Source organism: Ursidibacter sp. B-7004-1 (assembly GCF_053654055.1).
In genome coordinates, this window is record NZ_JBSIUP010000013.1 from 1 (window position 1) to 57,671 (window position 57,671).

A 57,671-nucleotide genomic window follows, 5' to 3' on the forward strand; every position below is an offset into this window, starting at 1 on the left:
ATTTATACAAAAAATGACAAAGAAAACCTATCTAATAACGAATTAAAACAACTTACGGAGCAAAAATAATGAGTATTGATAAACAACTAAAAGAAGCAACCAAAGATTGGGATATTGATGCAATGATAGAAGCTATTATTGCTAACGATCCCGAAATGGCTGAACATCAAGAAAGTTTATACCTATCGCTCAGCCAAGCTAAATATGGGGAAATTAGTAAAACAGCCTATCAAATATCACCTATTGTCGAAACACGCAATAAAGTAAAACTTTCACAACCTAAATTTGCCGAAAAATTAGGTATTTCAGTCAATACCTTACGTTCTTGGGAACAAGGGCTAAGAAAGCCAAGCGGTGCGGCAAAAACATTATTAGATTTACTTCATCGTAAACCTGAACTAATCAATGAACTTAGAACTTAACGTGGTTCTAAATTAAAGACCTTTCCGTTCAAACTTAAACGGAAAGGTCTTACTCAAAAAACGTAATAGCTTACTTTTTACTTAAAACACCTTCTTAAACGGTTTTACAATCACTTCACCATAAACACCCGCTTCAACATAAGGATCTTCACTTGCCCACTGTTTTGCTTGTGCTAAAGAGTCAAATTGTGCAATAACTGTTGAGCCAGTAAAGCCAGCATCACCAGGGTTTTCATCATCAATTGCAGGATTTGGGCCTGCAGTTAAAAGACGATCTTCTGCTTGCAGTTGTTTTAAACGAGCGAGATGTTTTTCTCTCACCGCTAAACGTTTCTCAAGCGTATTTGGAATATCTTGTGCAAAAATAACGTAATACATTGGACGCTCCTTCTATATTAAATATGCTTATTGTGTTTCTAATTTAGCTAACACTTCATCTAATTCTGGGTTATCTTCTCTTGGAATTGGTCTTGGCTTACCATTCTTATCAATCGCCACAAAGGTAAACAGTGCCTCTGTTACGCAATAGCGATCACGACCGCCATCGGCAACTTTCTTGATCCACACTTCTACTTTAACTTGCATTGATGTACGACCAACTTTAACACACTTTCCATAGCAACAAACGACATCGCCCACAGCAACAGGACGGATAAAACTCATACTATCGACAGATACGGTTACCACACGTCCACGAGCTAACTCTTTAGCTAAAATTGCACCACCCATATCCATTTGCGACATTATCCAACCACCAAAAATATCGCCATTCGCATTGGTGTCCGATGGCATTGCTAATGTACGCAAAATTAACGTCCCTTCAGGTTGGCGTGCTTCCTGTTTAGTTTCCATTTGATTCCTCTTGTTGTTTTAAATGCGGATAAAGATAAAAACCTGTACCGATCACAGCAATTAAACTTAGTCCTGTTAAGCCAAAGACTTTAAAGTTTGTCCAAACATCATCAGAGAAAAACTCACTGATCACAATGTTGATAAGCATACAAACAATAAAGAACCCTGCCCAACCTAAGTTGAGTTTTTCCCAAACAGCGTTCGGTAATTTTAACTCTTTACCTAATAACATCTGCACCAGTGGTTTTTTAAAGCCAAATTGACTAACCAGTAATACCGTTGCAAATAAACCATTAACCAAAGTTACTTTCCATTTTAAAAAAGCGAGATCGTTAAAATAAGCGGTCAGTAAACCGAAAAATACGACCGAAATACCTAAAATCCATTGAGATTTTTCGATTTTTTTATAAAGCACTTTGAGTGCAACCAGTTGAACCACTGTGGCAACCACTAAAACTAATGCTGCTTCTTGCACACCATAGGTTTTATAAACAACAAAAAAGAGTATTAAAGGAATAAATTCTAAAAGTTGTTTCATTATATCTCCCTAGTTTGATACTTATCGCTGTGGTAATGTGCGGAAAATTTGATAAAAACGGAAACTAAAAATCACAAAAAAGAGATTAAGTACCGCACTCACTAAGTGAGAAATAATCACGCCTAAACTTCCAGCAATACCTGAAAATAAAGAACCTAATGCACTTGGAATAAAATAGCTTAAAATACAGAACAAGAAAATAATCAGCATTTTGCCACGACTTAACTGCCAAGTGTGTTTGATTGTTTGAGCTATGCTCAATTGTGGCTCTTCAATTAAATAAGCATAAACAACCAAGCATAATTTAATAAAAATAAACAGCCCTGCAATCATTAAAGGTAAAATCATAATCGCCAAATTACCAGCTTGAGCCGCCGTTCCACCAAAGGCAATCGCAACGGATAATGGCATTACCATCAATAAACTTAACACAATAACTGCAGGCAATTTTTGCAACGTTACCACAATATTTTGGAAAAAATGTTGATATTCGCCTTTGCTGATCGATTTAATATTTAAAATCAGCAACACATTCACAAAAACACTGATAATTCCTGAAATAATGGTGGGATATAATTGTGCAGAAATCACTTTCTGCATAACTTGTGATGATTGCAGTTCTTGCTCAGAAAGTTGAACGGGTGGCATAAAATAAAAACTCGCCAACTGTAACACCACTAACAGCCCCACCCCAAATAGCGTAAAATTAAGTTGATTACGCATAAAATTCCAACTATCTTGCAATAAACCTAGAAAGTTAATCGGCATTAAAAAATCCTTAATATTAAGTAAAAATTGCCCGAAGTATAGCAAGAGTTACTTGATTTCGCTATTGTAGATTTTACAAACTTAGTTAAAATAACTAAACAATTCATTCACTTATGGGGAATTTATGTATAACACATTCCAAGCGGGGCAACATTATCTTAATACCTTCCCAAATCAGAAAAAACTAAACCTTTTTATGCCTGATTACCGTTTGATCCGCCTTGTAAAATTTGCCTCAAAAGTAATGCCTGCTTTTGCTTGTTTTGCGATTATTTGGCAATATTTTTTTGCTGATCCCGAACAATCTATTACGGCGAATGCCACACTAACTGCTTTATTTGCATTAAGCATTCCATTTCAAGGGTTATATTGGTTGGGCAGACGAGCCAAATCCCCCCTTCCGCTCTCTTTGTTAGAATGGTATGAAACCCTTCGGCAAAAATTGATTAGCGAACAACATAAAATTGCTGATCAAGCGGTGCCTTCCTACCAAGATTTTGCAAATTTACTGCAACTTGCCGAGAAAACGTGGGGGCAAAGTTATTTTGATGAGTTATAATAATTCACAACGATGTATCATTGTAGGGTGGGCTTTAGCTCACCACAGATTGATGACAAACCCTAATTTGTTGATTTAATGAGTGGACGCCAAGCGTGGCGTCCCTACACAAAAAATAAAATGTTTATTTTTCAATTGGTTATAGTTTTTCTTTGTAGGGACGCCACGCTTGGCGTCCGAATGAAAACACTTTGTCAATAAACTGGGGTGGGCTAAAGCCCACCCTACGACAAATACGTTTGCCCTTGCATTTATACATCCCTATTTTTACACCCTAACCCATTTTAATACTATGACAAAAGATACTATTTTTTCCGCACCCATTGAAAAACTGGGGGATTTTACCTTTGATGAGGCAGTAGCGGAAGTTTTCCCAGATATGATCCAACGCTCAGTTCCAGGCTACTCAAACATTATTACCGCTATCGGTATGTTAGCCTCTCGTTTTGTTACAGACAACTCAACTGTTTATGATTTAGGTTGCTCTCGTGGTGCAGGGATCTTATCTATTCGCCGCAATGTCCAAGCCCAAAATGTGAATATTATCGGCGTAGATAACTCTGAGCCAATGGTTGAACGCTGTCGCCAGCATTTAGCCGCTTATCATTCTGATATTCCTGTAACTATTTTATGTGATGACATTCGCCAGATTGAGATCAAAAATGCCTCGATGGTGGTATTGAATTTTACATTGCAGTTTATTCCCCCTGAAGATCGCCTTACACTGCTACGCAAGATCTATCAAGGATTAAAACCAAACGGCATATTAGTCGTTTCAGAGAAATTTACCTTTGAAGATGACACAATTAACGAGTTATTGATTGATTTACACCATACCTTCAAACGAGCAAATGGGTATAGTGAGCTAGAAGTGAGCCAAAAAAGAACTGCTCTTGAAAATGTAATGCGAACAGATACCATCGCAACACATAAAAACCGCTTACAACAAGCAGGTTTTTCTAAAACAGAATTATGGTTTCAATGCTTTAATTTTGGGTCAATGATTGCAGTGAAGTAAATATAATGGAATAGAGGGGGGAATTCCCCCTAATATAACATATTGATAATATACTAAAAACACACTCTTAATTTTGTTTCTACTTGTTTTCAATTTTATGCTACCATACTCCAAATTTTTATCTCTATACTGAATATGGCAACTCAATCTAAATACCAAGACAAACAACTTGATGAATTACTTAACGATTTGATCGTTACGTTAGAAAAACACAAAGCCCCTGTTGATCTCTCACTAATGGCATTGGGCAATATGGTAACTAACATTCTAATCAGTAATATCCAAACCCCACAACAACAGCAAGCATTAGCTGATGCTTTTTGTTCTGCCTTACAACAATCACTTAAGACAAAATAACGCTTATCGCCTATGTTAGAGCTGCTCCAACGTATTATTCCGAGAAATTCTCGCCAATATCGAGAAGAAACATCGCAACGAATTGCGTGGGGGCATTGGTTTGCACTGTTTAATATTGTCATTGCATTAGCCATTTCATCTCGTTACGCATTTAGTGCTGACTGGCCAAATACCCTATTTGGTAAGCTCTACTTTTTTATCAGCTTGTTTGGGCATTTCAGTTTTATTGTTTTTGCTCTTTATTTACTTCTACTCTTTCCACTTAGTTTTCTCATTACAAATAACCGAGCATTTAGGGGAATTTCTGTCTGTGTTGCAACAATTGGAATGACCGTATTATTAGTTGATTCCGAAGTATTTAAACAGTTTTATTTACATTTATCGCCACTAGTTTGGGATCTATTAGTCAATCCAGATGAAGGGGAACTTAGTCGCCAGTGGCAATTACTTTTTGTGCCAATGCCGATTATTTTATTATTAGAATTACTCTACTCCCGCTGGTGTTGGAATAAATTACGCAGTTTTAATCGGCAAAAATGGGGAAAATACGTAGCACTATTTTTCCTAAGTAATTTTATTGCCACTCACTTATTATATGCTTGGTCAGATATGGCTTTATACCGCCCTGTTACTGCACAGAAAGCAAACTATCCCCTATCTTACCCAATGACAGCTCGTAGCTTTTTGGAAAAGCACGGTTTAGTTAATCGAGCAAATTTAGAACAAGAAATTGAAGAAAGCGGTCGGTTAGATACATTCTTTCTCAATTATCCAAAAAGCCCATTACAATTTGCGAATAAAGTTAATAAAATCAATCTATTATTTATTAACCTATCGGGTTTAAGTAATGATGACATTACAACAACCAAAATGCCTAATTTAACTCAAATTAGCCAGCAAGCAAGACGTTTTAGCCAACATTACACCGCTGGTAGTACAGCTGCTGAAAGTACAGCAAGTCTTTTCTATGGATTGAGCGGACGTTATTTAGATGCCATTTTAAGTGAGAAAAAACCATCTGTATTAATCTCCCGTTTACAACATTTAGATTATCAATTTGGTCTGTTCTCACACAATAGTTTTGCAGAGCCAATTTATCATCGAGCTTTATTTGCTAACTTTAACCTCCCCCAAACAACGAGTAATTTAGATGCTATCAAACACTGGAAAATGTGGCTAGAACAACGAATCTCGTCGCCATTTTTTAGTTATTTAGATTTACATTTGCCACCTGCAAAAGATAAAGAGCAGCAAACTAAATTATTAGATTGGCAATTTGCAGATATTTGGCAAACCTTAGAAAACCAGGGACTCACTAAAAGTACCTTGATTATCATCACCTCTGATATAGCGGATACTGTTTATCACGAAAATAATTTTGATCAACAGAAAATTAAAGTCCCAATGATGATCTACTGGCAAGAAGACAAAGGAAATTATATCGGTGCATCGAGTCATCTTGATATCGCACCAACATTATTAAATCAATTTTTTGGTGTTAGTAGCCCTATTCCACAATATGCTCAAGGCATTGATCTCACTAAAGTTAATGAACGTAAATGGTTGATTGCATCTAACTATCGTTGGAATGTTGCAATTATGCCGAATGGGGAACAATATCATATTGATAAAAAAGGTGATTTTATTCACTACAATGTTGATGGTGAAAAAGAGCCTTACAGTCGCCCACCGCTTGCCCTCTTTTTACAACTGATTCAACAAAGTAATCAGTTTGTTGAGAATTAAAAATTAAGTTGTAAACCTTAGAAAAGATTTATTTGCAACTATCTTATTATTTTATTAAAGACCAATTCAGTATATACCACCTTAAAACAAACTCTGTTGCCCGATTAAACATTCAGGCGTGGGTTTTACCGCAAAGCCATACTCTGCCAAATACACTTTCAATTTAGCGATATTGTAGAACGAATGGCTATTGGTGGTGTTTTGAAAATAGAGATAAAGCTTATCAAACTCCGCTTTGTGTTGATGAAGTAACTTCGCTAAATACAGTAATTCTACATCGTTATAACGATAATCGTGGCGTTCCTGTGCCGATTGAGCTTTCCACCAGTTCGGATTTCGACCGTGTAATCGCAGGTAAGCGGTGCGTTGGTTGGCATAAAATTGAAAGGCAGGTAAACCAATATTTTTCGGATAATCCACATTACACCAAATGAGATTTTGTTTGCCTTGAAAGTAATCCAATACCGACTGAGTATGCCAACTCCGATGACGAAATTCTATCGCTAGCGGATAATCATTAAACCACCCGACCAATTCCGCCAGATAATAACGATTAGCGTGGTGTCGCTCAAAACTAGATGGAAACTGAATAAATAAATTCGCCAAACACTCTTGTTCCACTAAAGGCTGTAAAGCCTTCAAAAAGGCAGTAGCCTGCTCTTTTGTCGCCGTTCGTTTATGGCTAAAATCTTGATGCAGTTTAATCGAAAATTGCAACCGACCTTCCGCCTTTTCCACCATTCCTTGTAATGCCTTAGCCCCTATCGGTGCGTGAAAAGTGCTATTGATTTCAATAGTGTCATAATGCTGGCTATAAATGGACAAAAAGTCTGTTTTATCCGTACCAAACGGATAAAGCGTCCCGACTAAATCCGTATCGCTATAACCGCCCGTGCCGATGTAAATGTGGGGTGAGTGCATTTTTAATATCTTGTTTTTAATTTGCAAAATGTTGAGTAAATGTAACCGCTTGTGGGGGAGATTGTCGAATGGAAAATGAAACTTTACAGATTTTGAAGAAACACCCCGTCAGGAGACGGGCGCTATCGGAGGAAATTGCGTTGCTCTTACGAAGTTTACCCGATAACCTACCGAAATGACGGCATCAAGATTATAATGCTTGGTATTGTAGTTCTTACCATCTGTGGCAGTTATCCGGAAATTCCGGATAACTGAAAGCTCGTTTAATTCTTCGCTCTCAAAAATATTTTTTAAATGTTCGTTTACTGTACGCACATTTACTTCAAACAGCTCAGCAATACGTTTTTGTGTAAGCCAAATCTCATTATCTTCATACCGCACTTCAATACTTTGATCGCCAGTTTGATTGGTAAAAATCAAAAATTCAGCAGTGCTATTACGAATAAGTTTAGTCATATATTTTCCTTGCAAAATTTTGAATAAATGTAACCGCTTGTGGTGGGATTGTCGAATGGAAAGATGAAGTTTTTCGAGCGGGATCGCAAAATACTTGGTGCTTGCAAGCGGTCAGATTTATTCCACATTTTGCGATTTATCGAAATTGATATTTCCCTTTGCCTTGCCCTGCGACTTTTTTGATTATTTGTATTTCTAACATTTTTTTAATCAATTCAGATGACGCAGATGCGGAAAGATGAAGTGTATTCATCACATCTATTCGTGAAAAAATACGATTAGCTAAAATTTGAGAAAGTGCGGTGATATGTTTCTGGGTTTTCTCTGAATATCTTGTTTTTTCGTCAGGATTTTGTTCAATGTCCTGTTTTTGTTTCTCAATATCCTGTTTTTCAAAAAATTGACTGCTATGGATATGCAACTGGCGATTGCTTAGTAGATTGTTTTCGCCTAATAACAAATTACGCAGAAATAAAAGCAAGTATTCATTGGTTTCATAAACTCCTTTGGCGAGGTTGTTATAGTTTGCTCGCACCAACGCATTACGGAAATACCACGCATTTTCGGCAAAGATATCATTTGTAACATTAAACCCTAATGTTTTTAAATACTTAATAAAAAACACAGCTGTGGTGCGAGTATTACCCTCTTCAAAAACGTGAATCTGCCATAAACGTGCAATAAATGTGGCTAAATGCGTCATAATTTCTTCAAGAGAAAGCCCACGATAACTAAAATTTTTCTCCTGCGATAAATCATATTCCAAGGTGTTTTTCAATTCAGACGCCATACCATATACTACCGTTTCGCCCTCTAACACCCATTCTTTTTTGGTAATGTTATAAGTACGGATTTGTCCTGCGTGAGAATAAATATCTTTAAACAGATATTTATGAATGGCTAAATATTGATTGGCATTAAACGAAAAAGCAGGCTCGGATAGCAATTTCGCAATACGCACCGAAACTTTGTCCGCTTCTTCTGTGCGATTCTCATTGGTTAGATGCGGATTTTCTTCATAATATTGGCTAATCCATTGTTCTGCCGTATCAATTGAGATTTCACCTTCAATATTTTTAATCGCAGTGCTGATCAAATATTGAGACGGTTTTAACCCATCAACTTGCTGCAACCCGATTGCCGTTTGCCAAGCATAGCTCTTTTCCTTTTTATCCGCTTCAATATGGCGAATATATTCTTCAAAAGGATCTTTAGTCATTCTGTCTTTCCGTTGTGCAATATTTTGGGTAAATTTAACCGCTTGTTGAACGCTTGTCGAATAGAAAATGAAACTTTACAGATTTTGAAAAAGCACTCGTTAGGAGATGGATGCTATCGTGGTATAAAATTGGAATTCCACTTCCATCTAAATCAAATTTTCACAAAAATGGAAGTTTGTTTCAATTTTATGTATAATTATTAAAAATAGGAATTTTACTTCCAATAAGGTAAAAATATGATTTTGCGTGAAAGCTATCTACAAGAACTCATTCAATTTAAAGATACCGACTTTATCAAGATGATTACGGGTGTTCGCCGCTCAGGGAAATCGGTGTTGCTGATGCAGTATCGAAATTATCTACAAAGCCAAGGTATCGCCACAGAAAATATTATTTATCTCAATTTTGAAAGTTTTGAATATCAACGGATCAAAGATGCTGACGATTTCCAATCACTCATTCAAGAAAAATTACCTAATTCTCAAGATAAAGTTTACTTTTTGATTGATGAAATCCAATTTGTCGAAGGCTGGCAAAAAATCATTAATGCAGTTCGAGTGAGTTTTAATGCGGATATTGTGATTACGGGTTCAAATGCTAATTTACTTTCAGGGGAATTGGCGACCTTGCTCAGTGGGCGATATGTTGAGATTAAACTTTATCCGCTCTCTTTCAAAGAGTTTTTGCTTGCTAAAAATGTGGATAGCCATTCTCGAATGGTGGATAAATTATATCAGGAATATGAACAATACGGTGGTTTTCCAAGTGTTGTGATGTCGGCTGAGCCGCTGAAAGATACTATTCTTTCGGGCATTTTTGATTCTATTGTATTAAACGATATTGCCCATCGTGCAGGAGTAAAAGATACCCATATTCTAAAAAGCGTGATTTTATTTTTAGCCGATAATGTGGGGCAATTGGTCAATCCAACAAAAATCAGTAATACTCTGACTTCCGAACGTGTACCCACCTCTAACCACACGATTAGTAAGTATTTGGATTTATTAGAAAATGCCTTCTTATTTTATCAGGCGAAACAATATGATATTCGTGGCAAAAGCTATTTAAAAACCAATGCGAAATATTTTATTGTCGATAATGGATTAAGGCGGAACGCTATTGGCAAAAAAGGAGCAAATTATGCCAATCGTTTGGAAAATATTGTGTTTATTGAATTACTAAGACGTGGTTATACGGTTGATGTCGGCAAATTAGACAGCAAAGAAATTGACTTTGTTGCTCGCAAAACAGATGAAATTCTATATGTACAAGTGGCATTTGAAATCCCTGAAAATACCCACGAAACGGATAATTTGTTGCATATTAAGGATAATTATAAAAAAATCCTGATTACAGGAAAATACTATGAACAAACGGAAATTAATGGGATTGAAGTGGTTTATGTAGTGGATTGGTTGCTGGAATAAGGAGATAAAATTGATATTGATTTTGTAGGGTCGGGGTTTATCCCCGCCCACATCTATTGATAAAAACGATCTAAATGCCATTGCAATGGATTATTTTCAATATATTCCCAAATTCTCAAAAAATCTTCCTCATTCCGAATAATATGCTCATAAAAACTGCGTTGCCATAATGATTCATAAATCTGATTATTCATCATCTCACGATATTTTTTAGCCGTGATGCCTTTTAATTTCCGAACCAAATCAGAAAGTAAGACATTATCTTGATTAAACCAAATAAAATGCAAATGGTTGGGCATAATAACATAATTTGAAAATTCACTTTGGGGATAATCATTTAATAAATTCTTTAATGTTTCCTCGATCATTACACCAATTTCACTTAATTGTACTTTTCCATTGATAATATTACTCAAAAGGCAATTTCTATTTTTAGTACAAATTGTCACAAAATAACAGCCATATTGTGAATAATTATAATAAGGTAAACGCATATTATTTCGGCGGCGATGATAGTGTGTAGTCATTTTTATATCCATTAAACCTTAAACGGGCGGGGATAAACCCCGCCCCTACGAAGGATATTTAAAATTTGTAAAAATATTAGCAATATCCTACCGCTTACAATGGCTTTATCGAATATAAATATAAGATTTCTCGATAAGGTTCACAAAATAAAGCATATATTCTTGTTAAAATATCATTTTTTCGTCGGGCGGGGATAAACCCCGCCCCTACGAATAATATTTGAAACTTGTAAAAGTTTTAGCAAATCTTACCGCTTGCAATAGTTTTTTTGAATATAAATATAAAATTTCTCGATGGTGATCACAAAATAAAACATATATTTTTGTTGAAATATCATTTTTTCGTCGGGCGGGGATAAATCCCGCCCCTACGAAGGATATTTAAAATTTGTAAAAATATTAGCAATATCCTACCGCTTGCAATGGCTTTATCGAATATAAATATAAGATTTCTCGATAAGGTTCACAAAATAAAGCATATATTCTTGTTAAAATAGCATATTTCCGTAGGGGCGGGGTTTATCCCCGCCCGAAAATATTTTCATTTAAAATTAACAAATGATTAATTTAAATTAACTGGCACAAGCGAGAAGGCTTGCATTACGAGCAAAATAAAATTTATGGTGTGCAAGTGAAATATATTGTGGATTGGTTGTTGGAAAAAAATTTTCCTTGCAAAATTTTGAATAAATGTAACCGCTTGTGGTGTGATTGTCGAATGGAAAATGATAGTTTACCGATTTTGGAAAAAAACCGTCAGGAGACGGGCGCTATCGGGGTCCGTCACAAAGCGACAGTACAATATGTACCCTAGTACGAGAGTGTTAGGTATTAAGGTACGAGCGGGATGCTCGCACCAGCGGGTATGTAGGAAGGTTTTTAATTAGGAAAACATATCCTTAAATATCTTAGCATTGAATCATAAAGAAGCTGTAAATCTTCTTTCTGTTCATCATTTATTTTTACAGTTCTTAAATTTTCTGTATCTACAAAAGTTGGAATAGGAATCTCATTCTTAATGTCAATATAATCATATTCAAATAGTGTTCCTAAAGAGAATAAGGATTTTTCTTGTGTTACAATAAATCCAATGTCGAATTCGTTACTTCCGTTTCCAACAAAACTATATTCTGGATTTCGCAGCAAAAAGAGATCCCAAGCAGTAGATTTTATTGTTTTTAAAATATTTTCATATTTTGTATTCTGTTGAATTCCAAATATTTTTCCAGCCTCATCCGTGAAGTATTTTTTGGCTAAATAAACTTCTCTAGCAAACATTTTACCCAAAGTTTTTTGCATAAATTCATTAAATACATTTAACTTTTCGGTTAAGGACTTGTTTTTTGTTTCTTCAAATAACTTAATAAAAATCATTTTAAGCAATAAAATTTCTATCGCTAATATATTTGTATGGTTCGTATAGTTGGTAATAAAGTTATCCACTCTCTCAGCAGAGATCTCATTGATAGTTTTTCTTTTAAGGTAAAAATTTTTTTGAGCTTGATCAGATGTTTCTCTATATATCCTTTCTTTAAGGAAGAGATCTTCATCCATTAGGTATATTTTAAGGATAGCTTCTGTGTTTTGAATTAAATATTCTCTAATTTTACTTTTATCTTCATTGGTTAATACACCTTTTGTATAAGCTTCCATGTAATAAAAATGCAGAGAGTATCCCCATTTGTTTTTTGTAGCAAATTCAATAAATTCTATCAGCCCTTTAGATATTTTATTTCTCTCTACAAAGTTATAAATAGCTGAAACCATATTAGAATCTAGCAAAGCAAGAGGAATGAAATACAAGTCATTTTTTCCTTTTTCTATAAGATTTTGATTTAAAAGAAGTGGCTCTTTACCAGATAAATGATCTAGTATGAATATATTTTCTTCAAAGATCTTATGACCATCTAATAGATTAGATTTTTTCTTTGAGTCGTTGATTATCCATTGGTAATTCATTTAAAACCTCACATTTGATTTTTATTCATTATTTATAGTAATCACGTTAATTTATTATTACTAGTATTTTACCCCATCGCCACACTCAACCACTTAAGCATAGTCTTTTCATCCCACCCTTTCCGTTTCGCATAATCATTCGCCTGATCTTCATCAATACGACCAAGGGTGAAATAGTTGCTTGCAGGGTGGGTGAAGTACCAGCCACAAACGCTTGCCGCTGGCCACATTGCGTAGCTTTCGGTAAGTTTCATTCCGATGCGTTGTTCTACTTCGAGTAGATCCCAGATGATCTGTTTTTCCGTGTGTTCAGGGCAGCTTGGGTAGCCTGGGGCTGGGCGGATGCCGATGTATTCTTCACGAATTAAGCGGTTGTTATCAAGGGTTTCGTTGCTGTAGCCCCACACTTTTGTACGAAGTTCAAAGTGCAGGTATTCCGCCATTGCTTCGGCTAAACGGTCGCCGACCGCTTGGAGTAAGATGGCGTTGTAGTCGTCCCCTGCGGCTTTGTAGCCTTCGACCAAATCGTGTTCTTCAATGCCTGCACAAACGGCGAACATTCCCAACCAGTCTTGCTGTCCGCTTTCTCTATCGGCGATAAAGTCGCTTAAACAGAGATTGTACGAGCTTTTGCTGTTTCTGCCCCGTTCCGATTGTTGGCGTAGGTTGAACACTTTGCCAGCCACCAAAGTGCGGTCGGAATTTTGATAGATTTCAATATCATCGCCCACACGATAAGCAGGGAAAATCCCCATTATGCCGCTTGGGTTGAGTTTGCCGTTTTGTTCAAATTCGTCTAACACTCGTTGTGCATCGTTATACACTTTGCGAGCCTCTTCGCCACCCTCTGGGTAATCAAAGGCATCAGGATAACCGCCCATTAAGCCCCATAAACGGAAGAATGGCGACCAGTCGATAAATTGGCGGAGAGTGGAAATCAGCACGTTTTTGTATTCGATAATGCCTGTTTGCTTCGGTTGCGGCACTTGGTAATCCACCCATTCGCCACTGAATGCGTCAAAACGGTTGGCTCGAGCCTCTTCAATCGGTAACTGCTTGCGTGGCGCTTTTTTATTTGCAAAGGCGATTTGAACTTGCTCGTACTCTTTCTTCATTCGCTCCCATAGTTCCGCCTTGGTTTCTGGGTTCATCAATGCGGCACAAACGGTAACAGCGCGAGAAGCGTTCGTGGTGTAAATGACTTCGTGTTTATATTTTGGATAGAGCTTGATTGCGGTATGCTCTTTTGACGTGGTTGCACCACCGATTAACACAGGTAAGTTAAGATTAAGGCGGTTCATTTCGCCGAGGAAGTATTCCATTTCGTCAAGTGATGGCGTGATCAGACCGCTTAAACCGATAATATCGGCTTTTTCGTCAATCGCTGTTTGAATGATTTTATCGGCTGGTACCATTACACCTAAATCAATCACTTCAAAGTTATTACATTGCAACACGACACTTACAATGTTTTTGCCGATGTCGTGGACATCGCCTTTAACGGTGGCGATCACCACTTTACCGCTTGATGTACCTTTCTGTTTGGTGACATTGATAAACGGCTCTAAATAGGCAACGGATTGTTTCATTACACGAGCGGATTTCACCACTTGCGGTAAGAACATTTTACCATCGCCGAACAAGTCGCCCACCACGTCCATTCCCGCCATTAACGGCCCTTCGATCACTTCAAGGGGAGTCGGGAATTTTTGGCGAGCTTCTTCGGTATCTTCAACAATAAAGTTGGTAATGCCTTTGACTAAAGCGTGTTTCAAACGTTCTTCTACTGGCCAAGTTCGCCATTCGGCAACGCTATTATCTTCGTTGGAAGCGGTCACATTTCGGTATTTTTCTGCAATTTCCAGCAAGCGATCTGTGCCGTCTGGTACTCGATTTAATACCGCATCCTCAATCACATCACGCAATTCAGGGTCGAGATCGTCATAAATGGCTAACTGCCCTGCATTGACAATCCCCATATCCATTCCTTGTTTAATGGCGTGGTACAGGAAAACGGCGTGAATGGCTTCACGCATTACATTGTTACCGCGGAATGAGAAAGAGACGTTCGACACACCGCCTGAGATTTTGGCGTGTGGTAAGGTTTGTTTGATGCGACCAGTGGCATTGATAAAATCTACGCCGTAGTTGTTGTGTTCTTCGATGCCTGTTCCAATCGCAAAGATGTTCGGGTCAAAAATAATGTCTTCTGGCGGGAAATTAAGTTGATCAACCAAAATTCGGTAAGCTCGGGTACAGATTTCTACCTTACGTTCTTCTGTATCTGCTTGCCCCACTTCATCAAATGCCATCACCACCACCGCCGCACCATAACGGCGAACCAGTTTTGCTTGATGAATAAATTTTTCTTCGCCTTCTTTGAGTGAAATCGAATTGACGATCCCTTTCCCTTGAATTGATTGTAACCCTGCTTCAATCACTTCCCATTTACTTGAGTCGATCATTACGGGCACTTTTGCCGCATCAGGTTCGGTTGCCATAATGTTGAGAAAACGAGCCATACATTTTTGTGAATCCAGTAAGGCTTCGTCCATATTCACATCAATCACTTGAGCACCATTTTCTACTTGGTCGATAGCGATTTCGATTGCTTCAGCAAATTTTTCTTCTTTTATCAAACGTTTAAACTTGGCTGAACCTGTTACGTTATTACGTTCACCTACGTTCACAAATAGGCTATTCTCATCAATATTTAACGGCTCTAAGCCCGATAAACGCATCGCTGTTTTAATTTGTGGTAAAGCCCTTGGTTTGATTCCTGCCACGACATCGGCAAAGGCTTTGATATGCTCAGGAGTTGTACCACAACAACCACCGACAATGTTTAAGAACCCACTTTCCGCCCATTCTTTGATATAAGCTGCCATTTCAGCAGCCCCTAAATCATAGCCGCCAAAAGCATTTGGCAAGCCTGCATTTGGGTGTACGGATACATAGGTTTCACAAATTTTCGACATCACTTCCACATAAGGACGCAACTCTTTCGGGCCTAAAGCACAGTTTAGACCAAAACTGATTGGTTTTGCGTGGCGGAGTGAGTTGTAGAAGGCTTCGGTTGTCTGCCCCGAAAGCGTACGCCCAGAGGCATCGGTAATCGTGCCTGAAATCATAATCGGCAACTCAACGCCGAGTTCTTCAAAAACTTGCTCAATCGCAAAGGCAGCAGCTTTCGCATTTAAGGTATCGAAAATGGTTTCGATCATAATGATGTCAGAACCACCTTCAATTAAGCCTTTTGTCGCTTCTGCATAGGCATCAACCAATTCCATAAAGGTTACATTACGAAAACCGGGGTCGTTTACATCAGGGGAAATCGAAGCTGTGCGGTTAGTCGGGCCTAAAATCCCTGCGACAAAACGAGGCTTTTCGGGCGTGCTGTATTTATCCGCTGCCATTCTGGCCAATTTAGCCCCTGCAAAATTCAGCTCATAAGCCACCGCTTGTAAGTCATAATCCGCTTGAGCAATGGTGGTGGAACTGAACGTATTAGTTTCAATAATATCCGCCCCAGCTTCCAAATATTTTTCGTGAATAGCTTTAATTAGCAAAGGTTGTGTCAGGGTGAGTAAATCGTTATTACCACGCAAATCAATCGGGCTATCGGCAAAACGCTCACCTCGGAAATCTTGTTCGGTCAGTTTATATTGCTGGATCATCGTCCCCATCGCACCGTCTAAAATCAGGATACGTTGGGCAAGGGCGGTTTTAAGAAGAGAAGATTGATTATTCAAGATGCTGTCCGTTTCATTCAATAAAAATAAATAATACAAGATGGTATCATTTTATCTTTATTCTGCAAAATTGAAATGGGGATATATGGGAAGGTCACAATAAAGAGAAAAGTTACTTATCTCTAATGTTAGAGGTAAGTAACTTCTCAGTAAATTTAAACTAAACCTGCTTGCTGTAATGCGGCTAAAACTTTCGGTTGAGCAGACTCAGAAAGCGTTGTTAATGGTAAGCGTAGTGTCGGTTGGCTAATCAACCCCATTTTATAAGCTGCCCATTTTACTGGAATTGGGTTTGCTTCAACAAAAAGATCGTGGTGTAACGCCATTAAACGTTGGTTAATTTGTTCTGCTTCTTCAAATTTGCCTTCCAATGCTAAATTACACATTTTCGCCATATCTGCTGCTGCAACATTATTGGTTACAGAAATAACTCCTTGTCCGCCAAGTTTCATTGATTCTAAACCTGTTGCATCATCGCCACTCAAGAAAATAAAATCATCACCTGCAAGTTGTTTAATCAACGGTAAACGACTTAAATCACCTGTTGCTTCTTTAATACCAACAATATTTGGAATTTTTGCCAAACGCCCTACTGTTTCAGGTTTTAAATCACTACCAGTACGCCCAGGTACGTTATAAAGAATTTGTGGCAAATCAGTACTTTCAGCAATTGCTTTGTAGTGTAAATACATCCCTTCTTGAGTTGGTTTATTGTAATAAGGAACAACACTTAAACAACCAGCAACACCACTATCTGCTAATAATTTAGTCATTACAATTGCTTCACTGGTTGCATTAGAACCTGTACCAGCAATAATCGGAATACGCCCTGCTGCATATTCCACCGCTTTTTTAATTACCTTAACATTTTCATCAATACTTAATGTTGTAGATTCCCCCGTTGTACCAACAGAAACAATAGCGTGAGTACCTGATTTAATATGAAATTCAATTAAATTTTTTAATTCATCAAAATTGATTTCACCATCATTCATTGGGGTAAGCAGTGCGACAATACTGCCAGAAAAAAGTGGTTTTGCCATTGGTAGCTCCTGTATATTTTTATTGTTTTAAAAGTATTGATAGCTTGCAAAATTCGGTTTAAATATGCAAGCATTTTCTTAGGTTTTTGTAAAATTTTGCGTAAATCTTACCGCTATTCAATCCCTTTTTGGTAAGACATCATTACTAAAGTTCGCCACTTATCTTTTCCTTGTTCATCTTTCCCCATATTTGCAATATTTGGGAAACGTCCCCAACATTCAAATTGATGTTTCTTCATTAAATTCATACTAACTTGATTCAATTCGAAGACATATGCCATTAGGGTATTGATACCACAGGAGAGCATCTGCTCTTGCATATACTGAATAATTTGAGAACCGTAACCTTTTCCTTTAGCACCTTGGTCAAGATAAATACTAATTTCAGAAGTATGTACAAACGCAGGGCGTTCATAAAAAGGAGAAAAACTAAACCAACCAACAACCTTTTCATCTTCAACCACGCTCCAAAGCGGATATTGCTCGCTCTCTAAATGAAAATCAAACCACCCCTGGCGACTTTCAACTGTGGCGAAATAAAGATCAGCTGTTACCTGATGTGTTGGTATCGCTTGGTTATAAATGGCTAAAATAGCTTCAAAATCCGATGGAACGGCTTTACGGATCTGCATTTGAAATCGTCCTTATAGTGATAATAGTTGAGTTAATTCACGAGCAATACTATCTTCATTGTTTGAACCGATAGTTTTCTTTGCACTTTGTTGCACCTCTGATTCAGATTCCCCCATTGCAATTCCCATACCGACTAACTGCAACATACTGATATCATTAAAATTATCGCCAAATGCAATCACATTTTTAGGATCAATCTCTTCTCGTTTTAATAATTCTGCCAAACAAGCACCTTTACTATTTCCTTGAGCTGTAATATCAACTCTATCAACCCAAGACCACTCTGCACTAAATTGATCAAGCGGTAATTTTTGCACAAAATTTTGCATTTTTTGTTTATCTGGATCACTAATCAATACTTTCCAAATGAGTGTTTTTCCATCTAAAAAATTTTCAAAACGAGCAACCTGATGAACATCGGGGCGTACCCTTTCATCACAACTATTTACCCAAGTGAGTAATTTGTTGAAATGGGGATTAAGTACTTCATAAGTCATACTATCTCGAGTATAAACTGCAATATGAATATGTTCTGCCTTAGCTGATGAAATAAGATAGCTAGCTTGTTCTGTTGTTAAGGGTTTAGAAGCAAGCACTTCATCTTTTTGGAAGTCATAAAGATAAGTACCGTTACAACACACAACCGGGGTATCTAATCCCAACTCTGCATAATAAGGACGTACTGCAGTATGATGTCTGCCTGTTACAATAAAAACTTTAAGCCCTTTTTGTTGAGCCTGTTGAATTGCTAACTTGCTTGAATTTAAAATTGTACCTTGACTAGAAAGCAATGTACCATCTAAGTCGAAAGCAATAGCCTGATAAGACATATAATTTCCCCCAAATAAAAAAGGATGATCGCTCATCCTTTCTATTTTACGCTTTTATTGCTAATTTCGGTAATTATTTATTACCGTTGTATGCAGGTGTTTGATAAAGTGGAGCTGGACCATTTGGACCTGCAACATTGCCACCTTCATTTTGTTTTACTACACCACCATTTGCAGAAATTTCTACACGACGGTTTGGACGTAAACAATCACGTAATGCTTGGCCAGTCTCACCATCACACGCTTTAACTTGGTTTGCTTTACCATAACCTACCGCATCTAATTGAGCTGTTACACCTTGTTCAATTAAGCGAGCTTTAACCATATTTGCACGACGTTGAGATAAATCTAAGTTATATGCTTCTGAGCCTAAACGGTCTGTATAACCTGAGATTTTAGCTTGTTGAGCACCAGATGATTTTAATTGTGCAGCCACATTATCAACAACTTCCTTACCTTTTGCAGTTAATCCATCTTTATCGAAATCGAATAGGAAATCGCCGCTTAAATTATAAGATGAATTACCATTACAACCATTTGGATACCAGAAGAAACTTTGTGCATTCATATTTTTATCAAATAGAATCTTATATTGGCAGATCTTATGCTCACCATTTTCACGATAGTTAAATACGTAGTCCCACTCACGAACGCCATATAAGCCTTCTGCAAAATGAGGACGTCCGATTAGGTTATAAAGTTGATCTTTATTCATACCACGTTCGATTTGACGAACGTTTTCCCAGTTTGGCCAAGAACCAAATTGAGAACCATCATGGTTAAATTTTGATTTTTCAACTTTAGGAAATACTGGATTTTCAGTAGTACCTTCAGCAGATACGTTGCTTAAATTACCACACGCAGATACTGCTAACGCAACACAAGTCAATAAAAAACCACGAAAAACTTTGCTTTCTTTCATCTAAAATTATTCCTTATAAAAACACTTTAAAGGTTATTAATATTTTATTGCTAAATACCTACTAAAAGGATCGAGCTTTTTCATTATACACCATAAAATAGATTATAGCTAATATTTCAACCAATCATATTGATAGCCATTCGATCAGTAGCTGTATAGATCGATTTCCTCTAAATTCATTAATATCTAACTTATAAGCTAATTTTGCTTTTTTTATTGACATATCGGGATATTGCCTTACATCTACATTAAACCAAATGGCATCAAATAACATACCATCACTATTTTCAACTAACATTTTTAAATGTTTTTCTCCCACTAAACGTTGCTGAAGAATATTAAAATCACCTTCAAAAGTAGGCTCTGCAAAATGTTGCCCCCAAGGCCCCGCTTGTTGTAATAATTCTGCCGTTTGTAAGGTTAATTCAGAAGAAGCCAATTCACCATCAGTATAGATGATCCCTTGTAACTGCTCGGGCTGAATAAAAGTTTTAATCGTTTCATCAAAGGCTTGTTGAAATTGTAAAAACTTATCACTATGAATGGTTAAACCAGCCGCCATTGCGTGTCCGCCAAACTTCACAATAAGATTTGGATAATTGACATCAATCCGTTCGAGTAAATCACGAATATGCAACCCCGCAATTGATCTTGCTGAACCACGTAAGAGTTTTCCATCTTCACCTTCTTGTGCAAAGGCAATAACAGGGCGATGAAACTGATCCTTAATTCTTGATGCCAAAATACCAATCACGCCTTGATGCCAATCAGCTTGATAAAGCACTATCCCACTCACTTGCTCACTATCAGCTAAATTAGGCAATTTGGCACAAATAGCTAGTGCTTCTGTTTTCATTTCTTGCTCAAACTCTTTACGGGTCTGATTTAAAGAATCAAGCTCTAAGGCGAGTTGTCTTGCCGTAATAAGATCGTTACAGATCAACAAATCTACGCCTAACGACATATTTTCTAATCGTCCCGCCGCATTTAAACGTGGAGCAATAGCAAAGCCTAAATCACCTACTTGTAAACGAGATAGTTCTCTTTTACTAATTTCTGCTAAGGCTTGAATGCCTACTCGGCACTGCCCTGCTCGGATACGGTTTAATCCTTGAGACACTAAAATACGATTGTTATGATCTAAAGGAACCACATCTGCGACTGTTCCTAATGCAACTAAATCAAGCAACTCCGAGATATTTGGCTCTTTGCCATTAAATACATTATGTTCTCTTAATTTTGTTCTTAATGCTGCCATCACATAAAAAATAACACCTACACCTGCAAGCGATTTAGAAGGAAAGCCACAGAAAGTTAAGTTAGGGTTAATCATTGCATCAGCATTTGGCAAGTTATCTGTGGGTAAATGATGATCGGTTACTAAAACTTTAATGGATTTTGCTTTAAGGAGATTGATCCCATCAAAAGATGAAATTCCATTATCAACGGTTAAAACTAAATCTGCACCTTGAGTAATCACATTTTCCGCTACGGCAACACTCAGCCCATAGCCCTGAGAAAAACGATCTGGAATAAGATAATCTACGTTTTCAAAACCAAATTGGCGTAATGCTAAAATCGCTAAAGCGGTACTTGTTGCACCATCTGCATCAAAATCGCCAACAACGATAATGCGATCTTGCTTGAGATAGCTTTGATATAGCAATTCTACCGCTTTTTCAATATTAGCGAGTTGATTTGGATTATGTATTCCTTTAAGAGAAAGATCCAACTCGCAGGCAGAGCTAACGCCACGAGCTTGATAAATACGATTTAATAATGGATGCTCAGATAATTTTTCTGTGGTCGTAATCGGGCGACGTTTAATCAATTTTTTCATAATCAATAAGAAATTAAAGCGGGTAGATTTTGCAAAAAATTTACCCAATCCACCCGCTTAAAATACGATTAAGTTATTCGCTTAGCATTTTTGCTAATTCTTTTGGCTCAACAAAGCCAGGAATTAACTCCCCGCTTTCTGTAATAATATTGGGTGTGCCATTTACACCAAATTTCAACCCGAGCTGATAATGTTTTTTTACAATATTTGGTGTTTTCAATTCTTTTGGTAAATTCCCATTTTCCGCTTCATTCAAGGCAAATACTTTATCTTTAGCTGTCCAAATTGCTTCCATCTGTTTTGCTGTTTGTGTCTCCATACCGCCACGAGGGAAAGCTAAGTAACGAACAGTAATTCCAAGATCATTATATTCTTTAATTTTAGAATGTAGTAAATGACAATAGTGGCAAGTAATATCCATAAATACGGTTACTGTATGTTTTGGATTTGTAGCAGGATACACAATCATTTCATTACTCAGTGCATTTAGTTCTGATAGTAACGCATTATTTGTGATATCGACAACTTTACCATTTTTTAATTCATACACTGTCCCTTGAATAATAAAACGCCCATCTTGACTAATTTGTACGATACCTTGATCTGATATTGCTGTTCTAAAGCCTGGCAACACAGAGTCTGAAATTTTAACATTGGTTGCACCGACTTTTTCTAATTGTTTCTGTAAGTTTGTATTATCAGCTAATACAGATGTAGCCCAAAGTGATGTTGCCAACAACATAATTGTTTTGTTACTTATCATAATATTCCTTAAAGTTTTAATTGTGCTTCAATTTTTCTTGCTTTAACCAAGAATGCTTTACGCTCTTTTTCAGGCATTCCTGAACCTGTACCAGGTAATTTCACTGTCATTGGATTGACTGGTCGCCCATTGATATGAAATTCATAATGTAAATGAGGTCCTGTTGAACGCCCAGTATTGCCTGATAAACCAATTCGCTCCCCTTTTTTAACTGTTTGACCAGGGCGAACTAGTTGGCGACTTAAATGCATATATACCGTTGTATATTGCCCTCCGTGACGTAATTTAATATAACGCCCAGCCCCATTCGCTTGATAAGCAACGTGTTCGACCACTCCATCAGCAGGTGCAATAATCGGTGTGCCAACAGGCAAACCAAAATCCACTCCTTTGTGTGGAGCTACTCGACGAGTAACTGGATGTAAACGTCTAGGGTTAAATGGCGAAGATACTCTCGGTGTAGATTGCAATGGGTAGCGAGCAAAGCCTCGTCCTAATGTTTCACCGTGTAAGCTATAATAACGTCCGTTATCTGCTTGAATAGCATAATAGCTTTTATTTTTACTTACTACTCGAATTGCTTCAACATTACCTAACTCTGTAACTTTACCATTAATATATTCACGCTTAACTAAAATAACAAACTTATCGCCTTTTTTCAGTTTATTCATTGCTATTTGCCATTGTAAACCCGCTGCTAACTGATTGATTTGACGTATAGATAATCCTTCTGCTTTTAAACTTGAAGTGAAATCACCGTTTAACGTACCTTTTACAACATCTTGCTTCCAAATTCCTGTCTTTTTAATTGTCTGAACACTAAACTGATTTTTTGACTTTCTCTCGAAAATCTTTTCTTCCTTTTCAGAGACTAACCAGTTCATATATTCCAATTCACCGTCTTTATCTAGCACCCAATAAAATTGCTGCCCTGTTTTCAAATCAGCTAACTGTGGAAATTTCTTCTCAAGAACTTTTGCAGTGGTTGCACTCAATCCAGACTGTTCTAACACATCTGCTAATTTATCACCACGAGTCACAGTGTAGCTAAATTGATTTTGAATACGTAGTGCTTCATCAGCAACATCTAAAAAACTCTCTAATGCTATTTCAGCTTCAGGGGATAATTTTTCTTGCTGTGCATTTTTTTGTGCCGCTTCATTTTGAATACGCTCAATAGTTTCATCATCAATATCATCTTGAGCAATAAAATCATCTTCATAAGAAGTCGCATTTTCATCTGTTGCTTCATTTGATTCAGGCTCATCAAATTCCCCATCCTGAATATCAATATAAGTCAATTCTTCATTTGCCATTAAAACAGAATGAGAAATCCCTTCCAAAGCAGAAGTTACATTGCCTTCTGATAAAGTATTTACTCTATTTTCGCTAGAAACCCAAATAACTTTCTCACTCACTTTGTTATTAGGCATTTCTTGTTTTTTCAAAACTAACACAATGCCAATGAAAATAGACGCTATAATCGTTAAAAATATAACGAGCTTTATCCTATTCTTTCTACGTTTCCTATCTCGTGCAAAAACAACATATTGCAAAGTATTATCCTATGTTTTCTCTTATCTTTATACTTATTTAAACAATCATTCAGCTAAGACCAAATAACGAAATAAAAATTCCATTATTGCTGGTTGTCAAAGCAAAAAAAATCCGTTAATTTTATCGGGTTATTCTATTTACACTCAATAAAAATGAACATTAAACAAATCAAACCGCTTTCAAATATGGCTCAGGCTTTAGTTACGCTTAAAGCGATCAATGTAAACTTCGGTAGCCAATCTATCTTACAAAATGTCAGTTTGAAGATTTACCCTAACACTATTACCACCATTGTTGGCCCTAATGGTGGAGGGAAATCAACTTTATTGAAAGTGTTACTTAAACTACTCAACCCAAGTAGTGGCAAAGTCATTCACCAAAAAAACTTAAAAATCGGCTATGTACCACAAAAATTGCACTTAGAACATTCAATCCCAATGACTGTACATAAATTTTTGTCACTCAAACCGAATGCAACAAAGCATTTAATAGATGAAGCACTAGCACTCTTTTCTATTACCCATTTGGCTAGAAATAGTATGCAAAAACTATCGGGTGGCGAATTACAACGAGTACTCCTCGCCCGTGCGATTTTAGACCGCCCACAACTATTAGTACTAGACGAACCAATGCAAGGTGTGGATATTACAGGTCAAACGGAACTCTATCAACTATTAAATAAAACAAGATCGTGGTTAAACTGTGCGATTTTAATGGTTTCCCACGATCTCAACATAGTGATGGCAAATACCGATGAAGTACTTTGCATAAATCGCCATATTTGCTGTGCCGGTTCACCTGACCGAGTATCATCAGATCCTAGTTTTATTCATTTCTTTGGCGATCAATTTGCTAAAAATGTGGCATTCTACGCACATAAACATAACCACCATCACAATCTACACGGGGATGTTTGTGATGGACATTGTCTGCATTAATTTTTTAAAGGAAAAATATGTTTGAAATCCTTTTCCCTGCTTGGTTAGCAGGTTTACTACTCGCTTTTATTACCGCACCACTTGGTGCTTTTGTTGTCTGGCGAAAAATGGCTTATTTTGGTGATACTCTTTCTCACTCGGCGTTATTAGGCGTTGCATTAGGTATATTCTTAGAAATCAATCCCTATCTTGCTGTGATTATAATGACTATCACGTTGGCACTCGGCTTAGTGTGGCTCGAAAAACATTCTAACCACTCTGCTGATACCTTACTTGGAATTATTGCTCACAGTAGTTTATCACTTGGAATTATCACCATCAGCTTATTAGATAACGTACGCGTTGATTTAATGTCATATCTTTTTGGTGATCTACTCGCCATTGATTTTAATGATGTCATATTTATTGGTGTTGGTGTTGTATTAATAGCAACTTTACTTGCTATTTTTTGGCAAAAATTTTTATCTATTACCATCAGCCCTGAACTTGCTCAAATAGAAGGATTAAAAGTTTCTCAATTACGCTTACTCTTGATGATATTAACGGCTCTCACCATTGCTTTAAGTATGAAATTTGTTGGTGCGTTAATTATTACATCATTACTCATTATTCCAGCTGCAACCGCCCGCCGTTTTGCTACTACACCAGAAAAAATGGTGGGATATGCTATTTTATTCAGTATTATATCTGTTACAGGAGGGCTACTTTTTTCAGGTTTAAAAGATACCCCCGCAGGCCCATCAGTAGTTATTTGTGCAAGTTTTCTATTTTTAATCTCACTGTGTAAAAAACAATATAACTAAGATCAATAATTCATAAGAATATAGTTGAATTTTTTGTAAATTTTGGTTTAAATCATACCGCTTGTTTAGTTATAACAAGCAGTGTGATTATTTGAATAATAAATAAAAAAAGTGAAGTAAATTATGTGCCAATTATTAGGAATGAACTGTAACACTCCAACCGATATTACCTTTTCTTTTGATGGGTTTCGCCGTCGTGCAGGCTTAACCGATCACCATACCGATGGATTTGGTATTGCCTTTTTTGAAGGAAAAGGTGTGCGAATTTTTCGAGATAACCGCCCAGGTGCATCATCACCAATGGCAGATCTCGTCAGCCAATATCGAATTAAATCTTTCAATGTTATCGCACATATTCGTAAAGCAACTTGTGGTGATGTAAATTTAGAAAATACCCACCCTTTTATTCGAGAGCTTTGGGGCGAAAACTGGGTCTTTGCCCATAACGGTACAGTAGAAGGTATTACCGTTTGCGAAAGTAATCACTACCAACCTATCGGCACAACCGATTCAGAAGCTGCATTTTGTTGTATTGCAGCACAGCTGAAAGAACGCTTTCCATCAAAACCAACAGAGAAACAAATTTTTGATGCAATTGTAGAAATTACGAGTGAAATTGCTAAATATGGCGTGCTTAACTTTATTCTCTCAAACGGGCATTGGATGATCGCACGTTGTTCAACGAACCTCTACTATGTATGCCGTAAAGCCCCTTTTGGCACAGCATTACGAGATGATGACGTAATGATTGATTTTCGCCAATACACCTGCGAAACAGACAAAGTAACGATTATTACCACCCAACCACTGACTAAAAACGAACAGTGGACAAAAATGAAAAACGGTGGCTATGTATTTTTCAAAGAAGGCGATATCCTTTATGAAATTGAAGGGACATTACCTGATAATTTAAATCACGTTTAATCTGTCTAATTTAACATCTCCGACCTTCATTGACTAAAAATGGGTGTAATGTATAAATAATATTTTTATCCATTACACCTCTTTATGCTTTATATAGAATCCACTTATGTAATTCTAGTTGAACAATAGACAAATCACCTTGTTGTTGGCAAAGTAGTTCGAAATCAGAAAAAATAGTATAAGGGGAAACTTTCAATAATAAGCGTTCCCCTTTACTTAATTGCTGAATAGCCCTTTTAGTTATCAATAACGGTAAAGGGCAAGTGTAAGCAGTAAGATCGAGTTGATAATCCATTAGGTTTTACGGCGTTCTGCCATTATTTTACCCATTGCATCAAGTTCATCGTGGTTTAAATGCGTACGCCCAAGCTCAAATAATGGTTCTTCAGTAGCAATATGCTGATCGTAACCTGCAACGAAACGAGCAATTAATTCGCGATCTACATTTTTACGTTGTCCTAACAATAGCTCATTTAACTGAACCGACAATAAATCCCAATTATGATGCAGATCGTGATGTTGCTCCGCTAATGTATCCACTGTTTGCTGAGTTTCAGGTAATTGCTTAATTAAAGCGGGAAAGAAATCCTTTTCTTCATCATCGTGATGTAAAGGTGCAGATTGATTAAAATAATTTAAGATCTGCTTTACATCATTCTGTACCGCCTGATTACACCCATTTTGTTCGATATAGTCAGGTAATATTTGTAGCTGTCGGCAAAAACTTTTCACTTTACTATGACAAGCATAAAGCATATCAATCGGTTGTTCCCAGCTAGCAAACTGTTGCGGTGATAAATTAAGCATTTTCATTTTCCTGATTGATTTGTAATGGTGGGACTTCTTTACCAATTTTTTGGTAAAACTCTACCACAAACTGCTCAAAACGATCATCTTCAATCGCTTGTCGAATTTGCTCCATTAAGCGTTGGTAATAGCGTAAATTATGAATAGTATTTAATCTCGCTCCTAAAATCTCACCACACTTATCCAAATGGTAAAGATAGGCTTTAGTATAGTTTTTGCAGGTATAGCAATCACATTCAGGATCAAGAGCAGTTGTATCATTACGATATTTTGCATTGCGAATTTTTACAATACCATTGCTGACAAAGAGATGTCCGTTACGAGCATTACGGGTTGGCATTACGCAATCGAACATATCAATTCCACGTCGAACACCTTCTACTAAATCTTCGGGTTTACCTACACCCATTAAATAGCGTGGTTTATCTGCGGGGATTTGTGGACAAACATACTCTAAAATACGGTGCATATCTTCTTTAGGTTCACCAACGGCTAAGCCGCCAACAGCATAACCATCAAAACCGATATTAACTAAGCCCTCTACGGAAATCTTACGCAATTCTTCATAAACGCCCCCCTGAATAATGCCAAAAAGTGCATTAGGATTTTCAAGTTCATCAAAACGATCTCGGCTACGTTTTGCCCAACGCAATGACATTTCCATTGATTGTTTAGCATAATCAAAAGTAGCAGGATAAGGTGTACATTCATCAAAAATCATCACAATATCTGATCCAAGATCGTACTGAATTTCCATTGATTTTTCTGGTGATAAAAAAACTTTTTCGCCACTAATCGGATTTTGGAAATAAACCCCTTCTTCCTTAATCTTACGCAATTTCCCTAAGCTAAATACTTGGAAACCACCTGAATCCGTTAAAATAGGGGCGTGCCATTGCATAAAATCGTGTAAATCACCGTGCTGACGCATAATCTCTTGCCCAGGACGTAGCCAAAGATGGAAAGTATTCCCCAATAAAATTTGTGCCCCTGTTGCTGCCACTTCTTCAGGTGTCATACCTTTTACTGTGCCGTACGTCCCCACTGGCATAAAAGCTGGAGTTTCAACGTGAAATTCGCCTTTAGGGCGAGAAAAAGTCAAACGCCCACGACGAGCATTTCCACTGGTTGTTTTTAATTCGTACTTCATTTTTCCTACAAATAAACAGTTTGTAAAATAAAACGCAGTAAGAGCAAATGGCTCTACTGCGACCGTTAGTTTCGTAGTATAGCTTAATTACCACTAAAATTCAGCTTGAAATCATAAGCGGTAAGTTTTAAGTTGTTTTTTGCAACACATTCAGAACAACTCACAGCTACAATTTTCATAGAGCATAAAATAAAAAATCTACACCTTAATTAGTTAGTTGTTTAGTCCAACTTTTGGGGTGCAGATTATTTTTTTATAGGCTTAAGTGAATTATGGTTTAGGATAATTTAATAAATTTGTATTTAATCTTACTCAGGACGAACACCTAAAGTATGGCAAATTGCGTAACTTAATTCAGAACGATTCAATGTATAGAAATGGAAATCTTTTACCCCTTCTTTTGATAAGATCTTCACCATATCCATCGCAATACTGGCTCCAACAAGATTACGAGTTGTTTGGTCATCATCTAAACCTTGATATACTTTTGTCATCCAACTAGGAATTTTTACATTAGTAATTTTTGCCATTTTCTCAAGTTGTTTAAAATTCGATACAGGTAAAATTCCGGGTACAATTTCCACATCAATACCTACCGTTGCACAGCGGTCACGAAAACGTAGGTAACTATCAATATCAAAGAAGAATTGTGTGATTGCTCGGTTTGCACCTGCATCAATTTTCTGTTTTAGATAAAGTAAATCAGATTGTGCTGACTTTGCTTCTGGGTGTACCTCTGGATATGCTGCAACTGAAATCTCAAAATCGGCAACATCTTTTAATAATGTAACCAAATCTGAGGCATAAAATGGTTTTTTCGTATAGCCAGCAGGTTCATCGCCACGCAATGCCACAATATGACGAATACCGCTATCCCAATAATCTTTTGCAATTTGGCGTAATTCATCGGGTGTTGCATCAATCCCCGTTAAGTGTGGTGCTGCGATAATACCCGTCTCTTGCTGAATTGTTTTTACAATAGAGTGAGTACGATCACGCTCTCCAGAATTTGCCCCATAAGTTACAGACACAAATTTTGGTTTAAGTACTTTTAAACGATGAATTGAATCCCACAGTAATGTTTCCATTTTCTCATTTTTAGGGGGGAAAAATTCAAATGAAACATTAATTTTGCCGTTTAAGTCAGCAACACTTTGATTTAAGAGATCAATTTCTTTTGCGTAGCTCATAAGTACCCCACTGATACATTTATTTGTTATATATGATGTTTAGTTTGCACACTGTACGCCTCTTTGGACGTTTAGATGGCTAAACTTTAATAAGTTATACCTATTATGTCAATTCCATTATTTTCATTTTATCTATGAATAAAATTCATAATAAAAATAAGCTATATGTCAGTTGATTAAGTTTGGAAAGAAATAGCTATAAAACATAGGATGAATTAGTTTTTTTTATCCGAAAAAAGCCAAAATTAAAAATAATGATAATTTATTAAAAACTTTTTGAACTTTTTTTCAAACCCTAAGTCTGACTATACGCTAAATGCTTAACTCTTGTAGCAAGTTTTTTTCATTTTTTAGGTAAAGACCTCCGCCGATACCACTTTGGTATCGGCTTTTTTTATCCAGTACACCTGATGAATGGTATGGAGGTTATCTATATCTTATTACCCCATCAACGTTTTATTTGGCTCGAAAGCGATTTCTCTCACTAACTTAGGCACTAAATAACCTGATGTGGTTCGTTGCAACTCTTTATAAATTTGAGCTACTTGCTGATCATCAATATAGAAATGGCTTGCCCCTTCTACTTTATCCAACAAATGTAGATAGTAGGGTAAAATACCGTAACTAAATAATTTATCACTCAATATCTTTAAAGTTCTCGGGTTATCATTCACATCTTTAAGCAATACGGTGTGATTTAGCAACGTAACATTCGCTTTTTTCAACATTTGCATTTTTTGTGCAAAAACATCATCAATTTCATTAGCGTGATTGATATGTGCGACAAACACAATGTTCAATTGAGAATTTGCAAACCGATTACAGAGTTCATCAGTAATACGATTTGGAATCACAACAGGTAATCGACTATGAATGCGTAGCGTTTTGATATGGGGGATTTGCTCTAATTTCGTTAAAATCCAATCTATTTCGTGATCTTTCGCCATTAGCGGATCCCCACCAGACAAAATTACTTCTTCGACTTCTTGATGTGTCGCAATATAATCAATACTCTGTTGCCAAGATGCTTTACCACTTTTAATTTCATCATAAGGAAAATGACGGCGAAAGCAAAAACGACAGTTAATTGCACAGCTATTTTTAAGCATAAATAACAAGCGATTGTGATATTTATGCAAAATATTAGGAGCAGGTGAATGTTGCTCTTCAAGAGGATCTTTTACAAACCCCTCTACCGCAATAAATTCTTGTTGGAGAGACATTGCTTGTAAAAAGAGCGGGTCATTCCGCTCTTTTTTTTGCATTTTTTCAGCAAAAGGGCGAGGAACTCGTAATGCAAATAATTTCCGAGCCTCAATATCTTGCTCAAACTCTTGTGGATCAAGCTCTAAAAAGTCGAGCAATGCTTTAGGATCATTAAAGGCTTGGGCTAAATCAATTAACCATAGCGGTTTGATTGAGTCAATTATTTGCATTATTGAGCCCTATTGCGTAATGATGCATTGCACAGGAGCATTATTTTTATCCACCATCAATGTTGGTGGAAGTTGGTTGTTAGTCGCACTAATGAGGTACTGAACCCCATTTAAGCAATAGCGAGAATAGCCTGCTGTTTTTTCAATTAAATTAGGATCTTGTGGATCGATAGATTTAAATGCTTGAACTGTTGATACATTTTGCACCTGTTGATTAAGCTGAGCAACAGGATTTACAGATTGTTGAGTAGAATCGACCGCTTGTTGTTTATTTTCTACTTGCTTATTTTCTTGAGCCTGTGCTTCCGTTGGTGAAAGCATATCGCTTAACAGATAACCTGCCGCAGCACCTGTTAAGAAGTTTGCTGCACGATTACCATTTGATTGAACTTGTTGTGCTGCTCCTGCTGGTTGCTGTGGAGTATTATTAAAATCAGCATCTTGCTGCTGATTCTTTTGTTGAGAAGTAGATTGTTGTGTACTTGGTTTTGTTTTTGCTACTCGCATTCCACCGCCACGTTTAGCTTCGGCAATCGTTGAAAGAGAAAAGAGTGCAATCGCTGCCACAGTAATGACTTTTTTCATTAAATATCCTTGTAAATGTAAGAGAAAAGTTAAATGCTAAAAAGCTTGCGGATTATACCTAAAAATAAATCCGTCGCCAGTATAAATAAACTTTTAAAAGTTTATTGATTTTGTTGTATCATATACGCCTTTTTATAAACCTTGCCTATTCAGGCATTTCATTTATCTATTTTGAGGATAACAATGGCTAGTTACAGCACTAACGACTTCAAACCGGGTTTAAAATTCATTCAAGACGGCGAACCTTGCGTTATCGTTGAGAACGAATTCGTAAAACCAGGTAAAGGTCAAGCATTTACCCGTACAAAAATCCGTAAACTTATTTCTGGTAAAGTATTAGAGATCAACTTTAAATCAGGCACATCTGTTGAAGCTGCTGATGTTGTTGATTATAACTACAATTACTCTTATAAAGATGAAGACTTCTGGTACTTTATGCACCCAGAAACTTTTGAACAAATTTCTGTTGATGCAAAAGCATTAGGCGATAACGATAAATGGTTAGTTGATCAAGCAGAATGTATCATCACTTTATGGAATGGTTCTGCTATCGGTGTAACACCACCAAATTTCGTAGAATTAGAAGTTGTTGAAACTGATCCTGGTTTAAAAGGTGATACAGCTGGTACTGGTGGTAAGCCTGCAACATTAAGCACTGGTGCTGTTGTTCGTGTACCACTTTTCGTCCAAATCGGTGAAGTGATTAAAGTTGATACTCGTTCTGGTGAATACGTTTCACGCGTAAAATAAGATGAAAAAATCCCCTAGCTTTCGTTAGGGGATTTTTTTATCATTATTTCAAAACTTTATAATGAAAACAGTGTCGTATTAGAGTAAAATCTTTCATATTAAGCACATTATAAAAGAGGGAACATTTATGTCAGTCACTATTTTAGATCAATTAGAAGGTAAAATTAAACAAGCTGTTGAGACCATTCAATTACTTCAATTAGAAGTTGAAGAATTAAAAGGTAAAAATGATGAAGCTAATCGTGCAAATGAAACATTACGTCAAGAGCACGAGCAATTAAAAGCAGAACATCAAGGTTTCCAAGATCGTTTACGTTCGCTTTTAGGTCAAATTGATAACGTTTAATTTCACAAATTATCAAAACGGCTAACATTGATTAGCCGTTTTTCTTTATAATTATGGCAAAGCTCTATTTTTACTATTCTTCTATGAATGCAGGGAAATCAACGACCCTGCTCCAGTCTTCTTATAACTACCAAGAAAGAGGTATGAATACCCTTGTTTATACTGCCGCCATTGACGATCGTTATGGTGTAGGAAAAGTTGCCTCTCGTATTGGTATATCTCAAGAAGCCGCACTATTTCATACCACAACAGATCTATTCAGTGAAGTTTCAGCTCACATTCAAAAGCAAACATTACACTGCATTTTAATTGATGAGGCTCAATTTTTAACGAAAGCACAAGTTTATCAACTGAGTGAAATTGTGGATAAACTCAATATTCCTGTTCTATGCTATGGGTTAAGAACAGACTTTCGAGCAGAATTATTCGAGGGTAGCCAATATCTTCTTGCTTGGGCAGATCAACTCGAGGAGTTAAAAACAATCTGTTATTGTGGTAGAAAAGCAAACTTTGTTATTCGCCTTAATGAACAGGGCGAAGCCATTGCTGATGGAGAACAAATTCAAATTGGGGGTAACGATACTTATCTTTCTGTTTGTCGCCGTCATTACAAAGAGAAACTTGTTAAATAAACAATTAGGGGAAATATTCCCCTATAAAATAATAGAATAATGACCTATTTTATTATGAGTAGGTATAAGTTCTATACACAAAAGCCCCGATTAGAATCAATAACATTACGATAATTTGTACCAATCTTTTCTTCGTTAATTTTTCTGCTGCCATTTTACTGCCCTTATTCCTATAAAATATATTAGTTCTCACTGCCCTAAAAAAGTGTTAAAATTTGCCCTAAATCAAATTTTGAGGCGATAGTACTATGAAAATTGTATCTGATTTCAAAGCAAATGGAAGAACAGCTTGCACCATTCACTGCCAAAATTGCAGTATAAGTCAGCTTTGCTTACCCTTTACGTTAAATGATCACGAACTTACACAATTAGATAACATTATTGAGCGTAAAAAACCTGTTCAGAAATCTCAAATCATTTTCAAATCTGGAGATGAGCTTAAGGCGATTTATGCTATTCGTTCAGGTACAATTAAAAGCTATACAATCAGTGAAAATGGTGAAGAACAAATTACTGCATTCCATCTACCTGGTGATTTAGTGGGATTTGATGCGATTATGGATATGAAACACGTTGGCTTTGCTCAAGCCCTTGAAACATCAATGATTTGTGAAATTCCATTTGAGATTTTAGATGATTTAGCGGGAAAAATGCCGAAGATCCGCCATCAAATTATGCGTCTAATGAGCAATGAAATTAAAACCGATCAAGAGATGATCTTATTACTATCTAAAATGAGTGCAGAAGAAAAATTAGCTGCATTTTTACATAATTTATCTCAACGTTATGCAGAACGTGGTTTCTCAGCACGCGAATTTCGTTTAACAATGACACGTGGCGATATTGGAAATTATCTTGGTTTAACCATTGAAACAATTAGCCGTTTACTCGGTCGTTTCCAAAAAAGCGGAATGATTACCGTACAAGGTAAATATATTACTATCAATAAAATGGACGAATTGAGTGAAATGGCAGGGGTTACAAAGCCTCAAATCCCTGTCGCTGTTCGAGCTTAATCAAATGATTTATTAAAAAGGCAATGCAAACGTATTGCCTTTTTAATTACCGAAATAGGTTTGATACCAAGGGTTCCACTTTGCTCTTGCTGTATTGATTTTATAACCCTGTTCATCAAAACTCACTTTAACCATTCCAGCTTTGGCTGTATTTAAACTGGTTACACCATAACTTGCTAAACGTTTCTCAACCTGTAAATTAGGTAATCGCCAAGGGTTCCATCTTCCTGCTGAAATAACTGCAAATTTTGGTTGTGTATTTGCCAATAACGTTTGGCTAGTGCTCGTATTACTGCCGTGATGTCCAACTTGTAGAAAATCAATATGCCCCACTTGATGAACAAATTGTCTCTCTTGCTGAACGCCACTATCCCCTGTAAAAAGTAGCTTATACTCCCCTAACGTAACTAAAAGTACACAAGAATCCTCATTCTTAGCCCGTTCAACTCGCTGTATTGGATAAAGTGCCTTTAACTGAATTGGTCCAAAGTACCACTCTTGTCCTTTAACACAAGGGGTAGATACCGTTTCGTTGTAACGTTTATTACTTGGAGAAATAAAAGCTGTTTTTGGAAATGCTGATAATATATCTCCCATACCACCTGCGTGATCGTTATCATCGTGACTAATAAAAATGGCTTTAACATCAATTCCTTCTCGTTTTAGATAAGGAATAATTTCAAGTTGAGCCATTGATCCACCACGCCAACTTGCTCCTGTATCATAGAGAATTGCCTTTTTCTGATTCTCTTCCCAATAAACCAATGCCATTGCCAACCCTTGCCCAATATCAAAATTAAGCCATTCGACTTGTGATACCTTTCCCCAAAAGTTAGGAATAATCTTTACAGTATAGAAAAAGAGTGGGATAAGCGGTGCGATCCACCACTTTTTTTGCCATTTCTGCCTAAATTGCCACAGATAAAGTAGTGCCAGTATAAGGAAATTTACACTTAACAGTTGCCATTGTTGCTGATAATTCAGATCAACCCAAGAGGTTAAAGGTTCAAGTAAAATAATACTCCAATTGGCTAACCAATCAGCGAACTGCCAAGTGTAAAACAGATTATCTGTTATCAAACTTACTAAAATTAAAGGCACTAATACCATACTATATAGTGGCACTATGATCACATTCGCCAATAACCCAAAGGTAGCAATACCATCAAAAAAATAGAGCTGCACAGGGGAAAAGATTAGCCAGATACCAAACTGTAAATGCAATAACCCACAGATAAAGCGGATAGATTTTGTTAAAAATTTACCAATACCTTTTGCTTGCCATTTAGCAGGTAAATATTTATCCATTGGGAAAAACTGATACCAAGTAATCAAACTGGCTACGGCAAGAATAGACAACCAAAAACTATCAGAAAGTAATGCCATAGGGTCAAGCAAGACTAATAACGCCACACAACGCCACCAAAGTTGCCAAGAAGTGTAATGCCTTCTAGCAACCTGACAAAGTAGCACCAAACAAATTGCAATTAAAGCTCTTACTGTTGGGATAGCAAAGCCTGCCAAAAAGCTATAACCAAAAGCAAAACCAAACCCAATACTTTTTGCAAAAAATGGATTAAATCTTACCGCTTGGCAAATACCCAAACGACATACAAACCACTGCCCTATTCGGGCAAATAGCACGCCAATACCCATTGCAAGTGCAATATGTAACCCTGAAATTGCGATTAAATGTGCAGTGCTAGTTTGTTGAAAAATATCCCAATGGGTTTGCTTTAACCAAGCTCTTTCACCAAAGGCTAGGGCAAGTAGTAATCCTTGCGTATCTAATTCACTAGTAGCCATTTTGGCTCTTTCTAACCAAGCAGTACGAAATGGTATTGACTGTTGTTCGAGCAAAATCGCTTTTCTAACCGTAGAGATTTGCTGAATATTTTGTGCAAAATACCATTTTTGTCGATCAAAATTCCCATCATTTAAACGGCTAGAAATCGGGCGAATGTTTAATTCTGCTTGATAAAAACGATCTAAATAAAGTGGTGTTTCACTCTGCCAATTCAAATAGATGCGTAACCCATTTTCTCGCTGAGCGATAGCCGTTTGATACTCTTGTTGTTTTAAAATTTGGACAATTTTAATAGTTTCATTCACTTTCTCTACTTGAACAAGATCAGCTTGTAAAACTTTCCCAAGTGTAATGGCATAGCTCAAAGCAACTGTAATTGCTAAAAATACATAACGAAATTGCCGCTTATATAAAGCAAAGATAAGGAAAATACCTGCTACACCTATTCCACCATATAAAAGTACTTTAGGCAGAATAAGAATAGGTAAAGTAGCAAATAGATAATAATAACAAAAACGATCTAAATTCATTGCGTGATACTCAACTAGAGTTTTTAGTATTACGCAAAATCGTCAAGAGGAAAGTAAAAAAAAAGGATTTGTCGATCGCCATCACAAAAATGAGAGTAATGAGGTGTAATAAACTGTAGAAGATCAAATCTAATCTGACAGCTTCCTATTTGGAACCAAGGTGCCTGTCAGATTAAATTGAGATTCTATACCTACAAATTAGAATATATAGCCTAAATTAGCATTTACATTCCACGAATTTCCTGATTTTCTCAACGTATCTACTTTGGCTCCTATCCCCAAAGACAAACCAGCATTAGTACGGAATTCCGTTGCTAATCCTAAAGCTAGCTTATTTGGATTCGATTCATCATTAAGCTCAAAAGCCCTACCATTTTGGAAATTAGCTTTTAATTTTTTCGACTGAGAACTGCGAATATAATCTATGCTAAATTTAGTGAATAACTGACCGCTTGGTAAAGCTAAAGCAATTTGAGCATCTTGACCCACAAGCATTTCAATATTATTCATATTTTGTGCTTGAACTGTTAAGCCACCACTTCCTTTCTCTGTTAGCCCATCTATTTTTAAATTGTTATATGCTAGACCAGCCTTTGGCGTATAAGTAAATTTACCAAACGGGATACTGTAGTTTACCTGTGTAAATAAACTCGTTACTTGCGGTTTAGTTTTTATATCAAACTGCTGGGCATCATAATCATTATTAATAATACGTTTACCGTTTAAATCTAACTTCCCATAAGCTGCTCCAGTAGTTATAGACAAGTTATCATTTTTCGCAATTAAATATAAGCTACCATAAAAAGAATTACCTTTTAAATAACTACCTTGATTACCATCAAGATGAGTTTTACCAACACCTACCGTTGTACCTAGTGTAATGTTATCGCTTGCTCCATAAGAAAAATCCATCAGAACAAACTGAGAAGTTGATTTTTCTGCAATCGTTTTATAACGACTTTCGCCAACTTTACTCGATACTTGAGTAGATATATCGTCTTTTTTCAATATATTTCGTTTGTCTGTTGTGGTTGCTCGATAATAATTCATATTATCTACTGCAAGACTTGGTAATACCGCATAAATATTTTGATTCTGGGTTTTATCTAAATAGTCATTAACAGCTTTCTTCGACATCGTTTCTGCACTATCCAATCCTTGAGATAGAGTTAAATCTTGTCCTTTATTTGTTAGCGAAGATGAATTTCTTAAGAATGTTGTAGCTGCATTTGTGTGCTGTAATAGCTCTAGATTCTCAATAAATTTTTCCGTCTGCTGTGTAACTCGTGCATCTTTTTTCACATTTTCTTCTGCTAGACGTTGTGCTTCTTTGGCAACATTTGCAGCTGTTATCGCTTCTGCCACTTTGGTTTCAGCTTCTAATTTTGCTTGCTCTGCCTGCTGTTTAGCTTGTGCATCTTTTTTCGCATTTTCTTCTGCTAGACGTTGTGCTTCTTTAGCAGCATTTGCAGCTGTTATCGCTTCTGCCACTTTGGTTTCAGCTTCTAATTTTGCTTGCTCTGCCTGCTGTTTAGCTTGTGTATCTTTTTTCGCATTTTCTTCTGCTAGACGTTGTGCTTCTTTGGCAGCATTTGCAGCTGTTATCGCTTCTGCCGCTTTAGCTTCAGCTTCTAATTTTGCTTGCTCTGCTGCTCTTGCATTTTCTTGTGCTGTAATTAATGCCTGTTTATTTTCCTCTTCTTTAGCTTTTTTAGCATCTTCTTCGGCCTTTTTCGCTAATTCCTCAGCTTTTTTAGCCTCCTCTGCCGCTTTCTTGGCATCTTCTTCAGCTTTAATTCGAGCCGCCTCTGCCTTTTGTCGTTCATCTTCCGCTTTTTTATCCACAATAGCAAACTTATTATCTTTCAATTCAACGGTTTGCAATACATTGCTACTTTTCAATGAAACGCCTGTACTAACAGCGACATTATCCCGACCAAAATCAATTTCTTGATCTTGGTTGGTGACATCTAAAATCATTGTGCCACTACCATTAAATGTGAGACTTTTATTTCTGTTATCTTCATATAATGCGTGACGTTCAGCATTATCTGCGTGATAAAGTAAATTACTGTTTAATGTTACCGTATTTGCCCCCTCAATTTTTGCCGTTGCAACAAATTCAGTTGGCTTATTTATGTCTAATATTTCTGCATTACGAATGTTGTAATCAAGACGAATATTCTCTTTTTGATTATTAGGGCTAAGATTATTACCAAAAATAACTTTATCTTCACCTTCACCTAAATCAACAAGTTTACTATTAATTCGAACATTACTATCTTGAATATGTAAAGTATCATTGCCTGCCTGCAAATCAACATTACCGTTGATAATACTATTATTATTTAGCTTAAGTGTGTTATCACCTTCATCACCCAATACAGCATAAGTTGGTAAATGTCGATTTACGTTAAAGCCATTAGCATTAAAAATAGTATTGTCAGCATCAACATTACCACCAGCTTTAATATTTAAAGCAGTACGATAACCATTGATAATACTGTTATTTAATGCCATTTTACCTGACGTATATAAGGCACCATTCTGTAAGCCAACACCATTAATAATGGTATGGCTTAAAATTGTATCTGTTGTCGTATAGTCACTATCTTTTTGATCATTCGAAAGCGTACCATTAATGACTTTGTAAGTAGTACCCTGTGGATTAGTATATGTCTCTGCACTACCTATCACGACACGTTCAATAGATTCATCATCTTTATTGATTTTTTTAGTTGGCGAAGCATACCAATATGCTGCAGGTGTTAATTCAATTCCTGGTTTTAAGTAGACAAATGTCCCTGCATTTTTAACTGGATCAACATCGGCTTCAAAATAACGGTATGTCTGTTCACTTGAAGATACCGCTTGCATCGGAGCATAATTTCCTGCAATCATCACTCCAGCCATTAACCCATAGTTTTCTACTTTGCCTAAATAACCGCTTTCAAACTTGGGTACACTAGTGTAGGCATCATTTAATTTCCCTGCCACTAAAAGTGCGGAGTGATTACCTGAAATAATCCCTGTATTGATGATATTCGAATTTACAAGTGTTTTATCTACAATTCCTTGCGTTTTTCCGCTTAAATAAATTCCTGTACCTACACCTAAGAAATTAATTCGATTATAGTTTCCTTCAGAAAAACCATGATAAAGTTTCGCATATCCACTGATTACGCCTTGGTTATCAATGTTTCCCATATATGCTGTTTCATTATTGCGTTGTAAAGTTGAAATACCATTACCACTGGCAAAAACCGTTGTTTCTGCACGATCCGTTGTATTTAAACGTTCATTTGTTGTAAGTGTTCTCGCTTCTTTTGGTTTTTCTGGTAGTGGATTTGGTCTAGAACTATAGGTTGCTTTTCGTGTAATAAATAGTTTTGCTTCTTCTGTTGGGATTTTCTCCCCCTCATTTGCAGCTCTTGCAGAAATACCTGCGACAGTTTCTAAACTACCAGAAATCAACCCTTTATTTATTATTTCTCCCATAATCGCATTACCACGTTGCGAATAAGATGAAATACCATTACCTACTGCACTTGCGGTGATACTCATATCACCGGTACCATTTGTGCCAGCGTCTAAACTCGCAATTCCTTCAATACGTCCTGTATTATTGACCTTTTTAACCAACGATTGAGCTTGTTTGGTTTGTCCATTAAAGGTTTCCGTAAATGCACTGATTCCGTTACCGCTACCGTAAGCTTCTGCGGTAGAAAGCAGATGATTTGATTTGTATCCCGAATTATTACCCGATTTTTGGATTAATGTACCGACAATTTGTCCGTTATTATCGACATCTAAAATTTGACTTGATGTTGAATTTTTTGCAAATCGACCTGTCGCAGCAAAAGCCGATATTCCATTTGCAGAACCACGAGCTTTAGTTTGAGTATGGGTCACACCTTTCCCACCTTCAAGTAAAGCTTTACCATTGATACTACCGCTATTTCTTACCACACCTAAAGCAGCATAGTTAAGTTTATCTTCAGAATAGGTATATTTATCGACAGTATCTATATAGGTTGCGACAGAAACACCATTCCCTGATGCAGCACTTCCTACCCCATAAAACTGTGGTGCATATTCCGCTAAATAGGGGCTTTTAACCTCTTGACTAGCCTGTGAGTGTAGAGATCCAACAATTTCACCTAGATTCGTCACGGCTTCTAAGATTGTTTTTATATTTTTACCATACATATCCGCTTCTGACGTATCTGCGGGTGTAGCTGAACCACTATTTTCTTTCAATAAATCCTCTAGCGTAGGACCACTTGACGAATTTTCTACACTTGCACTTGCAGATTTACCCGTTGCACCACTAAATCCATCTACACCTGAACGGCCAAAATCAGCAGTTCCAACAATAGAAATACCATTTGCAGTACCTAGAGAATCGACTTTCCCGTGAACAGTTGAAAGCCCACCTTTTAATTGAGCCTCACCAATTGCAGTACGTTGGTTTTCCACCGATTTGATATTAATATCAATTGAGTTTGGATTACTTGGTGCAGACCAACCAAGTGCATCAATCGCATTTGCTTGTCCTTCAACATTTACACTAGCCCAATATTCATCCTTTCCACCACCTGAACGCTGTCCTTGAGCGACCACTTTACCGTGAATAATTCCTTCATTTAATGCACCTATCTGAGCAATTTTGCTATCACTATCATTTGGATTTCCATACCAAATAATACGAACAGGATTACCAGAGCGGTTTAATTCTCCGCTAACTTTTGATTTTGGTTGATCTGTTGTCACAGAATCAATTTTAGTAACAAGCTCACCTTTTTTAACAGTTGCAATCTCACTTGCACCTTGTTGATAAGCATAGACACCAATACTCGTGCTGGCAAGTGCAAGAGTTATCAAAGATGGTTTAAACAAATTATTTTGAAGCATAAACTAACCTTAAAGTTAAAATAATAACAATTCTCATTATTGATCATATAATAATTTTAATCAATAAAATTTATTTCAAATCAATTAAATAAAAAAACCAAATTTGATAATTAATTTATATTAAAAATAAAAAAATGGTGATTAATTTAAGTAAGTCATTGATTATAAAAATAGGATCAAGCAATAAATTTGCTATGACTTTTGCAGAATTTGGTAGACAACCTGTCGCTTTTTATTGCCTATAAAAAAAGCAGACCATTACGATCTGCTTTTAAAGGATTTACTTTTGAATATGCTAATTTTTATTGCTTTTCTTCGTCAGATAAACTTACTGCTGCGGTGAAAAGCACATCTGTTGATGAGTTTAATGCTGTTTCTGCTGAGTCTTGAATAACGCCAATAATAAAACCAACACCAATAACCTGTGCTGCCACATCATTTGGGATATTGAATAAGCTACACGCAAGTGGAATAAGTAATAAAGAACCGCCTGCAACACCCGATGCACCACAAGCACAAATTGATGCAACAAAGCTTAATAATAATGCTGTCCAGAAATCAGGCACGATACCTTGAGTATAAGCTGCTGCTAATGTTAAGACAGTGATAGTAATCGCAGCACCCGCCATATTGATATTCGCACCCAATGGAATTGAGATTGAATAAATCTCTTCTTTTAAACCTAAACGTTTAGCAAGGTTCATATTAACTGGAATGTTTGCTGCTGAACTACGCGTAAAGAAAGCGGTTACACCACTTTCACGCAAACAAGTAATTGTAAGTGGATATGGATTACGGCGAAGTTTCCAATACACTAACGCAGGGTTTAATAAGAACGCAACAATCGCCATCGCACCTAGTAATACTGCTAATAATTTCGCATAACCTGCAAAAGCATCTAAACCATTTGTTGCAATTGTTTCAGCCACTAAACCGAACACACCAACTGGTGCAAATGCAATCACGATTTTTACCACGAACGACACTGCGTCAGCCATATCATTTAATAACACTTTTGTGCTAGGTGCTGCGTGGCGTAATGCAACGCCTAAACCGATTGACCAAGCCAAAATACCGATAAAGTTACCATTTGTGATTGCACCTAAAGGATTATCTACTAAATTGAAAATAACCGTTTTTAATACTTCACCCACACCTTGTGGTGGTGCTAAACCATCTGGACTTGTTACTAATTCTAATGTAGTTGGGAATAGGTAGCTTAAAATTACCGCTGTGACTGCGGCTAAGAAAGTACCAACCAGATATAAGACTAATACGGGTTTTAAACGGCTATCGCTGCCAACTTCTTTATTAGCAATTGCCGCAAGAACTAAGGTGAAAACTAAAATTGGTGCAATCGCACGCAATGATTTCACAAAGAATTGACCCAATACACCAACACTAGTTGCTGCATCAGGGAATGTAAGAGCTAGAATCAGCCCAAGAACTAAACCTACTGCGATACGTAATACTAAATTACCGCCAAGGATTTTTGAAGATACACAGTTACTCATAAAAATTCCTGTAAGAGAACGAAATGATAAACGCCTAGACGTCTATCCACCTAAAAAATAGAAATGTGAGATTAGCGGAAAAATAGCAATAAGTGAATAGTCAAGTAAGAAATTCTGATGATAAAGTCATAAAATTTTTATACTACATCGCTTTTGTTTCATTTTTTTAAATTTTATCTAACTTATGATTAAAAAATATCTTAACTTGTTTCCGCAAACCTTTGCTTTCAGGTAGAATAATCAAAGTTTTTACCATTCATTTTCAAGAGAATTTATGAAACCTGAAAACAAAGCGGATTTTAAACGTATTATTCGAGCAACAGGCTACTCAATGAAGGGCTTAAAAAGTGCTTACATCAATGAAGCTGCATTTCGTCAAGAAGTGTGGCTTTCTTTTTTTCTTATTCCGTTAGGATTTATTTTAGGCGATGGCGTTATTGAAAAAGTGCTATTAGTTTGCTCAGTATTATTGGTTCTAGCGATGGAATTATTAAATAGTGCTGTGGAAGCTGTTGTTGATCGTATCGGATCTGAATATCACGAATTATCAGGTAGAGCAAAAGATATTGGCTCTGCAGCTGTCTTTATGACAATGGTAATGTTTGGCGTAACTTGGATCTTAATCCTATTTTTCTAACACAAATAAGTGGTTAGATTTTTATTCTTTTTTACATTTTTATTCACATAATATTAGAGGACTTTATGAAGTTTACGAAAACTCTACTTACAACTGCCTTATTAGGTGCAACAACCGTAATGGCATACGAAACAGATAAAACTTACCAATTTACTGTGTTACATTTAAATGATACACACGGTCATTTCTGGAAAAATGATAAGGGTGAATATGGTTTTGCTGCTCATAAAACAGTTATCGATAATATTCGTAAAGAAGTAGAAGGTAAAGGTGGTTCAGTATTATTACTACACGCTGGTGATTTTAATACGGGAGTTCCTGAATCTGATATGCAAAATGCAAAACCAGATATTGAAGGGATGAATATGATTGGTTATGACGTCGCAGTACTAGGTAACCACGAGTTTGACTTCCCACTTCAAATCTTAGATATGCAAGAAAAATGGGCAAAATTCCCGCTTATTTCTGCAAATGTAATCAATAAAAAAACCAACAAACCATTAGTGAAACCTTACGTTACTTTAGATAAAAATGGTCTAAAAGTGGCGGTAGTTGGCTTAACGACTGAAGATACAGGTAAATTAGGTAACCCTGATGTAACAGAAAACGTTATTTTTAATGATCCAATTGAGACAGCAAAAACAACACTTGAAGAAATTAACAAAACAGAAAAACCAGATGTGCGTATTGCATTAACACATATGGGTTATTATTTTAATGAACAACACGGTTCAAATGCACCAGGTGATGTTAGCCTTGCTCGCCGTTTAGATAAAGGGGCTTTTGATTTAATTATTGGTGGACATACTCACGATACAGTGTGTATCGATGAAAAAGGCGAGTTCAAATTAAAATATACACCGGGTGAAGAATGTAAACCTGATTTCCAAAATGGTACTTGGATTGTTCAGGCAGGTGAATGGGGTAAATTTGTTGGTCGTGCCGATTTTGAATTTAAAAATGGTGAAACCAAATTAGTTAAATATGAACTGATTCCTGTGAATTTGAAACAAAAAATCAAATTAGAAGATGGCAAATCAGAATATAAACTTTATCAAGCTGAAATTGCTGAAGACCAAGCTGTATTTGAACACCTTAAAAAATACCAAGATGAAGGCGATAGATTACTTGGAGTGAAAGTTGGCGAAGTAAAAGGTAAGTTTGAAGGGGATCGTAAAATTATTCGTTTCCACCAAACTAACTTAGGTCGTTTAATCGCACAATCACAAATGGAACGTGTAAAAGCAGATATTGGAATTATGAACTCTGGTGGTATTCGTACTTCAATCAATGAAGGTGATGTAACCTATAAAGATCTTCTTACAGTTCAGCCATTTGGTAATATGATTGCAACTGTTGATTTAACAGGACAAGAATTACTTGATTACTTAAATGTGGTTGCTCTTAAAGAGATTGATACAGGTGCTTATCCGCAATTTGCAGGTATTTCAATGGTTGTTGATCGTACTGCGAAACAGGTATCAGATGTAAAAGTTGCAGGTAAACCACTAGATCTTAATAAGAAATATAAAGTTTCTTTACCTGATTACTGTGCAAGTGGCGGTGATGGTTATCCTGTAATGAAAAAACACCCAAGCTATGTGAATACAGGCTTTATTGATGCTGAAATGTTGAAAAAATATTTTGAAGAAAATAGCCCATTAGACGCATCAAAATTTGATCCGAAGAATGATATTATCTTTAAATAATATCTCAGTTTATTGACAAAGTGTTTTCATTCGGACGCCAAGCGTGGCGTCCCTACAAAGAAAAACTATAACCAATTGAAAAATAAACATTTTATTTTTTTTCGTGTAGGGACGCCACGCTTGGCGTCCACTCATTAAATCAACAAATTAAGGTTTGTCATCAGTCTGTGATATTATCTTTAAATAATATCTTCTCGTTTTAGATATAGTGGGCTAAATGCCCACTCAGACTGATGACAAACTCAAAAATGTTGTTAAATGCAAAATTCTGCCCCCGTTTACGGGGGAAGTACCCGAACGAAAGTTCGGGGGTAGGGGGTAAAATAGCTGATTTATTAAATGTAGCTGTACAAAATAAATGGCATTAGCCCCCTTCGGTTCGCTTCGCTCACCACTTCCCCCGCAAGCGGGGGCAGAATTAATCGCAAATACTGTGTTCAATAAGTTTATCTATAATCTGAGTGGGCTAAATGCCCACTATTTTTTACTTATTTATGTACAAAAGAGGTAATTTAATACCTTTATCTTGTTCATCATTGCAATATCAATTTATACAATATATGCTCAACTTAAAACAAACATTAGCTGAATTTTCCCTTGTACAGAAAACTCGTTTTACTGAAAGTCCAATTGATGTCGTTGAACTTCTCCACCAACGCAGTGATTTTTATGATGATATTTTGAAAAAACTATGGCAAAGCTACGGTTTTAGCGAGCGAGCCGATCTAGCGTTAGTTGCAGTGGGGGGATATGGTAGGCGTGAAATGTTTCCATTATCTGATTTGGATATTTTAGTATTAACTGAACACACAATAGATGAGCAAACTCAACAAAAATTGAATGAATTATTTAATTTATTATGGGATTGTAAATTACAGTTAGGAACTAGTATCCGAACTTTAGCCGAATGTATCTCTATTGGTAAAAGTGAAATTTCCGTTGCTACTAATATGTTGGAGAGCCGTTTTATTATTGGGAATGTTAAACTTTGGAAAGCACTGTTTGAACAACTTCACACACCTGATTTTTGGGCTATATCTGATTTCTTCCACGCCAAAATAGCTGAGAAACAAGCTCGTTACGAACGTTATCACAATACAAGTTACAATCTTGAGCCTGATTTAAAACATAGCCCCGGTGGATTGCGAGATCTCCATTTACTCTCGTGGATAATGCTCCGCCAATATGGTGTTTATCGTTTAGACAACCTATTAGAAAAAGGGATTTTATATCCTGAAGAATATCAAGAATTACAACAGGCAGAAAAAGTACTATTTCGAATGCGTTTCGGTTTGCACTTACAACTTAAACGCTATGACAACCGATTACGTTTCGATCGACAACTACAACTAAGTGAGCAGTTAGGTTATCAAGGTGAAGGCAATCAGCCTGTTGAAGCAATGATGAAAACCTTTTTCCAAGCAACACAATCAATTTCTCAACTTAGCCAGTTACTGTTAGATAGCTTTGAACAAGAACATCTGAGATCTTCTATGATCTTGCAAAAAAAGGCACAAAAACAACCGCTTGATCACGCTTTTTTTCTGCAAAATAACTATATTTACTGCATAGATCCAGCTAATTTTATACAACAACCGCATACCATACTAGATCTGTTTTTACATCTTACTCAGTATCCACAAGCAATCATTGATACCAATACGTTACGCCAATTACGTCTTTCTTTACGCAAACTGAAACGTCCATTGAGTGAAGAACCATTAGCAAGACAAGGCTTCATCAAGCTCTTTCAACAACCCAATATGGTAAAACGAGCCATCGTACCAATGCATCAGTTCGGTGTGCTTTCAGCTTATTTACCTCAATGGAAAAGTATTGAAGGTTTAATGCAATTTGATATGTTCCATATTTATACCGTTGATGAACATACTATTCGTGTAATGTTAAAACTAGAGAGTTTTTTAGATAACCGAAGCCAAGAAAATCACCCACTTTGTTGTGAATTGATTCCTGCTTTACCTAATCTATCATTACTCTATTTTTCGGCATTATTTCACGATATTGCAAAAGGTCGAGAAGGCGATCACGCAATAGAAGGGGCAATAGATATACGTCGATTTGCTGAACAGCACAACTTTAGCCTAGCAGATACCGATTATATGGCGTGGCTTGTGGCAGAGCATTTAACGATGTCTATTACTGCACAACGCCGAGATATTCACGATCCTGAAGTTGTAAAAGCATTTGCAAAAATTGTTGGTAATCAAACCGCTCTTTCTGCATTAACTTGCCTAACTGTTGCTGATATTTGTGCGACTAACGAAAACTTATGGAATGACTGGAAGCGGTCGCTTTTTCGTAAACTTTTTCAATTTACCCAAGAACAACTGGCGATTGGTAATGAACAATCTATTGATTATCAAAAAATTGAAATGGAACATCGCCAACAAGCTCTTGCACAATTGACTCAACAACGGAGCTTAACGGAGACGGCACATCAACAACTTATCGCATTTTGGCAAACTTGTCCGAATAGTTATTTTATCCGCAATAGCCCGACACAGCTTGTTTGGCACGCAGAGCGTTATTTGCATCATTCAAAGTTACCAATGGTTCTTGTCAGTAACCAATATGCACGAGGAGCAACGGAAATTTTTGTGCATTGTGATGATCAACCACAATTATTTGCCCGAATTGCCCATACACTAAGCCAGAAAAAAATCAGCATTCACGATGCTCAAATTATTACGGGAGAAAATGGGCGAGTGTTAGATAGTTTTATTATCACTGAAAGTAACGGTAAACCTTTAAGTGATGAGCGTAGTTACGACATTCATCAAGCATTGATAAAGACATTAACTCAAACTGAGCAAAAGCCGTTAAAATTAGCTAAAAAACCGATTAAACATCAATCGTTTAAACGTAAAACGAAAATCCGTTTTTTAGCTAATTCTCAGAAAAATCATACCGCTTTTGAGCTTTTTACCTTAGATCGAGAAGGTCTTTTGGCTCAAATTGGTAATATTTTCAACCAACGCTCGCTAAATTTAGTTAATGCAAAAATCACAACGATAGGTGAACGAGTAGAAGATTTTTTTGTTGTAACTAATTCACAAGGAAAAGCACTTGATGAGATGGAAAAAGCTCAATTAAAACAACAATTATTAGATGAATTGACTAAATAATTTGCTATATTAGGAATAAGAAATTTATCTCTATGTTTCTACTTCAATTATACTAATACAGATTCTTTAATAGGACAGCATAATGAAAAAACTAACTAAACTCCTTTCTCTCTCTACTTTCATAGCACTTGCAGGCTGTAACTCTATCTATGATGCCCCTACAGAAGTGGCGAAACCAGAAATTGAGATTTCTCACAACGATCCACAATGGCAGCAACATTTAGCACAATTACAACAAATTAAAGGCTATTCAGCCAAAGGGCAATTTGGCTATATTTCGCCTGAAGAGCGTTTTTCCTCGCATTTTGATTGGCAATATAAAACGCCAACGAATTTTGGGCTGACGATGTCATCAAATCTTTCAAGTAAATCGTTAAAATTGCAACGTAATCAATTTGGAATGACTGTTTCAGATAGCGAGGGGCGTAGCCGTACTGAGTCCGATATCAATTTACTAATGAAAGAAATTATCGGTGTATCTTTCCCTATTGATCAATTTGCTTACTGGGTTAAAGGTCAGCCTGAAAAACATTCTAACTATATTGTGAATGAAAAACGCCAGCTATCGCAATTTGACTACCCTGTTAATGGCACAGTTTGGAAAGCCACTTTTGTTGAATATCACGAAGATCGCCAACCTAATCTGCCTAAGTTAATTGTGCTTGAAAATGGTAAACAGACCCTAAAAATTCGTATTGATAACTGGGCTTACTAATGACCGAACGTTTTTCTTTTCCTAGTCCAGCTAAACTCAATTTATTTTTATATATCACGAGCAAGCGGACAGATGGCTATCACGAATTACAAACGCTATTTCAGTTTTTAGATTTTGGTGATGATATTGAGATTGAGATCAGCCAAGATCCTGAAATTATTCTCACTGAAACACTTGAGAACGTACCTATTGAGCAGAATTTAATTTATCGAGCTGCAAAACTTTTGCAACAACAGACCGCTTGTTCTCTTGGGGCAAAAATTAGCTTAACCAAGCGATTACCAATGGGCGGTGGTGTCGGTGGTGGATCATCAAATGCCGCCACTGTTTTGGTCGCACTAAATCAATTATGGCAGACAGGGCTATCCCTAGAGCAACTGGCAGATATTGGTCTATCTCTTGGTGCTGACGTGCCGATTTTTGTGCGAGGTTTTGCTGCTTTTGCTGAAGGTGTTGGGGAAAAACTCACACAGTGCCAACCTGTTGAAAAATGGTATGTGGTATTAAAACCTGATGTTTCTATTTCAACAGCCTTGATTTTTCAGCACCCTGACTTACCCCGAAATACACCAAAACGGAGTTTAATGGAATTATTAACAACAAATTGGGCAAACGATTGCGAAAAAGTTGTTCGAGATCATTATTCAGAGGTTGATGATCTACTCGCTTGGTTGGTACAATACGCACCATCTCGGCTAACTGGCACAGGTGCTTGTGTATTCGCCGAGTTTGATAGTAAAGAAGAAGCATTAAAGGTTTTCGCACTGAAACCAAAGCATATTGAAGGCTTTGTGGCAAAAGGGCAGAACATTTCTCCTTTACACCAAAAACTGAATTTATTTCCTAATGCTTAATTTATAACCTAGAGGTTCCCCAACAATGCCTGATATTAAACTCTTCGCAGGAAACGCTACACCAGAATTAGCAAAACGAATTGCTGAACGTCTTTATATTTCCCTTGGCGACGCAACCGTTGGTCGTTTTAGTGACGGAGAAATCCAAGTACAAATCAATGAAAATGTGCGTGGTGGGGATATTTTTATTGTGCAATCAACTTGTGCACCAACTAACGATAATTTAATGGAACTCGTGGTAATGGTTGATGCTCTTCGTCGTGCATCGGCGGGGCGTATTACAGCTGTTATTCCATACTTTGGCTATGCTCGACAAGATCGTCGTGTTCGTTCAGCGCGTGTGCCGATTACCGCTAAAGTCGTTGCTGATTTCCTATCAAGTGTTGGTGTGGATCGCGTATTAACCTGCGATTTACACGCTGAACAAATTCAAGGTTTCTTTGATGTTCCTGTTGATAACGTATTTGGTTCACCTGTTCTACTTGATGATATTTTGAAAAAAACAGATCTTGTGAACCCAATCGTAGTATCTCCAGATATTGGCGGTGTTGTTCGTGCAAGAGCGGTCGCTAAATTATTAAATGATGCAGATATGGCAATCATTGACAAGCGTCGTCCAAAAGCGAATGTCTCACAAGTAATGCACATTATTGGTGATGTTGCTGAACGTGATTGTATCTTAGTTGATGATATGATCGATACTGGTGGCACGCTAGTGAAAGCAGCAGAAGCATTAAAAGAACGTGGTGCAAGACGTGTATTTGCCTATGCAACTCACGCAGTATTCTCAGGTGCAGCAGCAAAAAATCTTGCAAATGATGCTTTAGATGAGATTGTGATTACCGATACTATTCCACTTTCAGCGGAAATTCGTGCTTTAAATAAAGTACGCGTATTAACCCTTTCTGGAATGCTTGCTGAAGCAATTCGTCGTATTAGCAACGAAGAGTCTATTTCAGCAATGTTTAGCCACTAATTGTTATTATCTAGCCCAGTCGAATGATTGGGCTTTTTTACATCAAGCGGTCAGATAGCGAGAATTTTTTGCAAATGATTTATCCCTTAATTCGTAAAGCCCTGTTTGCAATGGACGCAGAACAGGCACATCATTTTTCCATTAGAGCCTTAAAGCTGTTAGGCTATCTTCCAAACTGCCATCAGTTGCCTGATAATCCTGTTAATGTGATGGGATTAACCTTTAAAAATCCGATTGGTTTAGCGGCAGGTGCTGATAAAAATGGAGAAGCGATTGATGGCTTTGCTCAACTAGGTTTTGGATTTATTGAAGTGGGAACGGTTACACCTGTTGCACAAGATGGAAATCCACGTCCACGCCAATTTCGTTTACTTGATGCTGAAGGTATTATTAACCGTAATGGTTTCAATAACCTAGGTGTTGATGTACTCGTTGAGAATGTTAAAAAAGCAAAATATAACGGCATATTAGGGATTAACATCGGTAAAAATGCGACAACACCTATTGAAAATAGCCTTGATGATTATCTTATTTGTTTACGCAAGGTATATTCTTATGCAAGTTATGTTACCGTAAATATCTCATCGCCGAATACCAAGAACCTACGTTCTCTGCAATACGGTGAAGCTCTTGATGATTTACTGCAAGCCTTAAAAGCAGAACAGCAGGCTCTTTCGCAAAAAAATAGTTGCTATAAACCGCTTGTATTGAAAATTGCGCCTGATCTAAATAATGACGAAATAGCCTCTGTTGCAGACAGCCTTATCAGACATCAAATTGATGGGGTGATTGCAGGAAATACGACGTTATCTCGTGAAAGCGTAGCGGGTTTACCCAATGCAGATCAGCAAGGTGGATTAAGTGGAAAACCACTTTGTCAGTTAAGTACTCAAGTTATCCGCCAACTCAATAAAGAATTACAAGGAAAGCTCCCAATTATCGGTAGTGGTGGTATTCATTCGATTGCATCTGGGCAAGAAAAAATTGATGCCGGAGCAAGCCTATTACAACTTTATTCTGCGATGGTTTATCAAGGACCTAAATTGATTGAGCAATTAGTGAGAAATGTACGTTTAACCAATTAACTACACAATTTTCTATCTTTTTATAACGCCTTTCTAAATCAGATTTAAATATAAAAAAACGGCTTTGATTAATCAAAATAATCAAAGCCGATGTTTAATGTTCTAAGCTAATTACAATTTAGGCCCTGCTGCCACTAATGCTTTACCTTCATCATTAGTTGTGTATTTTTCGAAGTTTTTCACAAAACGACCCGCTAAATCTTCTGCTTTAGTTTGCCATTGTGCTTTATCTGCATAAGTATCGCGAGGATCTAAAATTGCAGGATCAACACCTGGTAATGCTGTCGGCACTGCTAAATCAAAGATTGGTAATGTTTTCATTTCTGCATTTTCGATAGAACCATCTAGAATCGCATCAATAATACCACGAGTATCTTTGATAGAAATACGTTTTCCTGTACCATTCCAACCAGTATTCACTAAGTAAGCCTCTGCACCTGATGCTTCCATACGTTTTACCAATACTTCCGCATATTGCGTTGGGTGAAGAGATAAGAATGCAGCACCAAAACACGCTGAGAATGTTGGTGTCGGTTCAGTAATACCACGCTCTGTACCCGCAAGTTTCGCAGTGAAACCAGATAAGAAATAGTATTTAGTTTGTTCTGGGGTTAGTTTAGAAACTGGTGGTAATACCCCAAACGCATCTGCTGTTAAGAAAATCACTTTCTTCGCGTGACCTGCTTTAGATACTGGTTCAACAATGTTATTGATATGATAAATTGGGTAAGAAACACGAGTATTTTCGGTTTTTGAACCATCATCATAATCCACTGAACCGTCTTCACGCACCACTACGTTTTCTAATAAAGCATCACGTTTGATTGCTCCGTAAATATCAGGCTCGTTTTCAGGTGAAAGTTTAATGGTTTTCGCATAGCAACCACCTTCGTAGTTGAATACACCATCATCGTCCCAACCGTGTTCATCATCACCAATCAATTTACGTTTTGGATCTGTTGAAAGTGTGGTTTTACCTGTTCCTGATAAACCGAAGAACACCGCAACATCACCTTTTTCACCCACGTTAGCAGAACAGTGCATTGATGCGATACCTTTTAATGGTAACCAGTAATTCATTAGTGAGAATAAACCTTTTTTCATCTCACCACCGTACCAAGTACCACCAATCAATTGAATTTTTTCAGTTAAGTTGAATGCGACAAAGTTTTCTGAATTTAAGCCTTGTTCTTTCCAATTCGGGTTAGTTACTTTTGAACCATTCATTACTACAAAATCAGGTTTGAAATCGACTAATTCAGCCTCTGTTGGGCGAATAAACATATTTTTCACGAAGTGAGCTTGCCACGCAACTTCTGTTACAATACGCACTGCAACACGACTATCTTTGTTTGCTCCACAGAAAGCATCAATAACAAATAAACGTTTATTAGAAAGTTGGTTTGTCACTAAATCTTTTAAACTTTGCCACGTTGCTTGGTTCATTGGCTTGTTATCATTTTTTACTGCCTCAGATGTCCACCAAACGGTATCTTTTGTACTTTCATCAAGTACAATATATTTATCTTTCGGAGAGCGACCTGTGAAAATCCCCGTATCCACAGCAACTGCACCAGAAGTTGTTAAGTGACCTTTCTCAAAACCTTGTAACTCTGGTTTCATTTCTTCTTCAAAGAGTTGTTCATAGCTTGGGTTATAAACAATCTCTTTTACATTAGTAATACCTAAAAGTTCAAGTTCTTGTACAACACGATTTGACATAGTAACACCTCATATATGGTTAAATTTAAAAACTGGGCGTATTTTAAAAGTATTTCATTAAAAAAAATGTTACCTACTTCAAATTTTTGAAATTTCATCAAATTTTTTACAAATAAAAATACTGATTTGATAGAATATGAACAGATATTTTTACTAAAAATATAACAATAGCTACAAAAAATGACTTTTTTGTTACAAAATTCTTTTATATTCATCTACACGAGAAATTTATGCGAATCTTAATTGTTTTTTTATCTTTATTGCTGTGCTATTTCCAATTTAGCTTTTGGTTTGGGAAAAATGGATGGTCTGATTATCAAACTATGCAAAATAATGTTGCATTATTGAAAGAGGAACATAAAGCTCTACTCTCTCGTAACAATATGATTATTGTTGAAATTCAAGACTTAAAAACAGGTTCAAATGCATTAGAAGAACGAGCAAGATCTATTCGAGATATGGTCAAAGAAAATGAGGTATTCTACCGTATTATTCCCCACAAATAAGCAAATAAAAAAATAATAAACCAATGGATAGACACTAATATGAAACGAAATATTATTGCAATTATTCCTGCATCTGGTGTAGGTAGTCGAATGCAAAGCCATTTACCGAAGCAATATCTCAAAATTCAAAATAAAACAATTTTAGAACATACGTTATCACTATTTATTGATGATCACCGTGTTACACGTATTATCGTTGTAGTATCTAAACAAGATAGCTACTACCCTAAACTATCTATCCTAAAGCATTCTAAAATTCAATGTGTTTTTGGGGGAGAAACTCGAGCTCACTCTGTATTAAACGGACTGTCTGAACTAACAGAACAAGACTGGGCATTAGTCCACGATGCTGCTCGACCTTGCCTGAAGCGGTCAGATCTCGATAAACTTTTGCAAATTACTGATCCCGATGGTGCTATTTTAGCAACCCCAGCTATCGACACAATTAAACGTACCACCGATGGTTGCCACATTACTCATACAGAAGATAGAACAACGTTATGGCACGCATTAACACCGCAATTTTTCCCCGCCATACCTCTTAGAAATGCCATTCAAGAAGGATTGGCAAAACATTTGGCGATTACCGATGAGGCCTCTGCGATGGAATTTGCAGGTTTTTACCCTCAATTAGTTGAAGGTAGAAGCGATAACATTAAAGTTACTCGTCCTGAAGACTTGGCTCTTGCTGAATTTTATTTAACACAAGGAACAGAAAATGATTAGAATTGGACATGGTTTTGATGTTCACGCCTTTAGTGAACAAGGCCCATTAGTTATTGGTGGTATAACGATTCCTTATGAAAAAGGCTTTATAGCTCACTCGGACGGTGATGTTGCTCTCCACGCTTTAACAGATGCTTTACTTGGTGCGGTAGCGTTGGGTGATATAGGGAAGCTTTTTCCCGACACCGATATGGCATATAAAGGCGCAAATAGTCGTGGTTTACTGATTGAAGCCTATCGACAAGTACAAGAAACAGGATATAAAGTTGGCAATGTTGATGTTACTATCATAGCCCAAGCCCCTAAAATGCGTCCTTACATTGATCAAATGCGCCAAGCGATTGCAGAAGATCTTAAATGTGATATTTCCCAAGTTAATGTAAAAGCCACGACAACGGAAAAACTAGGTTTTACAGGCAGACAAGAAGGCATTGCTTGCGAAGCAGTTGCGTTATTAATTAAAAAGTGATTATTTATAAAATGAGGCTATTTAAGACATATCTACGACACACTAAATGAATCCCAATTTCAAAATTTGGCACTAATTTCTCTGTATAATGAACGAAACTTTTGCAAAATGCCTCATTTGAGGCATTTTGGATTTATAGCTATTGCCAATATTTTTTCTTTGAAGTGTGTCCTATACCAGGGTTAAAGCTATTTGTTGGATCTAAAGCTTTATAAAATTTGCGTAACTCTGGTTTTGCCTCATATAGATGACCGACATTATGTTCTGCGGGGTATTGTGCTCCACGTTTATCTAGTAGTGATAACATTTGATGTTCTAGCTCAATGCAATCATTGCCTTTTTTCACAATGTAATCCTGATGGAAAACGTGGCACATAAAATGTCCATAATAAAGTTTATGGCTGATTTTATGATCGATTTCTGGTGGTAATACTTCAAGCCATTCTCTATCATTACGACGCAATGCAATATCTAATGCAACAATATCTTCTACTTCCTTTTCATTAACTGCACGATAACGAACAGCTGCAGAGGCAACCGCAAAACGGTGTAACATTGCTGCTTGGCTTTCTATTGCATTACATTCAAAGAACGCTCCTTTGCTTTTATCTGCAAAGTAACTAGAAAGAAATTCCCTTGCTTCTTTTACGCCAATTCCCCCCATTTTTACAATTAAATGATGTTCGTATTGATCACGATATTGAAGAAGTTTTTCTGGCAAATGTTGTGGCAATACTTTGGATATGAGTTGTAGCAACTTATCACTCAAATGAGCGGGCAGAAAACTAATTTTTTTTGCAAATCGATCTACTTTTGATTTTAATGCAAAAAGTTGAGGTAAACGGTGTGTTCCTAATTTTTTGATTACCCAAAATGTATCTTTTCCATATTCAGCAGCAATATCAAAAGCATCTCGATGAATATATTCACCAGAAATAGGCAATTGTTGGAAGTTTGCTAACATATGGCGACGAATATCATTTAACGTATCAGTTTGATTTGTTCCGATATAGAAAACAGCAGTTTCTTTTTCTAATGGGAAAGTATCTAACCGAACCGCAAAAATAGCGAGTTTTCCTGCACAACCAGAGGCTTCATAATGGCGTGCTGGATCTGCATTAAAACGAGCAGGCGAGTTCTCATCAACTTGTCGGACGTGATGACAATAAGCGTGATCGTGTCCTTTACCACAATTTTGCTGAATATCTTTATTCTGATAACGGTTTTCTTGCAAATTTTGTAGAATTTCCTCAGGTGTTTCACCTAAATCAATACCTAAATGGTTTTTTAATTCTAGTTCACCTTGCTCGTTAAGCTGAGCATAAAGTGCCATTTCTGTATAAGCAGGCCCCCTTTGTACTAATGCACCACCAGAGTTATTACAAATTCCACCTATAACAGATGCCCCAATACAAGATGAGCCAATAACAGAATGTGGTTCTCTTCCTTGTTCTTTTAATAAAAGTTCTAGCTCATTTAGAGTAGAACCAGGTAAACAGACCACTTGACTAGCATTGTTGATTAACTGGATGCCATTAATTCGCATTGCATTGATGATAACTATATCTCGGTCATAGTCATTACCATTGGGCGTAGAGCCACCTGTTAGCCCAGTATTTGCGGCTTGGCTGATAACAATCACATCAGCCTCAACACAAGCTTTTAATACTTTCC

51 protein-coding genes (1 of these 51 running past the window's edge) are annotated in these 57,671 nt (G+C 36.8%); 23 read left to right on the top strand and 28 right to left on the bottom strand.

All coding sequences use genetic code 11. The annotated features are described in order from the left end of the window. The first annotated feature begins 68 nt into the window (after positions 1-68). Positions 69-422 carry a helix-turn-helix domain-containing protein gene (locus ACWIW0_RS05810; protein WP_454452583.1) on the top strand — a complete coding sequence of 118 codons (354 nt, stop codon included), beginning with the start codon at positions 69-71 and terminating at the stop codon, positions 420-422. A gap of 81 nt (positions 423-503) precedes the next feature. On the opposite strand, the gene ACWIW0_RS05815 is transcribed toward ACWIW0_RS05810, so the two are convergent. The 4 genes from ACWIW0_RS05815 to ACWIW0_RS05830 are packed head-to-tail and all read right to left on the bottom strand — an operon-like array spanning position 504 to position 2,580. Next, positions 504-800, bottom strand: coding sequence for a YciI family protein (locus ACWIW0_RS05815; protein ID WP_454446866.1), 297 nt, complete (start codon positions 798-800; stop codon positions 504-506). A gap of 27 nt (positions 801-827) precedes the next feature. Continuing rightward, on the bottom strand, positions 828-1,274 hold the full coding sequence (yciA, locus tag ACWIW0_RS05820) for an acyl-CoA thioester hydrolase YciA (protein ID WP_454446865.1): 447 nt from the start codon (positions 1,272-1,274) through the stop codon (positions 828-830). Further along, a complete protein-coding gene (locus tag ACWIW0_RS05825; RefSeq protein WP_454452584.1) occupies positions 1,264-1,812 on the bottom strand; it encodes a septation protein A in 549 nt (182 codons plus the stop codon). The genes yciA and ACWIW0_RS05825 overlap by 11 nt, the downstream gene beginning before the upstream one ends. Positions 1,813-1,833: 21 nt before the next feature. Further along, positions 1,834-2,580, bottom strand: coding sequence for a hypothetical protein (locus ACWIW0_RS05830; RefSeq protein WP_454452585.1), 747 nt, complete (start codon positions 2,578-2,580; stop codon positions 1,834-1,836). Positions 2,581-2,704: 124 nt separating this feature from the next. Between ACWIW0_RS05830 and yfbV the strand changes: the two genes are divergently transcribed. From yfbV to ACWIW0_RS05850, 4 genes are all read left to right on the top strand, one after another. After that, on the top strand, positions 2,705-3,139 hold the full coding sequence (gene yfbV, locus ACWIW0_RS05835; protein WP_454446862.1) for a terminus macrodomain insulation protein YfbV: 435 nt from the start codon (positions 2,705-2,707) through the stop codon (positions 3,137-3,139). 292 nt (positions 3,140-3,431) lie between these two features. Beyond that, entirely contained in the window at positions 3,432-4,157 is a 726-nt protein-coding gene (cmoA, locus tag ACWIW0_RS05840; RefSeq protein WP_454452586.1) for a carboxy-S-adenosyl-L-methionine synthase CmoA, read from the top strand. Between the two features lie 135 nt (positions 4,158-4,292). Next, positions 4,293-4,514: a YejL family protein gene (locus ACWIW0_RS05845; RefSeq protein WP_454445739.1), complete on the top strand. Its 222-nt coding sequence runs from the start codon at positions 4,293-4,295 to the stop codon at positions 4,512-4,514. A 12-nt stretch (positions 4,515-4,526) separates the two neighbouring features. Then, entirely contained in the window at positions 4,527-6,260 is a 1,734-nt protein-coding gene (locus ACWIW0_RS05850; RefSeq protein WP_454452587.1) for a DUF3413 domain-containing protein, read from the top strand. Between the two features lie 81 nt (positions 6,261-6,341). Here the strand turns inward: ACWIW0_RS05850 and ACWIW0_RS05855 are convergent, their stop codons facing one another. The 3 genes from ACWIW0_RS05855 to ACWIW0_RS05865 all read right to left on the bottom strand — a co-directional run bounded on the left by ACWIW0_RS05855 (position 6,342) and on the right by ACWIW0_RS05865 (position 8,856). After that, positions 6,342-7,181: a DUF72 domain-containing protein gene (locus ACWIW0_RS05855; RefSeq protein WP_454452588.1), complete on the bottom strand. Its 840-nt coding sequence runs from the start codon at positions 7,179-7,181 to the stop codon at positions 6,342-6,344. A 108-nt stretch (positions 7,182-7,289) separates the two neighbouring features. Next, entirely contained in the window at positions 7,290-7,637 is a 348-nt protein-coding gene (locus tag ACWIW0_RS05860; RefSeq protein WP_454452589.1) for a virulence RhuM family protein, read from the bottom strand. A gap of 136 nt (positions 7,638-7,773) precedes the next feature. Next, positions 7,774-8,856 carry a Fic family protein gene (locus ACWIW0_RS05865; protein WP_454452590.1) on the bottom strand — a complete coding sequence of 361 codons (1,083 nt, stop codon included), beginning with the start codon at positions 8,854-8,856 and terminating at the stop codon, positions 7,774-7,776. A gap of 237 nt (positions 8,857-9,093) precedes the next feature. Between ACWIW0_RS05865 and ACWIW0_RS05870 the strand changes: the two genes are divergently transcribed. Next, on the top strand, positions 9,094-10,284 hold the full coding sequence (locus ACWIW0_RS05870; RefSeq protein ID WP_454452591.1) for an ATP-binding protein: 1,191 nt from the start codon (positions 9,094-9,096) through the stop codon (positions 10,282-10,284). 53 nt (positions 10,285-10,337) lie between these two features. On the opposite strand, the gene ACWIW0_RS05875 is transcribed toward ACWIW0_RS05870, so the two are convergent. The 10 genes from ACWIW0_RS05875 to mepM form a co-directional block, all read right to left on the bottom strand. Further along, a complete protein-coding gene (locus tag ACWIW0_RS05875) occupies positions 10,338-10,811 on the bottom strand; it encodes an REP-associated tyrosine transposase (protein WP_454452592.1) in 474 nt (157 codons plus the stop codon). Positions 10,812-11,690: 879 nt separating this feature from the next. Then, entirely contained in the window at positions 11,691-12,770 is a 1,080-nt protein-coding gene (locus ACWIW0_RS05880) for a hypothetical protein (RefSeq protein ID WP_454452593.1), read from the bottom strand. A 68-nt stretch (positions 12,771-12,838) separates the two neighbouring features. Further along, positions 12,839-16,522 (bottom strand): methionine synthase, encoded by a 3,684-nt coding sequence (gene metH, locus ACWIW0_RS05885; protein ID WP_454452594.1) that lies wholly within the window; start codon positions 16,520-16,522, stop codon positions 12,839-12,841. A 155-nt stretch (positions 16,523-16,677) separates the two neighbouring features. Next, entirely contained in the window at positions 16,678-17,565 is an 888-nt protein-coding gene (gene dapA, locus ACWIW0_RS05890) for a 4-hydroxy-tetrahydrodipicolinate synthase (RefSeq protein ID WP_454452595.1), read from the bottom strand. A 113-nt stretch (positions 17,566-17,678) separates the two neighbouring features. Beyond that, complete coding sequence (locus ACWIW0_RS05895) at positions 17,679-18,197, bottom strand: N-acetyltransferase family protein (RefSeq protein ID WP_454452596.1); 519 nt, start codon at positions 18,195-18,197, stop codon at positions 17,679-17,681. Between the two features lie 12 nt (positions 18,198-18,209). Next, entirely contained in the window at positions 18,210-19,028 is an 819-nt protein-coding gene (locus ACWIW0_RS05900; RefSeq protein WP_454452597.1) for a pyridoxal phosphatase, read from the bottom strand. A 73-nt stretch (positions 19,029-19,101) separates the two neighbouring features. Continuing rightward, positions 19,102-19,950, bottom strand: a complete 849-nt coding sequence (locus ACWIW0_RS05905) for an OmpA family protein (RefSeq protein WP_454452598.1) — start codon at positions 19,948-19,950, stop codon at positions 19,102-19,104. A gap of 124 nt (positions 19,951-20,074) precedes the next feature. Beyond that, positions 20,075-21,790, bottom strand: coding sequence for a single-stranded-DNA-specific exonuclease RecJ (recJ, locus tag ACWIW0_RS05910; protein ID WP_454452599.1), 1,716 nt, complete (start codon positions 21,788-21,790; stop codon positions 20,075-20,077). Positions 21,791-21,863: 73 nt separating this feature from the next. Next, positions 21,864-22,532 carry a bifunctional protein-disulfide isomerase/oxidoreductase DsbC gene (dsbC, locus tag ACWIW0_RS05915; RefSeq protein ID WP_454452625.1) on the bottom strand — a complete coding sequence of 223 codons (669 nt, stop codon included), beginning with the start codon at positions 22,530-22,532 and terminating at the stop codon, positions 21,864-21,866. 29 nt (positions 22,533-22,561) lie between these two features. Continuing rightward, a complete protein-coding gene (gene mepM / locus ACWIW0_RS05920; RefSeq protein WP_454452600.1) occupies positions 22,562-24,109 on the bottom strand; it encodes a murein DD-endopeptidase MepM in 1,548 nt (515 codons plus the stop codon). A gap of 153 nt (positions 24,110-24,262) precedes the next feature. On the opposite strand from mepM, the gene znuC reads away from it, so the two are divergent. From znuC to ACWIW0_RS05935, 3 genes are all read left to right on the top strand, one after another. Further along, the gene (znuC, locus tag ACWIW0_RS05925; RefSeq protein ID WP_454446877.1) at positions 24,263-25,048 is read left to right on the top strand and encodes a zinc ABC transporter ATP-binding protein ZnuC; all 786 of its coding nucleotides are present in this window, start codon (positions 24,263-24,265) and stop codon (positions 25,046-25,048) included. A 17-nt stretch (positions 25,049-25,065) separates the two neighbouring features. After that, on the top strand, positions 25,066-25,851 hold the full coding sequence (gene znuB / locus ACWIW0_RS05930; RefSeq protein ID WP_454452601.1) for a zinc ABC transporter permease subunit ZnuB: 786 nt from the start codon (positions 25,066-25,068) through the stop codon (positions 25,849-25,851). 123 nt (positions 25,852-25,974) lie between these two features. Then, complete coding sequence (locus ACWIW0_RS05935; protein WP_454452602.1) at positions 25,975-26,775, top strand: class II glutamine amidotransferase; 801 nt, start codon at positions 25,975-25,977, stop codon at positions 26,773-26,775. An 82-nt stretch (positions 26,776-26,857) separates the two neighbouring features. On the opposite strand, the gene ACWIW0_RS05940 is transcribed toward ACWIW0_RS05935, so the two are convergent. From ACWIW0_RS05940 to ACWIW0_RS05965, 6 genes are all read right to left on the bottom strand, one after another. Continuing rightward, on the bottom strand, positions 26,858-27,070 hold the full coding sequence (locus tag ACWIW0_RS05940; protein WP_454452603.1) for a sulfurtransferase TusA family protein: 213 nt from the start codon (positions 27,068-27,070) through the stop codon (positions 26,858-26,860). Continuing rightward, on the bottom strand, positions 27,070-27,582 hold the full coding sequence (locus ACWIW0_RS05945; protein ID WP_454452604.1) for a hemerythrin domain-containing protein: 513 nt from the start codon (positions 27,580-27,582) through the stop codon (positions 27,070-27,072). The genes ACWIW0_RS05940 and ACWIW0_RS05945 overlap by 1 nt, the downstream gene beginning before the upstream one ends. Beyond that, positions 27,575-28,732, bottom strand: a complete 1,158-nt coding sequence (tgt, locus tag ACWIW0_RS05950; RefSeq protein ID WP_157394455.1) for a tRNA guanosine(34) transglycosylase Tgt — start codon at positions 28,730-28,732, stop codon at positions 27,575-27,577. The genes ACWIW0_RS05945 and tgt overlap by 8 nt, the downstream gene beginning before the upstream one ends. A 308-nt stretch (positions 28,733-29,040) precedes the next feature. Further along, on the bottom strand, positions 29,041-29,922 hold the full coding sequence (gene metF, locus ACWIW0_RS05955; protein WP_454452605.1) for a methylenetetrahydrofolate reductase: 882 nt from the start codon (positions 29,920-29,922) through the stop codon (positions 29,041-29,043). Positions 29,923-30,362: 440 nt separating this feature from the next. Continuing rightward, positions 30,363-31,358: an EF-P beta-lysylation protein EpmB gene (gene epmB, locus ACWIW0_RS05960; protein ID WP_454452606.1), complete on the bottom strand. Its 996-nt coding sequence runs from the start codon at positions 31,356-31,358 to the stop codon at positions 30,363-30,365. Between the two features lie 9 nt (positions 31,359-31,367). Beyond that, positions 31,368-31,943, bottom strand: a complete 576-nt coding sequence (locus ACWIW0_RS05965; protein ID WP_454452607.1) for a hypothetical protein — start codon at positions 31,941-31,943, stop codon at positions 31,368-31,370. 183 nt (positions 31,944-32,126) lie between these two features. Here ACWIW0_RS05965 and efp point away from each other — a divergent pair, with 183 nt between their 5' ends. The 4 genes from efp to ACWIW0_RS05985 all read left to right on the top strand — a co-directional run bounded on the left by efp (position 32,127) and on the right by ACWIW0_RS05985 (position 34,687). Continuing rightward, positions 32,127-32,693 (top strand): elongation factor P, encoded by a 567-nt coding sequence (efp, locus tag ACWIW0_RS05970; RefSeq protein ID WP_157403487.1) that lies wholly within the window; start codon positions 32,127-32,129, stop codon positions 32,691-32,693. Between the two features lie 127 nt (positions 32,694-32,820). Next, on the top strand, positions 32,821-33,039 hold the full coding sequence (gene zapB, locus ACWIW0_RS05975) for a cell division protein ZapB (RefSeq protein WP_157393823.1): 219 nt from the start codon (positions 32,821-32,823) through the stop codon (positions 33,037-33,039). A 53-nt stretch (positions 33,040-33,092) separates the two neighbouring features. Beyond that, entirely contained in the window at positions 33,093-33,671 is a 579-nt protein-coding gene (locus ACWIW0_RS05980) for a thymidine kinase (RefSeq protein ID WP_454450208.1), read from the top strand. Between the two features lie 248 nt (positions 33,672-33,919). Then, a complete protein-coding gene (locus ACWIW0_RS05985) occupies positions 33,920-34,687 on the top strand; it encodes an FNR family transcription factor (protein WP_454446015.1) in 768 nt (255 codons plus the stop codon). 42 nt (positions 34,688-34,729) lie between these two features. On the opposite strand, the gene ACWIW0_RS05990 is transcribed toward ACWIW0_RS05985, so the two are convergent. From ACWIW0_RS05990 to sstT, 3 genes are all read right to left on the bottom strand, one after another. After that, the gene (locus tag ACWIW0_RS05990; protein WP_454452608.1) at positions 34,730-37,024 is read right to left on the bottom strand and encodes a DNA internalization-related competence protein ComEC/Rec2; all 2,295 of its coding nucleotides are present in this window, start codon (positions 37,022-37,024) and stop codon (positions 34,730-34,732) included. A 198-nt stretch (positions 37,025-37,222) separates the two neighbouring features. Further along, entirely contained in the window at positions 37,223-41,938 is a 4,716-nt protein-coding gene (locus ACWIW0_RS05995) for an autotransporter domain-containing protein (protein WP_454452609.1), read from the bottom strand. Between the two features lie 302 nt (positions 41,939-42,240). Beyond that, a complete protein-coding gene (gene sstT, locus ACWIW0_RS06000) occupies positions 42,241-43,452 on the bottom strand; it encodes a serine/threonine transporter SstT (RefSeq protein ID WP_454452610.1) in 1,212 nt (403 codons plus the stop codon). A gap of 274 nt (positions 43,453-43,726) precedes the next feature. Between sstT and ACWIW0_RS06005 the strand changes: the two genes are divergently transcribed. The 7 genes from ACWIW0_RS06005 to pyrD all read left to right on the top strand — a co-directional run bounded on the left by ACWIW0_RS06005 (position 43,727) and on the right by pyrD (position 52,574). After that, positions 43,727-44,089 (top strand): diacylglycerol kinase, encoded by a 363-nt coding sequence (locus ACWIW0_RS06005; protein ID WP_454446610.1) that lies wholly within the window; start codon positions 43,727-43,729, stop codon positions 44,087-44,089. 65 nt (positions 44,090-44,154) lie between these two features. After that, complete coding sequence (gene ushA / locus ACWIW0_RS06010) at positions 44,155-45,798, top strand: bifunctional UDP-sugar hydrolase/5'-nucleotidase UshA (RefSeq protein WP_454452611.1); 1,644 nt, start codon at positions 44,155-44,157, stop codon at positions 45,796-45,798. Positions 45,799-46,358: 560 nt separating this feature from the next. After that, positions 46,359-48,944, top strand: a complete 2,586-nt coding sequence (gene glnD / locus ACWIW0_RS06015) for a bifunctional uridylyltransferase/uridylyl-removing protein GlnD (RefSeq protein ID WP_454452612.1) — start codon at positions 46,359-46,361, stop codon at positions 48,942-48,944. A gap of 82 nt (positions 48,945-49,026) precedes the next feature. Beyond that, positions 49,027-49,659, top strand: a complete 633-nt coding sequence (lolB, locus tag ACWIW0_RS06020; protein WP_454452613.1) for a lipoprotein insertase outer membrane protein LolB — start codon at positions 49,027-49,029, stop codon at positions 49,657-49,659. Then, positions 49,659-50,513, top strand: coding sequence for a 4-(cytidine 5'-diphospho)-2-C-methyl-D-erythritol kinase (gene ispE, locus ACWIW0_RS06025; RefSeq protein ID WP_454452614.1), 855 nt, complete (start codon positions 49,659-49,661; stop codon positions 50,511-50,513). The genes lolB and ispE overlap by 1 nt, the downstream gene beginning before the upstream one ends. Positions 50,514-50,538: 25 nt before the next feature. Then, positions 50,539-51,489, top strand: a complete 951-nt coding sequence (locus ACWIW0_RS06030; RefSeq protein ID WP_157394261.1) for a ribose-phosphate pyrophosphokinase — start codon at positions 50,539-50,541, stop codon at positions 51,487-51,489. Positions 51,490-51,566: 77 nt separating this feature from the next. Further along, the gene (gene pyrD, locus ACWIW0_RS06035) at positions 51,567-52,574 is read left to right on the top strand and encodes a quinone-dependent dihydroorotate dehydrogenase (protein WP_454452626.1); all 1,008 of its coding nucleotides are present in this window, start codon (positions 51,567-51,569) and stop codon (positions 52,572-52,574) included. A gap of 111 nt (positions 52,575-52,685) precedes the next feature. On the opposite strand, the gene pckA is transcribed toward pyrD, so the two are convergent. Further along, the gene (pckA, locus tag ACWIW0_RS06040; RefSeq protein ID WP_454452615.1) at positions 52,686-54,296 is read right to left on the bottom strand and encodes a phosphoenolpyruvate carboxykinase (ATP); all 1,611 of its coding nucleotides are present in this window, start codon (positions 54,294-54,296) and stop codon (positions 52,686-52,688) included. Between the two features lie 230 nt (positions 54,297-54,526). Here pckA and ftsB point away from each other — a divergent pair, with 230 nt between their 5' ends. Genes ftsB through ispF form a run of 3 tightly spaced genes read left to right on the top strand, consistent with a single transcriptional unit; the run spans position 54,527 to position 55,997 of the window. Next, entirely contained in the window at positions 54,527-54,802 is a 276-nt protein-coding gene (gene ftsB / locus ACWIW0_RS06045; RefSeq protein WP_454452616.1) for a cell division protein FtsB, read from the top strand. Positions 54,803-54,841: 39 nt separating this feature from the next. Then, positions 54,842-55,528: a 2-C-methyl-D-erythritol 4-phosphate cytidylyltransferase gene (ispD, locus tag ACWIW0_RS06050; RefSeq protein WP_454452617.1), complete on the top strand. Its 687-nt coding sequence runs from the start codon at positions 54,842-54,844 to the stop codon at positions 55,526-55,528. Further along, positions 55,521-55,997, top strand: a complete 477-nt coding sequence (gene ispF, locus ACWIW0_RS06055) for a 2-C-methyl-D-erythritol 2,4-cyclodiphosphate synthase (protein WP_454452618.1) — start codon at positions 55,521-55,523, stop codon at positions 55,995-55,997. The genes ispD and ispF overlap by 8 nt, the downstream gene beginning before the upstream one ends. Positions 55,998-56,136: 139 nt before the next feature. Here ispF and dld read toward each other — a convergent pair whose 3' ends face one another. Continuing rightward, on the bottom strand, positions 56,137-57,671 hold the 3' portion of the coding sequence (dld, locus tag ACWIW0_RS06060; protein ID WP_454452619.1) for a D-lactate dehydrogenase. It continues 157 nt past the right edge of the window; 1,535 of the gene's 1,692 nt are visible here — the last part of the coding sequence; the start codon falls outside the window, past its right edge — the gene reads right to left on this strand; the stop codon is at positions 56,137-56,139.

Coding starts and splice junctions, on each gene's coding strand:
- ACWIW0_RS05810 (WP_454452583.1), top strand. CDS start 69: ATGAGTATTGATAAACAACTAAAAGAAGCAACCAAAGATTGGGATATT.
- ACWIW0_RS05815 (WP_454446866.1), bottom strand. CDS start 800: ATGTATTACGTTATTTTTGCACAAGATATTCCAAATACGCTTGAGAAA.
- yciA (WP_454446865.1), bottom strand. CDS start 1,274: ATGGAAACTAAACAGGAAGCACGCCAACCTGAAGGGACGTTAATTTTG.
- ACWIW0_RS05825 (WP_454452584.1), bottom strand. CDS start 1,812: ATGAAACAACTTTTAGAATTTATTCCTTTAATACTCTTTTTTGTTGTT.
- ACWIW0_RS05830 (WP_454452585.1), bottom strand. CDS start 2,580: ATGCCGATTAACTTTCTAGGTTTATTGCAAGATAGTTGGAATTTTATG.
- yfbV (WP_454446862.1), top strand. CDS start 2,705: ATGTATAACACATTCCAAGCGGGGCAACATTATCTTAATACCTTCCCA.
- cmoA (WP_454452586.1), top strand. CDS start 3,432: ATGACAAAAGATACTATTTTTTCCGCACCCATTGAAAAACTGGGGGAT.
- ACWIW0_RS05845 (WP_454445739.1), top strand. CDS start 4,293: ATGGCAACTCAATCTAAATACCAAGACAAACAACTTGATGAATTACTT.
- ACWIW0_RS05850 (WP_454452587.1), top strand. CDS start 4,527: ATGTTAGAGCTGCTCCAACGTATTATTCCGAGAAATTCTCGCCAATAT.
- ACWIW0_RS05855 (WP_454452588.1), bottom strand. CDS start 7,181: ATGCACTCACCCCACATTTACATCGGCACGGGCGGTTATAGCGATACG.
- ACWIW0_RS05860 (WP_454452589.1), bottom strand. CDS start 7,637: ATGACTAAACTTATTCGTAATAGCACTGCTGAATTTTTGATTTTTACC.
- ACWIW0_RS05865 (WP_454452590.1), bottom strand. CDS start 8,856: ATGACTAAAGATCCTTTTGAAGAATATATTCGCCATATTGAAGCGGAT.
- ACWIW0_RS05870 (WP_454452591.1), top strand. CDS start 9,094: ATGATTTTGCGTGAAAGCTATCTACAAGAACTCATTCAATTTAAAGAT.
- ACWIW0_RS05875 (WP_454452592.1), bottom strand. CDS start 10,811: ATGACTACACACTATCATCGCCGCCGAAATAATATGCGTTTACCTTAT.
- ACWIW0_RS05880 (WP_454452593.1), bottom strand. CDS start 12,770: ATGAATTACCAATGGATAATCAACGACTCAAAGAAAAAATCTAATCTA.
- dapA (WP_454452595.1), bottom strand. CDS start 17,565: ATGGCAAAACCACTTTTTTCTGGCAGTATTGTCGCACTGCTTACCCCA.
- ACWIW0_RS05895 (WP_454452596.1), bottom strand. CDS start 18,197: ATGCAGATCCGTAAAGCCGTTCCATCGGATTTTGAAGCTATTTTAGCC.
- ACWIW0_RS05900 (WP_454452597.1), bottom strand. CDS start 19,028: ATGTCTTATCAGGCTATTGCTTTCGACTTAGATGGTACATTGCTTTCT.
- ACWIW0_RS05905 (WP_454452598.1), bottom strand. CDS start 19,950: ATGAAAGAAAGCAAAGTTTTTCGTGGTTTTTTATTGACTTGTGTTGCG.
- recJ (WP_454452599.1), bottom strand. CDS start 21,790: ATGAAAAAATTGATTAAACGTCGCCCGATTACGACCACAGAAAAATTA.
- dsbC (WP_454452625.1), bottom strand. CDS start 22,532: ATGTTGTTGGCAACATCACTTTGGGCTACATCTGTATTAGCTGATAAT.
- znuC (WP_454446877.1), top strand. CDS start 24,263: ATGAACATTAAACAAATCAAACCGCTTTCAAATATGGCTCAGGCTTTA.
- znuB (WP_454452601.1), top strand. CDS start 25,066: ATGTTTGAAATCCTTTTCCCTGCTTGGTTAGCAGGTTTACTACTCGCT.
- ACWIW0_RS05935 (WP_454452602.1), top strand. CDS start 25,975: ATGTGCCAATTATTAGGAATGAACTGTAACACTCCAACCGATATTACC.
- ACWIW0_RS05940 (WP_454452603.1), bottom strand. CDS start 27,070: ATGGATTATCAACTCGATCTTACTGCTTACACTTGCCCTTTACCGTTA.
- ACWIW0_RS05945 (WP_454452604.1), bottom strand. CDS start 27,582: ATGCTTAATTTATCACCGCAACAGTTTGCTAGCTGGGAACAACCGATT.
- tgt (WP_157394455.1), bottom strand. CDS start 28,732: ATGAAGTACGAATTAAAAACAACCAGTGGAAATGCTCGTCGTGGGCGT.
- metF (WP_454452605.1), bottom strand. CDS start 29,922: ATGAGCTACGCAAAAGAAATTGATCTCTTAAATCAAAGTGTTGCTGAC.
- epmB (WP_454452606.1), bottom strand. CDS start 31,358: ATGCAAATAATTGACTCAATCAAACCGCTATGGTTAATTGATTTAGCC.
- ACWIW0_RS05965 (WP_454452607.1), bottom strand. CDS start 31,943: ATGAAAAAAGTCATTACTGTGGCAGCGATTGCACTCTTTTCTCTTTCA.
- efp (WP_157403487.1), top strand. CDS start 32,127: ATGGCTAGTTACAGCACTAACGACTTCAAACCGGGTTTAAAATTCATT.
- zapB (WP_157393823.1), top strand. CDS start 32,821: ATGTCAGTCACTATTTTAGATCAATTAGAAGGTAAAATTAAACAAGCT.
- ACWIW0_RS05980 (WP_454450208.1), top strand. CDS start 33,093: ATGGCAAAGCTCTATTTTTACTATTCTTCTATGAATGCAGGGAAATCA.
- ACWIW0_RS05985 (WP_454446015.1), top strand. CDS start 33,920: ATGAAAATTGTATCTGATTTCAAAGCAAATGGAAGAACAGCTTGCACC.
- ACWIW0_RS05990 (WP_454452608.1), bottom strand. CDS start 37,024: ATGAATTTAGATCGTTTTTGTTATTATTATCTATTTGCTACTTTACCT.
- ACWIW0_RS05995 (WP_454452609.1), bottom strand. CDS start 41,938: ATGCTTCAAAATAATTTGTTTAAACCATCTTTGATAACTCTTGCACTT.
- sstT (WP_454452610.1), bottom strand. CDS start 43,452: ATGAGTAACTGTGTATCTTCAAAAATCCTTGGCGGTAATTTAGTATTA.
- ACWIW0_RS06005 (WP_454446610.1), top strand. CDS start 43,727: ATGAAACCTGAAAACAAAGCGGATTTTAAACGTATTATTCGAGCAACA.
- ushA (WP_454452611.1), top strand. CDS start 44,155: ATGAAGTTTACGAAAACTCTACTTACAACTGCCTTATTAGGTGCAACA.
- glnD (WP_454452612.1), top strand. CDS start 46,359: ATGCTCAACTTAAAACAAACATTAGCTGAATTTTCCCTTGTACAGAAA.
- lolB (WP_454452613.1), top strand. CDS start 49,027: ATGAAAAAACTAACTAAACTCCTTTCTCTCTCTACTTTCATAGCACTT.
- ispE (WP_454452614.1), top strand. CDS start 49,659: ATGACCGAACGTTTTTCTTTTCCTAGTCCAGCTAAACTCAATTTATTT.
- ACWIW0_RS06030 (WP_157394261.1), top strand. CDS start 50,539: ATGCCTGATATTAAACTCTTCGCAGGAAACGCTACACCAGAATTAGCA.
- pckA (WP_454452615.1), bottom strand. CDS start 54,296: ATGTCAAATCGTGTTGTACAAGAACTTGAACTTTTAGGTATTACTAAT.
- ftsB (WP_454452616.1), top strand. CDS start 54,527: ATGCGAATCTTAATTGTTTTTTTATCTTTATTGCTGTGCTATTTCCAA.
- ispD (WP_454452617.1), top strand. CDS start 54,842: ATGAAACGAAATATTATTGCAATTATTCCTGCATCTGGTGTAGGTAGT.
- ispF (WP_454452618.1), top strand. CDS start 55,521: ATGATTAGAATTGGACATGGTTTTGATGTTCACGCCTTTAGTGAACAA.